General features: G+C 64.1%; 54 protein-coding genes and 1 pseudogene (1 of these 55 cut by a window edge). 18 read left to right on the plus strand and 37 right to left on the minus strand.

The window, feature by feature from the left end:
- Both rplC and rpsJ read right to left on the minus strand, forming a co-directional pair.
- Positions 1-600 carry the 5' portion of a 50S ribosomal protein L3 gene (rplC, locus tag AOT87_RS21775; protein WP_030096693.1) on the minus strand. 54 nt of this gene lie to the left of the window's left edge, so the window shows 600 of its 654 coding nt (coding positions 1-600); the start codon lies at positions 598-600; the stop codon falls past the left edge of the window.
- A gap of 14 nt (positions 601-614) precedes the next feature.
- On the minus strand, positions 615-920 hold the full coding sequence (rpsJ, locus tag AOT87_RS21780; RefSeq protein ID WP_003883485.1) for a 30S ribosomal protein S10: 306 nt from the start codon (positions 918-920) through the stop codon (positions 615-617).
- Between the two features lie 384 nt (positions 921-1,304).
- Between rpsJ and AOT87_RS21785 the strand changes: the two genes are divergently transcribed.
- The 3 genes from AOT87_RS21785 to AOT87_RS21795 all read left to right on the plus strand — a co-directional run bounded on the left by AOT87_RS21785 (position 1,305) and on the right by AOT87_RS21795 (position 3,828).
- Positions 1,305-1,973: a pyridoxal 5'-phosphate synthase gene (locus AOT87_RS21785; protein WP_057967468.1), complete on the plus strand. Its 669-nt coding sequence runs from the start codon at positions 1,305-1,307 to the stop codon at positions 1,971-1,973.
- 60 nt (positions 1,974-2,033) lie between these two features.
- Positions 2,034-2,504 carry a hotdog fold domain-containing protein gene (locus AOT87_RS21790; protein ID WP_057967467.1) on the plus strand — a complete coding sequence of 157 codons (471 nt, stop codon included), beginning with the start codon at positions 2,034-2,036 and terminating at the stop codon, positions 2,502-2,504.
- Between the two features lie 67 nt (positions 2,505-2,571).
- Positions 2,572-3,828 carry a cytochrome P450 gene (locus tag AOT87_RS21795; RefSeq protein WP_057967466.1) on the plus strand — a complete coding sequence of 419 codons (1,257 nt, stop codon included), beginning with the start codon at positions 2,572-2,574 and terminating at the stop codon, positions 3,826-3,828.
- 9 nt (positions 3,829-3,837) lie between these two features.
- On the opposite strand, the gene AOT87_RS21800 is transcribed toward AOT87_RS21795, so the two are convergent.
- From AOT87_RS21800 to mftA, 11 genes are all read right to left on the minus strand, one after another.
- The gene (locus AOT87_RS21800) at positions 3,838-5,340 is read right to left on the minus strand and encodes an acetyl-CoA acetyltransferase (protein ID WP_057967465.1); all 1,503 of its coding nucleotides are present in this window, start codon (positions 5,338-5,340) and stop codon (positions 3,838-3,840) included.
- A 46-nt stretch (positions 5,341-5,386) separates the two neighbouring features.
- Positions 5,387-6,172 carry an ethanolamine ammonia-lyase subunit EutC gene (eutC, locus tag AOT87_RS21805; protein ID WP_057967464.1) on the minus strand — a complete coding sequence of 262 codons (786 nt, stop codon included), beginning with the start codon at positions 6,170-6,172 and terminating at the stop codon, positions 5,387-5,389.
- Entirely contained in the window at positions 6,169-7,572 is a 1,404-nt protein-coding gene (locus AOT87_RS21810; protein WP_057967463.1) for an ethanolamine ammonia-lyase subunit EutB, read from the minus strand. The genes eutC and AOT87_RS21810 overlap by 4 nt, the downstream gene beginning before the upstream one ends.
- A gap of 7 nt (positions 7,573-7,579) precedes the next feature.
- Positions 7,580-9,043 (minus strand): ethanolamine permease, encoded by a 1,464-nt coding sequence (gene eat, locus AOT87_RS21815; RefSeq protein ID WP_057967462.1) that lies wholly within the window; start codon positions 9,041-9,043, stop codon positions 7,580-7,582.
- 61 nt (positions 9,044-9,104) lie between these two features.
- Positions 9,105-10,502: a mycofactocin system GMC family oxidoreductase MftG gene (gene mftG, locus AOT87_RS21820; RefSeq protein ID WP_256364542.1), complete on the minus strand. Its 1,398-nt coding sequence runs from the start codon at positions 10,500-10,502 to the stop codon at positions 9,105-9,107.
- Between the two features lie 26 nt (positions 10,503-10,528).
- Entirely contained in the window at positions 10,529-11,977 is a 1,449-nt protein-coding gene (gene mftF / locus AOT87_RS21825; protein WP_081343347.1) for a mycofactocin biosynthesis glycosyltransferase MftF, read from the minus strand.
- Positions 11,974-12,720 (minus strand): mycofactocin biosynthesis peptidyl-dipeptidase MftE, encoded by a 747-nt coding sequence (gene mftE / locus AOT87_RS21830; protein WP_057967460.1) that lies wholly within the window; start codon positions 12,718-12,720, stop codon positions 11,974-11,976. Before mftE ends, mftF begins: the two co-directional genes overlap by 4 nt.
- 157 nt (positions 12,721-12,877) lie before the next feature.
- Positions 12,878-14,056, minus strand: coding sequence for a pre-mycofactocin synthase MftD (gene mftD, locus AOT87_RS21835; RefSeq protein WP_057967459.1), 1,179 nt, complete (start codon positions 14,054-14,056; stop codon positions 12,878-12,880).
- Positions 14,057-15,271 carry a mycofactocin radical SAM maturase gene (gene mftC / locus AOT87_RS21840; RefSeq protein WP_057967458.1) on the minus strand — a complete coding sequence of 405 codons (1,215 nt, stop codon included), beginning with the start codon at positions 15,269-15,271 and terminating at the stop codon, positions 14,057-14,059.
- The gene (gene mftB, locus AOT87_RS21845; protein WP_057967457.1) at positions 15,271-15,573 is read right to left on the minus strand and encodes a mycofactocin biosynthesis chaperone MftB; all 303 of its coding nucleotides are present in this window, start codon (positions 15,571-15,573) and stop codon (positions 15,271-15,273) included. Before mftB ends, mftC begins: the two co-directional genes overlap by 1 nt.
- 14 nt (positions 15,574-15,587) lie before the next feature.
- Positions 15,588-15,692 (minus strand): mycofactocin precursor MftA, encoded by a 105-nt coding sequence (gene mftA / locus AOT87_RS21850; protein WP_030096679.1) that lies wholly within the window; start codon positions 15,690-15,692, stop codon positions 15,588-15,590.
- Positions 15,693-15,795: 103 nt separating this feature from the next.
- Between mftA and mftR the strand changes: the two genes are divergently transcribed.
- Entirely contained in the window at positions 15,796-16,392 is a 597-nt protein-coding gene (gene mftR, locus AOT87_RS21855) for a mycofactocin system transcriptional regulator (protein WP_057967456.1), read from the plus strand.
- Between the two features lie 24 nt (positions 16,393-16,416).
- Here mftR and AOT87_RS21860 read toward each other — a convergent pair whose 3' ends face one another.
- Both AOT87_RS21860 and AOT87_RS21865 read right to left on the minus strand, forming a co-directional pair.
- Positions 16,417-17,607: an FAD-dependent oxidoreductase gene (locus AOT87_RS21860; protein ID WP_057967455.1), complete on the minus strand. Its 1,191-nt coding sequence runs from the start codon at positions 17,605-17,607 to the stop codon at positions 16,417-16,419.
- 56 nt (positions 17,608-17,663) lie between these two features.
- On the minus strand, positions 17,664-18,116 hold the full coding sequence (locus AOT87_RS21865; protein WP_030096676.1) for an Lrp/AsnC family transcriptional regulator: 453 nt from the start codon (positions 18,114-18,116) through the stop codon (positions 17,664-17,666).
- A gap of 135 nt (positions 18,117-18,251) precedes the next feature.
- Here AOT87_RS21865 and ddaH point away from each other — a divergent pair, with 135 nt between their 5' ends.
- Genes ddaH through AOT87_RS21885 form a run of 4 tightly spaced genes read left to right on the plus strand, consistent with a single transcriptional unit; the run spans position 18,252 to position 22,729 of the window.
- Entirely contained in the window at positions 18,252-19,109 is an 858-nt protein-coding gene (gene ddaH / locus AOT87_RS21870; protein WP_109398678.1) for a dimethylargininase, read from the plus strand.
- A gap of 20 nt (positions 19,110-19,129) precedes the next feature.
- Positions 19,130-20,350 (plus strand): ornithine--oxo-acid transaminase, encoded by a 1,221-nt coding sequence (gene rocD / locus AOT87_RS21875; RefSeq protein WP_030096674.1) that lies wholly within the window; start codon positions 19,130-19,132, stop codon positions 20,348-20,350.
- A 25-nt stretch (positions 20,351-20,375) separates the two neighbouring features.
- The gene (locus tag AOT87_RS21880; RefSeq protein ID WP_057967454.1) at positions 20,376-21,851 is read left to right on the plus strand and encodes an amino acid permease; all 1,476 of its coding nucleotides are present in this window, start codon (positions 20,376-20,378) and stop codon (positions 21,849-21,851) included.
- Positions 21,848-22,729 (plus strand): universal stress protein, encoded by an 882-nt coding sequence (locus AOT87_RS21885; RefSeq protein WP_030096672.1) that lies wholly within the window; start codon positions 21,848-21,850, stop codon positions 22,727-22,729. Before AOT87_RS21880 ends, AOT87_RS21885 begins: the two co-directional genes overlap by 4 nt.
- A 7-nt stretch (positions 22,730-22,736) precedes the next feature.
- Here AOT87_RS21885 and AOT87_RS21890 read toward each other — a convergent pair whose 3' ends face one another.
- Positions 22,737-23,558 (minus strand): mycofactocin-coupled SDR family oxidoreductase, encoded by an 822-nt coding sequence (locus tag AOT87_RS21890; RefSeq protein ID WP_057967453.1) that lies wholly within the window; start codon positions 23,556-23,558, stop codon positions 22,737-22,739.
- Positions 23,559-23,717: 159 nt separating this feature from the next.
- The gene (locus AOT87_RS21895) at positions 23,718-24,518 is read right to left on the minus strand and encodes an SHOCT domain-containing protein (RefSeq protein ID WP_070940610.1); all 801 of its coding nucleotides are present in this window, start codon (positions 24,516-24,518) and stop codon (positions 23,718-23,720) included.
- Between the two features lie 113 nt (positions 24,519-24,631).
- Here AOT87_RS21895 and AOT87_RS21900 point away from each other — a divergent pair, with 113 nt between their 5' ends.
- Positions 24,632-25,990, plus strand: coding sequence for an oxygenase MpaB family protein (locus AOT87_RS21900; RefSeq protein ID WP_057967451.1), 1,359 nt, complete (start codon positions 24,632-24,634; stop codon positions 25,988-25,990).
- A gap of 96 nt (positions 25,991-26,086) precedes the next feature.
- The gene (locus AOT87_RS21905) at positions 26,087-27,436 is read left to right on the plus strand and encodes an oxygenase MpaB family protein (RefSeq protein ID WP_057967450.1); all 1,350 of its coding nucleotides are present in this window, start codon (positions 26,087-26,089) and stop codon (positions 27,434-27,436) included.
- 131 nt (positions 27,437-27,567) lie between these two features.
- Here AOT87_RS21905 and tuf read toward each other — a convergent pair whose 3' ends face one another.
- The 5 genes from tuf to AOT87_RS21930 all read right to left on the minus strand — a co-directional run bounded on the left by tuf (position 27,568) and on the right by AOT87_RS21930 (position 32,790).
- Entirely contained in the window at positions 27,568-28,761 is a 1,194-nt protein-coding gene (gene tuf / locus AOT87_RS21910; protein WP_030096667.1) for an elongation factor Tu, read from the minus strand.
- A 68-nt stretch (positions 28,762-28,829) separates the two neighbouring features.
- On the minus strand, positions 28,830-30,935 hold the full coding sequence (fusA, locus tag AOT87_RS21915; protein ID WP_030096666.1) for an elongation factor G: 2,106 nt from the start codon (positions 30,933-30,935) through the stop codon (positions 28,830-28,832).
- 78 nt (positions 30,936-31,013) lie between these two features.
- Positions 31,014-31,484: a 30S ribosomal protein S7 gene (gene rpsG / locus AOT87_RS21920; RefSeq protein ID WP_030096665.1), complete on the minus strand. Its 471-nt coding sequence runs from the start codon at positions 31,482-31,484 to the stop codon at positions 31,014-31,016.
- Complete coding sequence (gene rpsL, locus AOT87_RS21925) at positions 31,484-31,858, minus strand: 30S ribosomal protein S12 (protein WP_003929602.1); 375 nt, start codon at positions 31,856-31,858, stop codon at positions 31,484-31,486. Before rpsL ends, rpsG begins: the two co-directional genes overlap by 1 nt.
- A 323-nt stretch (positions 31,859-32,181) precedes the next feature.
- Positions 32,182-32,790: a TetR/AcrR family transcriptional regulator gene (locus tag AOT87_RS21930; RefSeq protein ID WP_057967449.1), complete on the minus strand. Its 609-nt coding sequence runs from the start codon at positions 32,788-32,790 to the stop codon at positions 32,182-32,184.
- Between the two features lie 177 nt (positions 32,791-32,967).
- On the opposite strand from AOT87_RS21930, the gene AOT87_RS21935 reads away from it, so the two are divergent.
- Positions 32,968-33,381 (plus strand): DUF3060 domain-containing protein, encoded by a 414-nt coding sequence (locus tag AOT87_RS21935; RefSeq protein WP_057967515.1) that lies wholly within the window; start codon positions 32,968-32,970, stop codon positions 33,379-33,381.
- Positions 33,382-33,419: 38 nt separating this feature from the next.
- Positions 33,420-33,860 carry a DUF3060 domain-containing protein gene (locus AOT87_RS21940; RefSeq protein ID WP_057967448.1) on the plus strand — a complete coding sequence of 147 codons (441 nt, stop codon included), beginning with the start codon at positions 33,420-33,422 and terminating at the stop codon, positions 33,858-33,860.
- 7 nt (positions 33,861-33,867) lie between these two features.
- Here the strand turns inward: AOT87_RS21940 and AOT87_RS21945 are convergent, their stop codons facing one another.
- From AOT87_RS21945 to AOT87_RS21970, 6 genes are all read right to left on the minus strand, one after another.
- Complete coding sequence (locus AOT87_RS21945; RefSeq protein ID WP_057967447.1) at positions 33,868-34,410, minus strand: DUF3558 domain-containing protein; 543 nt, start codon at positions 34,408-34,410, stop codon at positions 33,868-33,870.
- Entirely contained in the window at positions 34,407-34,967 is a 561-nt protein-coding gene (locus AOT87_RS21950; protein ID WP_046254683.1) for a DUF3558 family protein, read from the minus strand. Before AOT87_RS21950 ends, AOT87_RS21945 begins: the two co-directional genes overlap by 4 nt.
- Before the next feature lie 74 nt (positions 34,968-35,041).
- Positions 35,042-35,809 carry a crotonase/enoyl-CoA hydratase family protein gene (locus AOT87_RS21955; protein WP_057967446.1) on the minus strand — a complete coding sequence of 256 codons (768 nt, stop codon included), beginning with the start codon at positions 35,807-35,809 and terminating at the stop codon, positions 35,042-35,044.
- Complete coding sequence (locus AOT87_RS21960) at positions 35,806-36,549, minus strand: PaaX family transcriptional regulator C-terminal domain-containing protein (protein ID WP_057967445.1); 744 nt, start codon at positions 36,547-36,549, stop codon at positions 35,806-35,808. The genes AOT87_RS21955 and AOT87_RS21960 overlap by 4 nt, the downstream gene beginning before the upstream one ends.
- Before the next feature lie 2 nt (positions 36,550-36,551).
- Complete coding sequence (locus AOT87_RS21965; RefSeq protein ID WP_057967514.1) at positions 36,552-37,439, minus strand: crotonase/enoyl-CoA hydratase family protein; 888 nt, start codon at positions 37,437-37,439, stop codon at positions 36,552-36,554.
- Positions 37,440-37,460: 21 nt separating this feature from the next.
- Positions 37,461-39,095 (minus strand): acyl-CoA dehydrogenase family protein, encoded by a 1,635-nt coding sequence (locus AOT87_RS21970; RefSeq protein ID WP_057967444.1) that lies wholly within the window; start codon positions 39,093-39,095, stop codon positions 37,461-37,463.
- 86 nt (positions 39,096-39,181) lie between these two features.
- Here AOT87_RS21970 and AOT87_RS21975 point away from each other — a divergent pair, with 86 nt between their 5' ends.
- From AOT87_RS21975 to AOT87_RS21990, 4 genes are all read left to right on the plus strand, one after another.
- Positions 39,182-39,886 carry a hypothetical protein gene (locus tag AOT87_RS21975; RefSeq protein ID WP_057967443.1) on the plus strand — a complete coding sequence of 235 codons (705 nt, stop codon included), beginning with the start codon at positions 39,182-39,184 and terminating at the stop codon, positions 39,884-39,886.
- 65 nt (positions 39,887-39,951) lie between these two features.
- Positions 39,952-40,308: a metalloregulator ArsR/SmtB family transcription factor gene (locus AOT87_RS21980; protein WP_057967442.1), complete on the plus strand. Its 357-nt coding sequence runs from the start codon at positions 39,952-39,954 to the stop codon at positions 40,306-40,308.
- 3 nt (positions 40,309-40,311) lie between these two features.
- A complete protein-coding gene (locus AOT87_RS21985; RefSeq protein ID WP_030096653.1) occupies positions 40,312-40,797 on the plus strand; it encodes an SRPBCC domain-containing protein in 486 nt (161 codons plus the stop codon).
- 5 nt (positions 40,798-40,802) lie between these two features.
- On the plus strand, positions 40,803-41,093 hold the full coding sequence (locus tag AOT87_RS21990) for a DUF1905 domain-containing protein (protein WP_057967441.1): 291 nt from the start codon (positions 40,803-40,805) through the stop codon (positions 41,091-41,093).
- Here AOT87_RS21990 and AOT87_RS21995 read toward each other — a convergent pair.
- Positions 41,090-42,493: an amino acid permease gene (locus tag AOT87_RS21995; RefSeq protein ID WP_046254691.1), complete on the minus strand. Its 1,404-nt coding sequence runs from the start codon at positions 42,491-42,493 to the stop codon at positions 41,090-41,092. The two genes, AOT87_RS21990 and AOT87_RS21995, sit on opposite strands and share 4 nt — an antisense overlap.
- A 136-nt stretch (positions 42,494-42,629) precedes the next feature.
- On the opposite strand from AOT87_RS21995, the pseudogene AOT87_RS29625 reads away from it, so the two are divergent.
- Positions 42,630-42,948 (plus strand): annotated as a pseudogene (locus AOT87_RS29625) (hypothetical protein).
- 27 nt (positions 42,949-42,975) lie between these two features.
- Here the strand turns inward: AOT87_RS29625 and AOT87_RS22000 are convergent.
- The 7 genes from AOT87_RS22000 to AOT87_RS22030 form a co-directional block, all read right to left on the minus strand.
- Positions 42,976-46,923, minus strand: a complete 3,948-nt coding sequence (locus tag AOT87_RS22000) for a DNA-directed RNA polymerase subunit beta' (RefSeq protein WP_030096649.1) — start codon at positions 46,921-46,923, stop codon at positions 42,976-42,978.
- A gap of 35 nt (positions 46,924-46,958) precedes the next feature.
- Positions 46,959-50,474: a DNA-directed RNA polymerase subunit beta gene (locus AOT87_RS22005; RefSeq protein WP_109394871.1), complete on the minus strand. Its 3,516-nt coding sequence runs from the start codon at positions 50,472-50,474 to the stop codon at positions 46,959-46,961.
- Between the two features lie 460 nt (positions 50,475-50,934).
- Positions 50,935-52,062, minus strand: a complete 1,128-nt coding sequence (locus AOT87_RS22010; protein WP_057967513.1) for an ATP-binding cassette domain-containing protein — start codon at positions 52,060-52,062, stop codon at positions 50,935-50,937.
- A gap of 203 nt (positions 52,063-52,265) precedes the next feature.
- Positions 52,266-53,636 carry an MFS transporter gene (locus tag AOT87_RS22015; RefSeq protein ID WP_057967440.1) on the minus strand — a complete coding sequence of 457 codons (1,371 nt, stop codon included), beginning with the start codon at positions 53,634-53,636 and terminating at the stop codon, positions 52,266-52,268.
- 81 nt (positions 53,637-53,717) lie between these two features.
- Positions 53,718-54,314, minus strand: a complete 597-nt coding sequence (locus tag AOT87_RS22020; protein ID WP_030096645.1) for a DUF4126 domain-containing protein — start codon at positions 54,312-54,314, stop codon at positions 53,718-53,720.
- 51 nt (positions 54,315-54,365) lie between these two features.
- Positions 54,366-54,917 carry a nitroreductase family deazaflavin-dependent oxidoreductase gene (locus AOT87_RS22025; protein ID WP_057967439.1) on the minus strand — a complete coding sequence of 184 codons (552 nt, stop codon included), beginning with the start codon at positions 54,915-54,917 and terminating at the stop codon, positions 54,366-54,368.
- 4 nt (positions 54,918-54,921) lie between these two features.
- Positions 54,922-56,415 carry a carotenoid oxygenase family protein gene (locus tag AOT87_RS22030; protein ID WP_057967438.1) on the minus strand — a complete coding sequence of 498 codons (1,494 nt, stop codon included), beginning with the start codon at positions 56,413-56,415 and terminating at the stop codon, positions 54,922-54,924.
- Between the two features lie 49 nt (positions 56,416-56,464).
- On the opposite strand from AOT87_RS22030, the gene AOT87_RS22035 reads away from it, so the two are divergent.
- Positions 56,465-57,220, plus strand: a complete 756-nt coding sequence (locus AOT87_RS22035; RefSeq protein WP_081343052.1) for a TetR/AcrR family transcriptional regulator — start codon at positions 56,465-56,467, stop codon at positions 57,218-57,220.
- On the opposite strand, the gene AOT87_RS22040 is transcribed toward AOT87_RS22035, so the two are convergent.
- The gene (locus AOT87_RS22040) at positions 57,217-57,513 is read right to left on the minus strand and encodes a hypothetical protein (protein WP_057967437.1); all 297 of its coding nucleotides are present in this window, start codon (positions 57,511-57,513) and stop codon (positions 57,217-57,219) included. The two genes, AOT87_RS22035 and AOT87_RS22040, sit on opposite strands and share 4 nt — an antisense overlap.
- Positions 57,514-57,535: the final 22 nt, after the last annotated feature.

Here is a 57,535-nt window from a genome sequence, read left to right on the forward strand (position 1 = left end):
TCCGGGGATGGCACCCTTGATCAGCAGTACGCCGTTCTCAGCATCAACCTTGTGCACCACCAGGTTCTGCGTGGTGACGCGATCGCTACCCATACGTCCGGACATCCGCGTGCCCTTGAAGACACGACCCGGGGTGGCGCAGCCACCGATCGAGCCGGGACGACGGTGCACGGCCTGCGCACCGTGGCTTGCGCCCTGACCACTGAAGCCGTGACGCTTCATGGTTCCGGCGAAGCCCTTGCCCTTCGAGGTTCCGGTGACGTCCACGTACGCGCCATCACTGAAGATCTCGGCGGTCAGCTCCTGGCCGACCTCGTACTCGGCGGCAGCGGCCTCGTCGTCCAGACGCAGCTCGGCCAGGTGGCGACGGGGGTTGATACCCGCAGCAGCGAACTGACCGGTGACCGGCTTGGTCACCTTGCGCGGGCTGATCTCACCGAACGCCAGCTGAACGGCGCTGTAGCCATCCTGCTCGGGGGTGCGGATGCGGGTCACCACATTGGGTCCGGCCTTGACGACGGTCACCGGGACAACCCGGTTGTTGTCGTCGAACACCTGTGTCATACCCAGCTTGGTGCCCAGAATTCCTTTTCTTGCCATGGTTTCTGGTTCTCCTACTGGATGTTCACGTCGACGCTGGCCGGCAGGTCGATGCGCATGAGCGCGTCAACCGTCTTCGGCGTCGGGTCGAGGATGTCGATGAGCCGCTTGTGGGTGCGCATCTCGAAGTGCTCGCGCGAATCCTTGTACTTGTGCGGCGACCGGATAACGCAATACACGTTCTTCTCGGTTGGCAGCGGCACAGGTCCAACGACACTCGCGCCGGTACGGGTCACCGTCTCAACAATCTTGCGCGCAGAGGCATCAATGGCCTCATGGTCGTAGGCCTTGAGCCTGATGCGGATCTTCTGTCCCGCCACGCTTCCTACCTCTACTATCACTGGTCCGGAGCGCGCCGAAGCGCACCACCCGATACCGCCGCTGTTTACCTGTCGTAGTTCACCGACCCCCGCGGTCGGGCGTGTCGCCCTCGCGCGCAGTCGTCCGCGTCGAAAATTCTCGCCGCTTGGACTGGGCCGACGCGCCCGTAAGGGCGCTTGTGGTTCGCCGTCCCCGTTCGCAGCGCACCATGGGCGACCCAAGGCACTGCAACCGGTTCACGGCAACCCGAACAGTATGCCTTATCCCGCGGCTGCGGCCAAATCCCTGGTTCACCCACCCGGCAGCGGCAACTGCGAGCCCCTGACCTGCGCATCCGGGGACCTCTGGAACGCTAGTACAAGATCCGTTGAGGAGGTCGTGACGTGCGCTGGTCAGAAGCCGACGGAGGGCGTTCATTTCTGCGGGCACTGCCCGTCCTCTCCGGCAGTGCCCCACCGTTCAACATCGACGGCGCCCCTGACGAACCGCTCCCCTTGTTCGCCGAATGGATCGAGCAGGCGGCGCAGGCAGGCGTTCCCGAACCGCACGCGATGACGATCTCGACGGTCGACGCGCAGGGTGCACCGCGCGCACGGGTGCTGATCGTGAAGGCCATCGACGAGAACGGCTGGCACTTCGCGGCGAGCTCGGTGAGTCAGAAGGGCCGCGATCTGTCATCGCATCCTGTCGCGGCGCTGACCTTTCACTGGCCGGCGGTGGTGCGGCAGGTGCGAGTGGTGGGCACGGTTGTCGACGACGGTGCACAGGCGAGCGCTGCCGACTTCGTGAGCAGGCCCATCGGATCCCGCGCCATGGCCTTGACACTGCGGCAGAGCCAGCCACTGGCGGACGCCGCGGAAATCGACGCCGAGCTCGACAAGGCCCACCGGAAGTTGGCAGACGACCCGGAGCTGGCACCGGTTGAGTGGGTGTCGTACTCGGTACGGCCCACGCAGGTGGAGTTCTGGCAGGGCTCCCCCGACCGGAAACACCTGCGGCTGAGTTACCAACGCGCTGACGACGGATGGGAGCGCACCCAGCTCTGGCCGTGAATCGAGGAGGAGTCGGCGGCCGGGTTCGCAGTCATCTTACTTTCGAGTAAGGTACGTGCTGTGAGTGCATCTCCGACCTATAAGGCCTGGCAGCGTCTGCAGAACAAGCCCGGCGGCTCCGCCCTGTTCTCCGCCGCCATGATGGCCCGTGTCCCCTACTTCGCCTCCGTGGTGCCGCATGTGCACCGGATGGAGCCGGGCTACTGCGAGGTGACCGCTCCCAAGTGGTACTTCGTCTACAACCATCTCAAGACATTCCACGCGATCGCCGCATGCAACCTGGCCGAGGTCGCGATGGGCATGTTGATGGAGGCCACCACCCCGTCCTCACATCGGTGGATTCCCAAGGCGATGAATGTGCAGTACCTCGGTAAGGCCACCACCTCGCTGCGAGCCGTCGCCAAGTTGGAGGGCCTGGACTTCGCCTCGATCACCGAAGGCACCGATGTCGTGGTGCCGATCAGCATCACCGATCGTGACGGTAAGGAAGTGGTGAAGGCAGAGATCACCACCTGGGTGACCCCCGCCTAAACACCTTCGGCGGCCAAATTTTGCCGTTATAGACAAATCTATGGTGTGCCGCGCGCACACTCCGGCTATGGCCACCGCACTGTCTGAAATCGAGGAAGCCGGCCGAGTATTGGCCGATCCGACCGCCTATGCCGACGAGCCCCGCCTGCACGACGCGCTGACCCTGTTACGGCATGAACAGCCCGTGGCGAGAGTCGTCACCGACAACTATCGACCGTTCTGGGCGGTCACCAAGCACGACGACATCATGGACGTCGAGCGCGATAACACGCTCTGGATCAACGAACCGCGTCCGCTGTTGATGAACCTCGAGCAAGAGGCCGAGCTGGACAAGCAGGCGGCCATGGGGATCGAGCTCAAAACCCTGGTGCATATCGACGATCCCAAGCATCGCGTGTTGCGCGCCATCGGAGCCGACTGGTTCCGGCCAAAGGCCATGCGGGACATGAAACTCCGCACCGACGAACTGGCCACCCGATACGTGAACAAATTGATGGAGGCCGGCGGCACCTGCGATTTCGCGCAGGACGTCGCGGTGCACTTCCCGCTGTACGTCATCATGTCTCTGCTCGGGATTCCCGAATCGGACTTCGACCGGATGCTCAAGCTCACCCAGGAGCTCTTCGGCGGCGATGACACCGAGTTCCAGCGCGGCGCCACTCCGGAGGAGCAACTGCTGGCCCTGCTGGACTTCTTCGGATACTTCAGCGGTCTGACCGCGTCCCGCCGCGAGAACCCCACCGATGACCTGGCATCAACGATCGCCAACGCGAAGGTCGACGGTGAGCTGCTCAGCGACGTCGACACCGCCTCGTACTACACGATCATCGCCACCGCCGGGCACGACACCACCAGCGCCACCATCGCCGGTGGGCTCGAAGCCCTGCTGCAGCATCCGGACCAGCTGGCACGGCTGCGCGAGAATCCCGATCTCATGCCGCTGGCAGTCGACGAGATGATCCGATGGGTGACGCCGGTCAAGGAGTTCATGCGAACCGCGACGGCCGATACCGAGATTCGCGGCGTCCCCATCGCTGAGGGTGATTCGGTGCTGCTCTCTTACCCCTCGGGTAATCGCGATGAAGACACCTTCGGTAATCCGTTCACCTTCGATGTGAGTCGAGATCCCAACAAACACTTGGCGTTCGGATTCGGCGTGCACTTCTGCCTGGGTGCCGCGCTGGCGCGGATGGAGGTCAACAGTTTCTTCTCGGCACTGCTGCCCCGGCTGGAATCCATCGAGATCGACGGGGATGTCGAGCGGATGTCCACCATATTCGTCGGGGGCATCAAGCACCTGCCCATCCGCTACAGCTTGCGGTAGCGGCCGGCACTAACTGAGCCGGGCCGACCCGTCTGCCGCGACTTCGATTGACGCGCCTGCGATATCGGTATCCGCGATCTGCGCCGCCGCATCCCGGTCTTCGATCTTGGCGAAGGTACGCGCCCCCGCGGGCGTGCGAACGCTCACGAACGTCTGGAATGGAGATCCGTCTCGTCCGTAGTTGACGGTCCAGGCCTCGACGGTCGCTGCCCCCGAATACCCGTCGGCTGCCTCAGTTTTGGGCTCCTGATCGACCTCTGCCTGCACGTCCTCGTACCTGAACCCGGATGCGGGCGGCTCGGTTCCGTAGATTCCGAACGCGTGTTTGGTCAGGTATCCGCCGTTGGCCGTGATCAGCCCCTTCGCACCCGGGAGTTCACGGAGCCGCTCTGCCATGGTGGCGATGGAGTGGGTGACGTAGTTGCACCAGGGACCACCTGCGAACGTGAGCCCACCGGTGACCGTCAGCGGCCGCGCAGGATCATCGAGCGCCAGCCCCAACTCGGTGGCTGCAACCTGCACCGCCGAGGGGAAACACGAGTAGATGTCGATCAGGTCCACATCGTCGGTGCTCAGCCCGGCGATGTCGAACGCACGTCTTCCCGCGAGGCGGATGGCCGGAGACCGGTGCAGCTCATCGCGTTCGCTGAGCGCGAAGGTGTCGTTGGCCTGGCTGCCCGCGAGCGGAAATATCCAGCGGTCCTCCGGAATTCCGAGCCGTCGCGCTGTTTCTACGGACGTCAGCAGCAGCACCGCACCCTGCTCGACCATGTTGTTGGAGTTCATCAGCTTGGTGTAGGGCGAGCTGATCCACCGATTGTCGGGACCCGGCGTAGCGATCTCCTCGGCGGTGTATGCGTCGTTGGACCAGGCGTGAGCGTTGTGTACTGCCACCGCGTTGAACCGCTGCCACAGCTGAGAGATGGCGGTCCGATGTTCCGCGATGGACACACCATTGGCAACCCGGATCGCCTGCTCGAACAGTGGGTACACGTGGCCGGGAGAGATGAGGCCGATGGTGGTCTCGGCGCCGCCCACCTGATCCATCCGGCCGCCGAGAATGGTTGGTTCGGCGATGGATTCGTCTTGAGTGGTCCACGACGGTTGCACTCCCGTGGCCATCATCTTGTTGCGTGAGCGCCACATCTCGGCCCCACCGATGAGAACCACATCGGCGTCCCCGGCCAGAATGTCGGCAGCCGCGTGGTTGACCAACAGCTGCGGCGAGTTGCCGCTGGGACCGGTGTAGAACGTCCGCTTGGGCGCCGCACCCAGACGTTCGCCGAGGAGCGCACCGGGGTCGCGGTACTTCCACGAGAAGATGTTCGCCACCGACACCGTGTCGACGGCCGTGAGCAGGTCCAGCGCCCCTGCGTCCTCGGCGGCCAGCCGGGCCGCTCGCTCCATGAGATCGATGGGCTCGGGGATCTCGGAGAACGGGCTGTCGGCGTCTGTGCGCTGGTTGACCTGTCCGGTACCGACGAGGACCGGCGTGCGAGGGTCGAGGGCCATCAGCCGATGGTAACCAACCACCCGGTTGGCCCCGGAGGGCCTCCCGCTACGTGGGCAATGCCGGACCGGCCCCCTCGATCTGGTTACCCGCGCCCGTCATGTCCTTGAGGTCAACACCGGAACGGCCGATCTCACGCGCCCCCGCTACCAGAGCGGAGACGACCTGCGCCGCCTGGTCATAACCCAGCCCCTCCGGAGGATGAATATTGGATACACAATTACGTTGTGCATCAGTGCATCCCACCATCGGATTGTGTGTGAGGTAGATCCCGACGCTGTCGGCCACCGACAGCCCCGGGCGTTCGCCGATGAGCACCAGCACCGTATCGACGCCCAGCGCGGCACCGATGTGATCCCCCAGTGCCACCCGCGCCTGCGTCGCGATGACGAGTGGCGCGATCGAGTACCCGCGAAGCCGCTGGTGCAGCGCCTGCAATAGCTGCACCCCGTGGTCGTCGAGGGCTCGCGGCGATAGACCGTCGGCGAGCACGATGCCGATATCGGCGTTGGAATCGGAGAGCACATCCAGTGCGCCGTCGGCGGGCGCCCGCCCCAGGTCAGGACGGCGCAGGTATTCGGATCGATCGCCGGCCCGGCTGGTCACCAACAGCGGCGTACCCAACCCGAGTCCGTCGATGCGTCCGGCCAGGGCGCTCGCATCCAGGGGCGTGTGCACCGCGTCCCGGGCGGCCGCGTGCGCGGTCCCGAACTCCAGCACTCGAGTGGTCGGCAACGCATCACCGCTGCGCCCCAACCCGATTCGGGACTGCGTGGATCGACGCAGCGTGTCCCAGATATCGTGTGCGGCACCGTTGCTCGCGACATCGCTCATAACAGCGCTCGCAATGGCGAGTCGCTGACCGCGATTTCACGCAGCCCACCGTCACGCTCCAGCATCCCCATGCGCTCAAGCCATTCGTTGAACTCCGGCGCCGGCCGCAGGCCGAATGTACGGCGCGCGAACAGCGCATCGTGGAAGGACAGGCTCTGATACCCAAGCATGACGTCATCGGCTCCGGGCACGGCGATGACGAATGCAACCCCCGCGGCGGTGAGCACCGTCAGCAGCACATCCATGTCATCTGAATCGGCCTCGGCGTGATTGGTGTAGCAGACGTCCACCCCCATCGGAAGTCCCAGCAGCTTGCCGCAGAAGTGATCCTCCAGCCCGGCCCTGATGATCTGCTTGCCGTCGTAAAGATATTCCGGCCCAATGAATCCCACGACGGTATTGACCAACAGCGGCTCCACCTCGCGCGCGACCGCGTATGCCCTGGCCTCCAGTGTCTGCTGATCAACGGCAACGCCGCCCACCCCGATATGGGCTCCGGCAGAGAGCGCCGATCCCTGCCCCGTCTCCAGGTACATGACGTTGTTGCCCACGGTGCCGCGCCCCAACGAACGCCCGGCCTCGTTCGCCTCACGCAGCAGTGCAAGGTTGACCCCGAAGCTCTCGTTGGCGCCTTCGGTCCCGGCAATCGACTGGAATACCAAGTCCACCGGTAGATTTCGTTCGATGAGTTCCATCGTGGTGGTCACATGTGCCAGCACACACGATTGTGTGGGGATATCGAATCGCAATCGGATGTCGTCGATGAGGCGCAGTAGGTCGGCCGCGGCATGCGGGGAGTCCGTCGCGGGGTTGATGCCGATGACGGCATCACCGCATCCCAGCAGCAGGCCGTCGAGGGTGGCGGCGGCGATACCCCGTGCGTCGTCGGTGGGATGGTTGGGCTGCAATCGGGTCGCCAAAGTGCCCGGTAGACCGATGGTGGTGCGGAAGGCGCTGTGGTTACGTACCGCGGCGCCGACTGCGATGAGGTCCTGATTACGCATCAGCTTGCTGACGGCTGCCACCATCTCAGGGGTCAGTCCAGCGGAAATATCTTTGAGCGACTGTGCCCCATGCGGTTTGGTGATCGTCTCCAGTAGCCAGTCGCGGAAATCGCCGACAGTGAGGTGTGAGATGACGGCAAAGGCCTCAGCATCATGGCTGTCGATGATGAGCCGGGTGACCTCGTCGGTGTCGTACGGGACGATCTCCTCGGAGAGGAACGTCGTCAGCGGCACCTCGGCGAGCGCCCAGCGTGCGGCGGCCCGCTCGGCATCCGACTGCGCCGCACAGCCCGCGAGCTCGTCGCCGGATCGGGGCGGCGAGGCCTTCGCGAGAACCTCGGCGAGCGATCCGAACTGGTAGGTGACCGGCCCTGCGGTGTGGCGAAAAGTGCTCATAATATGCCTATTTCAATTCGTTCTCGGCTTCTGCAAGCGCCGCGAACTCTTCGTCCGGGGAGTTGGCGACCAAGTGGTGTCGGCTATAGAGCCCAAAGTACGCCATAAACAGGATGAACACCCCGAACGTGGCAAAAGCCGCGGTGGTATCGACGATGAAAGTCGCCACTACCGCCGCACACGCGATCACCAGTGCGAACCCGCTGGTGGCGATGCCGCCTGGGGTTCGGTACGGCCGCTGCATCTCGGGCTCGCGAACACGCAGCACAATGTGACTGACCATCATCAGCACATAGCTCAGCGCCGCACCGAAAACCGCCATGTTGAGCAACATCGCGCCTTTGCCACTGAGCGACAAGAGGAATCCGATGACTCCCGGCACGATCAATGCCAGCACGGGAGCCTTCCGGCTGTTGGTGACCGATAGCCGGGTCGGCAGATAACCGGCACGGGACAACGCAAAGGTCTGCCGGCTGTAGGCGTACACGATCGAGAAGAAGCTGGCGATGAGGCCGGCCAGCCCGATGTAGTTGACCGCCTTGGCGACCGTGGTGGTTCCCAGCGCCTCGACCAAGGGATTACCCGACTGTCCCATCGCCTCGGCACCGCCCGCGCCGGGCACCAGGAACAGCACGACCGTCCCGGTGACAACAAGCACCAGCATCGCCATCACGATGCCGCGTGGGATGTTCTTCGCGGGATCTCGCGCTTCCTCGGCCGCAAGCGGCACGCCCTCGATCGCCAGGAACAACCAGATCGCGAACGGCACCGCCGCCCAGATTCCCAAATACCCGTAGGGCAGTAATGCCGATGCGCCCGCTGCTGTTTCATCCACAGGAATGTTGGTCAGGTTCTTCGCGTCGAATCGGCCGACGGCGCCGATCGCAAAGGTGATCAGGCCTACGAGCGCGATCCCGGTGATGATGAACATCGTCCTGAGCGCCTCGCCCGCACCACTGAGATGAATCCCTATGAAGATCGCATACACAGCCAGGTAGATCCACCATCCGTCCTTGAGCCCGAACAGATGCAGTGATTGGACGTAACTTCCGATGAACGTGGCAATGGCGGCCGGAGCTATCGCGTACTCAATGAGAATCGCCGTCCCGGTTGCGAATCCACCCCATGGGCCCAGGGCACGCCGGGCGAAGGTGTAACCACCACCCGCGGTGGGTAGCGCCGACGACATCTCTGCCATGCTGAGCACCATCGACAGATACATCGCGGCGATGACTACCGCCGCGATGGCCATGCCACCGAAACCTCCCTTGCTCAGGCCGGTGTTCCAGCCCGCGTAATCGCCGGAGATCACGTAGCTCACGCCGAGCCCGGCCAGTAGCACCCAGCCGGCGGTCCCCGACCTCAGCTGCCGCCGCGCGAGGTAGTCGGCACCCTCGAGATGCGATTGGACACCCGCATGATCGTGCGCGGCCTCCGGATGTGGACTGACGGTGTCATCGGGAGTTGACATCGTCCAATTGTGCGGCCGATGGCGTGCTCGTGTGCGGTAGACGCCAAGATTCGCATCCTCGTTACGACCACGCAACAAACTGCGCCGCTCGATGCCCGATCATCGCAATTGTGGCCGCCGGTCCGCGGCTCGGAATGGTCGGCATGATCGACCCGTCGATGACGAAGAGCCCGTCGATTCCCCTGACACGACAGTACTTGTCGACGACCGCGTACTTGTCCTCGTCATTACCCATGGGTGCGGTCGCGCACAGATGTTGCGATGTGGACCACCGCGGACCACCGAACCGCCGACCGTACAGCTCGGACACCAGACGGACTCCGTCCCGCAAGCGATCCATATCGGCGGTCTCGCTGTCGTACCTCAAGTCGATGTACACCGGCGCTGCAGGATCGGCCGAACGTAATTCGACTCGACCCCGGCACCTCGGGGTCATCAACGCTACGCCGATCTGCCTGGCATCGGCGCCATTCACCTGAGCACCTGCCATGGCAGCGAATCCTATTGTGTACGGGCGTATCTCGAGACCCGTCTGACGGTCGGTGTGCAAGACGGTGTCCAGTACGGGGTACCCCGGCTGCCCACCATCGCCGGTATCGAGCACCCACTCCGCGTGGTCCATCACGCGGGTCCCCACACCGGGTAGGTCGACAATGGGCTCGACCCCCACCGCGCGCAGGTCATCGGCCGGTCCCACCCCGGAGAGCAGTAGCAGCTTGGCGCTCTCAATCGCACCCGCGCTCAATATGATTCGATCAGCGGTCAGAGTTCGCACCGAGCTCCCCACCGCCACCTGCACCCCGGTGGCACGCCCGCCACCACACAGCACCCGCAATACACGAGTACCGGAGTACACCGCAAGATTGGGGCGCCAGCCCGCTCCCTCCAGATACGCACGCGCCGGCCCGATCCGCACACCGCTGTCGATGTTGAGCGGCACCAATCCCACCCCAACACCGGCCTTGCCGTTGAGGTCTGCCACCACCGGATAGCCGGCTTTGACGGCGAGATCCGCCAGTTCTCTTCCCGCGGCACTCTGTTCGTGCCTGCGCCCGATCGGTATGGGTCCCGATGAGCCGTGTAGCGGATCATCCCGAAAGTCACGATCAGTCTCCATCGCGCGAAAGTCATCACGCACATCCACCCAGGCCCACCCCGGCACCGACCATCCATCGAAATCCGCGGGCCGACCCCGCACGAAGTAACCGCCGTTGATCGCGCCGGAGCCACCCACCACCGATCCGCGCACCAACTCGGCCTGATCACCGGTGGATGTCAACGTGGCCCAGTAGTAGGTGGCTATCTGACTGTCCGGGCCGATCGGCAGACGGTACCCGTCGCGCACACCGTCCTCGTCCGCCGAGGCCGCCGGCCCGGCCTCGACCAGCACCACACGAAACGACGGGTCTTCAGAAAGGCGGCTGGCCAGAATCGAACCCGCGCTGCCCGCGCCCACGATGAGCGCATCCGCGTGGATCGGCCTACTCAGGGCCGTAATTCCGGTCGAAGCGCACCGAGATCGCGCTCCTGCACGATCCCCGACCACAAGCCAATCCCGTAGGCGATGTCGTCAAGACGCTTCAGCAATACGTACTCGAGCAGGCCGATGCGATCATCGGGAGACGCCGAGTTGTCGTTGCGCTTCATCCAATCCACCACGCCGTCAACGATGGCGGCCACCACGAGCACTTGGCGACTGCGCCGCGAGAGTGCGGCGGCCACCAACGCCAATGGCCAGTAATGGCGGCACAACGCGGACGCGATCTGCAACGCAGCACCGCCCACACCCTGGGTGGCCACCCGAAGGACGTCACGCGGCGGGGTGTCCACTCCCCGCAATGTCCGCGCGACACGCCCGGCCGCGAGCGCGGCCATGCCCGCCGCGGCCAGATAGCCCATCCCAGAACCCACCGCCGCCAGAATCCACACCAGCAGTGTCCATCGCGAGATGACCATCGGCGCCACCTTGTCGGGGTGACGCGTCGACAGCGGCGCAGCGCTCATTCCATAAAATGCTTTGCGCGCAAACCATTCTCGAAGTGTCAGTCGATGATCATGAGCCACATGGGACACCGGTTCGTACCGAAGCCGAGACCCCGCCTCGATCAGCCGCCAGCACAGATCCACGTCTTCACCGCATCGCAGCGATTCGTCGAACCCACCGATCTCGTCTATCGCGGCCCGGCGAACCACGATCGCCGCACTGGGGACATACGACACCGGGCCGTACGGAACGACGGGCGCCTCACGAAGGCCGAGGTCCAACGAGGACCTGACCGCCTCATAGCGAGCAATCGCGTTGTCGCTCAAGACTAATCCCACAATCCGGGGGGCGACCAGAGCAACAGCCGGATCACTGAAATGCCCCAACAGTGCCTCCAGCCAGCCGCGCCTAGGCACCACATCCGAGTCAAGGAAGGCGACGAAATCCGTGGTCGCCAGCTTCAGCCCGGTATTGCGGGCCGCTGCCGGGCCCTGACTCTCTTCGTGACGTACCACCGTCACGTCACAGTGCATGCCCTCCAGATCGCACTCCAGGATCGGAATGGTGGAACCGTCGTCGATGACGATCACGCGCATCCCGCGCAACGCCCGTAGCAGCCGACGAAGGCCAAATCCATTGTTAAGGCAAGGAATAACGACGGTCACGTCTCGATATCCGGGCCCACCCGTGGGCCGGGGGTGAGCGACGGTCGCATCCAGCAGCGTCCGGGCAAGCTGCGCGCTGGTCGCGTCACGGACCTCGAGCCGTCCACCGGAAAGCAGGGTCCGCGCGGCCGGAGCCAATCGCAGCAGCCGGGTTGGGGAGCCACCCAGTAGCGCCGAGCCCTCGTCGAGAACGCGAACGCGCCGATCCACCTGTACCGCGAATCCGTCGGGTAACCGTCCGTGCGGTGCGGACACGCCCTGCGCCGGCTCGTCACTGGTGGTCATACCAGCCGCCCGTCCGCGTCGGGTGTCCAACGGCGCACCGCGTCGGCGCATTGTCGAGTCATCGTCGCGAGCATCCGTGCGCCTTCCTGGCTGCTGGCGGTGGTCGGATCTCCGAGCACACCGATGGCGCTCACCGCCGCTACTCCGCCCGCACGCATAGGCGCCATCAGTTCGCGCAGCGGTGCCGAATTTCCGGCGAGCACTTCCTCACGACGCACGTTCTCCGGTGAAATATGTAGCAGTAGAGACGTTTCCACGTGTCCCGCATGAGCATCGCCGCCTTCGACCGCACACGCCCACCACGCGATATCGCGCCCCTCGGAACGCAGCAGCCGCACTGCGGAGACCGTCGCCTCGATATTCCCGCCGTGACCGTTCACGAAGACGATGCGCCGGCACCACTGTGTGGCCGACCGGGCGTACTCAACCAGGACCTGAGTCAGCGCCTCGGTCCCGATCGAGATCGTTCCAGCGAAGGATTGATGTTCTCCGCTGGATCCGTACGCGATGGCCGGGGCGAGAGCGGTCCGACCCTGACCCGTATCGGCCGCCAGCTCCCCGGCCGCCGCGGTAGCCACAGCGTTGGCAATGCGGGTGTCGGTGTCCAGCGGCAAGTGCGGCCCGTGCTGCTCGGTTGAGCCGAGCGGAGTGAACAGCGTAATGGCCGCGTCTGCGAGCTCCGGAGAGATGGCGGTGCTCAAGACAGTCGGAACAGCCACCCGCCGATGGTAGGCCGAATTCACGTCAAATGCATCCAAAGTTGGCGCACACGATCGAGGTCTTTACATCCTTGCTGGCCGTCGGCTTATGCGCTAGGCGCTATTTCGCACCGATTGTCACGCCAGTCCCTGCCGCCACATCGACGACGCCGCCACCGTGTTCGATTCGCGCTGCGCTGAACTAGTGCCGCCCCAGGCCCCGGGCAAATCCCTCGGGGATCAAAAGATCATCTGGCGATAGTTCGTGCACAGACTTTTTGCCAAGTCCCATCAGCGCCGAGTCGATGCCGCCACGCATGATGTCCAGGACGTTCTCGACACCGGACTGACCGGCGGCCGCGAGGCCCCAGAGGTACGCGCGTCCGATCATCACCGCGCGGGCACCAAGGGCCAACGCCTTGACGACGTCACTGCCCCGCCGGATGCCACCATCGAGCAGCACCTCGACATCACCACCGACGGCCGCTGCGATGCCCGGCAATGCCCGAATCGACGCAGGTGTTCCGTCGAGGTTGTTACCACCGTGATTAGACACCGATATCGCCGAAACACCGCAATCTACAGCATGTTTGGCGTCATCGATGCGCATCACACCCTTGAGCATGAACGGACCGTCCCACTGCTCACGCATCCACCGCACGTCATCCCAGGTGGGCGCCGGGGTTCCCATCCACTGCCCGTAGGCATCGAAGAACGGCGGGCCGGCCTCGCCGCGGGCCGCCTGGTTCGGCACCCGCAGGTCCGGGATGTTCATGCCCTTGCCGAACGACCACAGCCAGCCGGGCTTGGTCACCACTTCCGGCGCCAGCCGGATCATCGACCGCAGGTTCATCTTCTCGGGTATGGACGGGCTCCCCCAGTCGCGACCGTGCGAGAAGCTCCAGTCCAGGGTGGCGATAAGCCCCACCGCTCCAGCATCTTTCGCGCGCTGGATGCGCCGAGCCACATCGTCGCGTCCGCCCAGCCAGTAGATCTGAAAGTGCGTCTTCGGATTGGCAGCCACCACGTCCTCGATGGGCTTGCTCGCAAAGGACGACAGCCCCATGGCGGTTCCACGCGCGGCGGCCGCCCGCGCCACAGCCACCTCACCATCGGGATCCACCGCCTGAACGCCGGTTGGCGAAATCATCACCGGCAGTGAAATCTCTTGCCCCAACACTGTTGTCGACAGTTCACGGTCCGGCTGAATGCCGACGACGTGGGGCTCGAATCCAAGCTCCCCGAACGCCTCGACGTTGTCGCTGACCGTCAGCCCCTTCTCACTGGCCGAGATCAGCGAGCTGTAGACGGACTTCGGCAGCCGCTTCTTGGCCCGCTGCTGGGCAATCGCGACCGTTTCGAACCATGTGTTGCGCGCCATCTACCGTCCTGCTCGTACGTTGGAAAGGGGGTTCTCGTCGCACGCGCGCGATGGGGGCCGGCGAGTCAGGGTCAGCGCAACTGGGCCCGAGGCCGGGCTGCGTTTACCCTTCGAATGCGAATGGTCCCCACTGGGTTTGGGCACGACGCGATCTGCGGCCAGGGCCGCCTCGCCGTAGCCCTGTACGCATTCCGGGTCGGGTCCATCCATCGGCAAGCCGGTAAAGAACTTCGCCGCCATGCAGCCGCCCCGGCAGCTGTCATAATGCCCACAGCTGCCGCACGCGCCCGCGGACTGTGGCTCGCGCAACTCGTTGAACAACTGTGAGTGCTTCCACACCTCATCAAATCCACCATCAGACACCACATTTCCGGCCATGAACCGATCGTGGATGGCAAATGGGCACGCGTAGACATCACCGACCGGATCGATCAGGCACACCACCCGGCCAGCACCGCACATGTTCAGGCCTGGCAAACCACCGGAGCCATCGCCGTACGCCGACAGGTGGAAGAAGGAATCACCCGTGAGCACCCGCTCACCATTGAGCACCAGCCAGTCGTACAGCTGACGCTGCTGCGCAGGGGTGGGGTGCAGTTCGTCCCACACATCGGCACCGCGCCCGGAAGGCCGCAACCGTGTAATCCGCAGCGTTGCACCGTATTTTGCCGCCAGATCCGCGAACTCGTCGAGCTGGTCCACGTTGTGACGAGTGACCACCACCGAGATCTTGGCGTCCTTGAAGCCGGCGGCAGCCAGATTCTCCAGCGCGCGTACCGCCATGGCGAACGATCCCGCGCCGCGCACGGCGTCGTTCACCTCTGCGGTCGCGCCGTCCAGCGAGATCTGCACATCGACGTAATCGCTCGCGGCCAGCCGCGCCGCCACCTCCTCGGTGATGCGCACACCGTTGGTCGAGAACTTGACCCCCACATGGTGCTCGGTCGCATAGTCGACGAGCTCCCAAAAGTCTGAGCGCACAGTGGGTTCCCCGCCACCAATGTTCACGTAGAACACCTGCATGCGTTCGAGCTCGTCGATGATGCCCTTGCACTGCGCGGTGGACAGCTCGCGCGGATCACGCTTGCCCGACGATGACAGGCAGTGCACACAGGACAGGTTGCAGGCGTAGGTCAGTTCCCAGGTGAGGCAGATGGGAGCATCCAGTCCCTGTTCGAACTGATCCACCAGGCGGGGTACAGCGGGAGCGCTCATCAAGCGTCCTCTCGGGTCACGATCATCGTCGAATCCGCCAGCACGGCCAGTGCCCGCTGGTATGCAGCGGCCTGGCCGTCTTCGACACCGGCGGCGCGCCAAGCATTCTCAGCGCTGGTGTGGTCGGGAAGCGATTGCACGATCTGCAGCAGCGTGCGGTTCTTCAGGAAGGACAGCTTGCGGGTGCCGAAGTGGTAGAGCAGCGCCCCAAACGGCTCGGGGCGCAACGACACCTGGGGGTGCAACTGCCAGGGCCGGGTCCAATCGAAACCGGAGGGCGCCTCGTCAATCATGGCGCTCATCGAGGTGGGGCGTCTCAGTAGACGCCGCACATCCCGTCGATCGACACCTCTTCGACCAGCGATTCCTGCACCAACTCGGTGTCGGTGGTCTGTCCGGCGACAGTGGTGGGCTCGGCCATCTGTTCACTCCCTTGTGAGTCTGGACTGTGGCAACGATCACGATAATAATGGCATCGAGTGCAGAAAGGGAAGAGGGTGGCTGGAAATGGCACAGTTCTCGGCATGAGTGCGCAGCCGGCGCGCGTGGGACGGCGCCCTTCGACAACCCGGGATGAGATCACCGCAGTTGCCATGGCACTGTTCGCGCAGCGCAACTTCGACGACGTGAGCGTCGACGACATCGCCGCAGCGGCCGGTATCGCCCGGCGTACGGTGTTTCGTTACTACAGCTCCAAGAACGCAATCGTGTGGGGAGACTTCGACTCCCATCTTGAGGTGATGCGCGCACTGCTGGAGAAGACACCGGACACGGTGGATATCAGCACGGCCCTGCGCCAGGCATTGCTGACATTCAACGACTTTCCGGCCGATGAGACCCCGCGCCACCGCATGCGGATGCGGCTGATCTTGGAAGTCCCTGCGTTACAGGCATACTCGATGCTGATGTACACCGGCTGGCGCGACGTCATCGCGCAGTTCGTGGCCGCACGCACCGGCACCGATCCCGGCACCCTCTTACCGCAGACCGTTGCCTGGACCCTGCTCGGAGTGGCACTCGCCGCTTACGAACAATGGCTCGCCGACGAGTCCGCCACGCTCACCACACTGCTCGGCAAGGGCCTCGATGCCGCAGAGGTGGGTCTGCGCGGGCTGGACTGAGCTCGCGGGCGGAAGGAACAGGCGCTACTCCAGCACGTCGGCGATGGGCGTTCCCGCGGCGATCTTGGCCCGCATCTTCATCACCGGGCCGGCCATCCCGCAGCCGACGACGCCGGTGAGCACACCGTCGCGCTCCAGATATGCCAGGAATTTCCGGCCGTCATCGGAAATGAGATGCACGGTATCCGCGTCGCCGAGATGTCCGAGCGACTGGATCTTCACGTCGTACTGATCGCTCCAAAAGTACGGCACGGCAGCCGCATTCGCCGCCGGCTCTTGACCGAGTAAGGCGGGTACGAGCGCGCGGACTTGATCGGCGACATTGCTCCAATGCTCCACCCGGCTGGGGCGGCCGTCAGCATCCGCCCACGCGGCCACATCGCCCAACGCCCAGACATGCGGGGTGCCGGTACGGCCCACCGCATCGCACACCACGCCGTTGTTCACCTCGACGCCCGACCCGTCCAACCAGTCCGTGGCGGGCCGGCTCCCGATACCCAGCACGACGAGATCGGAGTCCAGGCGCGTGCCGTCGGACAAGGTGACGGACTGAACCCGCCCGTCTCCCTCGACCGCGTCTACGCCTACTCCCACCCGAACGTCTACGCCCTCATTGCGATGCAGCCGGGCAACCAGGTCGCCGAGCTGCTGTCCGATCGCCGCCAGCAGCGGAGCCGGTTGCGGTTCGACGAGAACCACATCAACTCCGTTGGCACGCAATGTGGACGCGACCTCACACCCGATGAATCCAGCCCCGACCACCACCGCTCGCCGCGCCTTCTCGGCGTCGCCTCGCAGCGCGAAGCTGTCATCGGCGGTGCGCAGGACGTGGATGCCGTCCAGCTCGGGGAAGGCAGCGATACGCCGGGGAACGAGGCCGGTCGCGATGACGGCCTCTCCGTACTCCAGGGTGCTGCCGTCATCCAGCGTGGCCGTCCGGGCAGCAGGGTCCAGCGCGACCACCTTGGCACCGAGTCGCAGCTCAATCTGCTTCTCGTCGTAAAACTCTCGCGGCTTGAGCACTACCGCATCGATTGTCTTCTCCGCGTCCCGCAAGACGTCCTTGGACAGCGGCGGACGGTCGTAGGGCAAGTGCGCCTCGCTGCTCACGATGGTGATCGGCCCGGAGAACTCGGCGCGGCGTAACTGTTCGGCGGTTCGTACCGCCCCCAGCCCGCCGCCGATGATCAGTACCCCTCGATCCGCATCGCTCATGGGTTTCTTCTTACACGACTGGACACGGGCAATGTCAGGCCTATCGCCCCTGCCTCTTACCCCTGGACCTGCGCCCGGTCCACCAGGTTGGAAAGCACCACGATGCTCTCGGTGCGGTCGATGTCCCCACTGGCACGGATGCGTTCCAGCGCACGCTCGAGGTGCTGGATATCGCGTGCCAGCACCCGCAACATCGCATCGGAGGTTCCGGTCACCGTCGCGGCACTGACGACCTCGGGAATGTCGATCCATGCCCGCCGCAAGGCTTCCGGCGTGATGGTGCCCTGGCAGTACACCTGGACGTAGGCCTCGGTGTTCCAGCCCACGGCAGCGCGATCCACCACGGTGGTGAACCCCTTGATCACCCCCGTCGCAACCAGCCGGTCGACACGACGCTTGACCGCGGGGGCCGACAGGTTGACCTCCTCACCGATCTCGGCGAACGTCGCCCGAGCATTGCGCATCAACAGCGTCACAATCCGCTCATCGGTGGCATCGAGCTCGGCCATTCACGTTCCTCCTCCGGCAACCTTGCTCAGTTCTGCAATAGAATGCCAAATTCACAGCTTGGACGCAATGAATCGCGGTGACTCAGACAACGTATAGAGATTGATTGCGGAAATTGCCTCTCCTACGCTCAGCGCATGACCGTTGTGCACGAGGGTGGACACCCGGCCGGCTCCCCCATCCAACAGCCAGACAGAACACCGACGACGCGTCACTACGTGATGGTGCCGCCGACGTACTACACCGTCGAATACGCGATCAATCCCTGGATGGACATATCCAACCCGGTCGATCCGACGTTGGCCACCGCCCAGTGGGATACGTTGCGCGCCACCTACGAACGCCTGGGCCACACGGTGGACATCCTGCCTCCCGTAGCGGGCCTACCGGACATGGTCTACGCGGCCAACGGCGGAGTCGTGCTGCGGGGCAACGCCGTTGTCGCACGGTTCACCCACCGCGAACGCGCCGGCGAATCCGCCGCACATGCCGAATGGATGCGTGTGCACGGACTGCGCGCCATGCATACCCGGTACACCAATGAGGGCCAGGGCGACTTCCTGCTGGCGGGCGACGTCATGTTGGCCGGCACGGGTTTCCGCACCGACGTCCGGTCTCATGTGGAAGTGGCGCGAATGCTCGACATTCCCGTGGTAACACTGGAGCTCGTCGATCCGCGGTTCTATCACCTGGATACCGCGCTGGCCGTACTGGATCCGCAGACCGTGGCGTACTACCCGCAGGCGTTCAGTGAGGCCTCGCAAGCCCGGCTGCGGTTCATGTACCCCAACGCGATCATCGCCAGCTCGACCGACGCCTACGTGCTCGGGATGAACGCGGTGTCCGACGGTCGCCACGTCATGCTGCCCGCCACCGCGACCGGATTCGCCGAACAACTCCGCACCGCCGGATTCGAACCGATCGGTATCGATCTCTCCGAGCTTCTCAAGGGTGGCGGTTCGGTGAAATGCTGCACGCTGGAGCTGCACTCGTGACCGTCACGGAGGCCCCCGGCATGTCACCCGACTCATACAAGAGCGCCGAATACATCGAGTTGGCCGAGCAGTACGGCGCACACAACTATGCGCCGCTACCGGTCGTCGCCCACCGCGCCGAGGGCGCGTGGATCGAAGACGTGGACGGCAAGCGCTATCTGGATTGTCTGGCCGCCTACTCGGCGGTGAACTTCGGCCACGGCAACCCCGAGATTCTCGCGGCCGCCCACGCTCAGCTCGACACGGTGACCCTGGTAAGCCGGGCATTTCATTCGGATCGTCTCGGCAGGTTCTGTCGCGACCTCGCCCGCCTCTGCGGCAAGGGCATGGTGCTGCCGATGAACACCGGGGCCGAGGCGGTGGAAAGTGGCATCAAGGTCGCCCGTAAATGGGGCACCGACGTCAAGGGAGTGCCCGCCGGACAGGCCAACATCGTGGTGGCTCACAACAACTTCCACGGCCGGACCATCAGCATCGTAAGTTTCTCCTCCGACGAGACGGCGCGCGGCGGATTTGGCCCGTTCACACCCGGCTTCCGCATGGTGCCGTTCGGCGACATCGCTGCGCTGGCACGGGCGATCGACGACAACACCGTCGCCGTCCTGCTCGAACCGGTTCAGGGCGAGGCCGGCATCATCATTCCGCCCGACGACTACCTGCCCGCGGTCCGCGCAATGTGCACCGAGAACAATGTGCTGTTCATCGCCGACGAGATCCAGGCCGGGCTCGCGCGCACCGGCAAGATGTTCGCGTGTGACCACTGGAACGTGGTCCCGGACGTCTACCTACTGGGTAAGGCGCTGGGCGGTGGCGTGGTCCCTGTCTCCGCCGTGGTCGCCGACGTCGACGTGCTTGGCGTGCTGCATCCAGGCGAACACGGCTCCACCTTCGGTGGAAATCCGTTGGCCGCAGCCATCGGATCGACAGTCGTGGCAATCCTCGAGCGTGGTGAGTTCCAGCGGCGGGCGGCGGTTCACGGTGGGCATCTGCGACGACGCCTGGATGCTCTGATCGGCCACGGCGTCACCGAGGTGCGTTCACTGGGGCTGTGGGCCGGGGTCGACATCGATCCGAATCTGGCAACCGGAAGACAAATCAGTCTGCGCATGGCAGAGTGTGGCGTCTTAGTGAAGGACACGCATGGCGCGACTCTCCGGTTTGCACCACCCCTTGTCATCACCGAGGACGAAATCGATTGGGCAATAGACCAGTTCGCTGATGCGCTGGCCAAAAGCCGGTAGGTTTCGCCCGGCCCCAGGAGGCACAATGGCACCCTCGTCACCCAGCCTTGCCCAGCAGCTGCTGCGGCGCCGTCCCACGTCGGGGGCTCCCACTGCCCACGGCGCCGGCGGGCATCTGAGGCAATCGATGGGGACATTCCAACTCACCATGATCGGCGTCGGCGCCACGGTGGGCACCGGAATCTTCTTCATCTTGGCCGAATCCGTGCCCAAGGCAGGCCCCGCGGTGATGGCCTCGTTCCTGGTCGCTGGTCTCGCCGCAGGACTGGCAGCGCTCTGCTATGCCGAGTTGGCCTCCGCGGTACCGGTATCGGGTTCCTCGTTCTCCTACGCGTACACCACGTTGGGCGAGCTGGCAGCGATGGTGGTGGCCGCCTGTCTGCTGCTGGAGTACGGCGTATCAGCGGCCGCGGTCGCGGTGGGCTGGAGCCAGTACCTCGACAAGCTTCTGGTCAATGTCTTCGGATCGCATCTGCCGCACGCGATCAGCGCCGCCCCCTGGGACAACGTCGATCCGGGAGTGCCGCATGCCTGGCTCAACCTGCCGGCCGTGGTCCTGATTGTCATGTGCGCGATCCTGCTCATCCGTGGAACCAGTGAGTCCGCACTCGTGAACACGGTCATGGTGCTGCTCAAACTCGCCGTTCTGACGGTCTTCGCGATCATCGCGTTCACCGCGTTTCAGGCGGGTAACTTCTCCGACTTCGCGCCGTTCGGCGTCAGCGGTATCGGCGCCGCAGCCGGAACGATCTTCTTCACCTATGTCGGGTTGGACACGGTGTCCACCGCCGGCGAGGAAGTGAAGGACCCGCAACGCACGATGCCGCGCGCGCTCATCGCCGCACTCCTCATCGTCACCGCCTTCTACCTCGTGGTCGCCCTCGCCGCACTCGGCGCACAGCCGTGGCGGGAGTTCGAGGGACAGTCCGCCGGCCTGGCCCTGATTCTGGACAAGGTCACCGGAAGTACCTCTGCCAGTACCTTCCTCGCGGTCGGCGCGGTCATTTCGATCTTCTCGATCACCCTGGTCTCGATGTACGGCCAGACCCGCATCCTGTTCGCCATCGGCCGCGACGGCCTGCTGCCCTCGGTCTTCGCACAGGTCAATCCCCGCACGTTGACACCGGTGAACAACACGATCATCGTCGCGATCGTCGTGGGCCTCATGGCCGCCTTCGTACCGCTGAACAGCCTCGCGAACATGGTGTCGATCGGCACCCTCACCGCCTTCATCGTGGTGTCGATCGGTGTCATCATCCTGCGGATCCGAGAACCCGAGCTGCCGCGCGCCTTCCGTGTTCCCGGCTACCCGGTCACTCCGGTTCTCGCCGTGATCGCCTGCGGTTACATCCTGTTCAGCCTGCCCTGGGTCACCTGGATCGCGTTCGGGTCATGGGTTGCCGTGGTGCTGGTGTTCTACCTGGTGTGGGGACGGCACCACAGCGCGCTGAACGACGCACCCAACGACCCAGCCGAACTGCCCGAGAAGGAACCGGTATGACCGTCGTCGTCGGATATCTCTCGGGCAAGGGCGGCAAGGGCGCCCTGCACCTGGCTGTCGAATCTGCCCGCGTTCTGGAGACCTCCCTGACAGTCACCACCGTGGTACCGAAGCCGTGGACCACACTGTCGAAAGCCAAGATCGACGCCGAGTACGCGCAATGGGCTCAGAAACTCTCCGACGATTCGAAGTCCGAGGCCGCTGCGTATCTTGAAAAGATCAGCGCCGGAATCGATGTCACATTCCACAACGTGGCTCATCGCTCGGTGTCCGGCGGGCTGCTGGAAGCGGTGGAGGCCTCTGACGCGGATGTACTCGTCGTGGGCTCCGCCTCGGAAGGAAGCCTCGGGCAAGTCGTACTGGGCTCGACCGGGGACCGGCTGTTGCACTCCTCCCCCGTCCCCCTGGCCATCAGCCCCCGCGGTTACCGCGGTTCGAAGGCTGGCACGGTCAGCCGGGTCACCTGCGGATACCCGGGCACAGAGGATGCGGTTGACGTTGTACACCAAGCGGTTCGGCTGACACAACGTCTGCACGCGCCGTTGCGCGTGGTCACCTTCGCCGTACGCGGCCGCACCATGCTGACGGCCGGGGTGGGCCCCGAGGCCGAGGACGCGGTGCTCGCCAGCTGGGTCGCCCAGTCCGAAGAGGCGCTGGCCGGACTGCGTCAGGACGGAGTGATCGAATCCGAGGTCGAGCTCAAGGTCGTCACCGGCGACAGCTGGGACGACGCCTTGGACAACGCCGAGTGGCTCGACGGCGAGCTATTGGTGCTCGGCAGCCGCCCCCACAGCACGGTTGCCCGCGTCTTCCTGGGGTCCCGCGCAACCAAGATCGTCAGGCACAGCCCGGTTCCCGTCGTGGTGATGCCAGGCTAGAGCTGTCTCAGTAGGTCAGGTGCCCCTTGTCGACGGGCACCTGAGCACCGGCCAACGTGCCGGAGGCGTCGCCCGCCAGCCACACCACCACATCGGAGATCTCATCGGGCTCGAGCATCTTGGTGGGCGACAACGGCATCGGCGCAATACTCGGCAGATAATTGGGATGTTCGGCCAGTAACTTCATCATGGCATCGCCGGTGATCATCGGCGTGGTCACCCCGTACGGATGGATCGAGTTGACCCGGATACCGTACTCGGCCAGTTCGATCGTCAACGACTTGGTGAGTCCGGTCAGGCCGAACTTCGAGGCGACATAGGCGCCGTTACCCGGAGTGCCCTTGAGCCCGGACACCGAGCTGACGATCACGATCGAACCGCCGTTGCCGGCCTTGATCATCGTCGGCACAACGGCTTTCACGGTCTTCCAGGTGCCGGTGAGGTTGGTGTCGATGACGTCTTCCCACTGCTGGTCGGGCATCTCCCACAACCTGCCCCAGCTGAGCACTCCAGCATTGGCGATGAGGATGTCAATGTGCCCGAACTGGGCAACGGCCTCCTCGACCACACTCTGCAGTGCCGCGCCGTTGCGGACATCGGCCTGCTCGGCGATGATCTTGCGCCCGGCAGCCTCCACGAGCCGCACCGTTTCCTTGAGGTCTTCCGGTGTCGCAGCCTCGTACCCCGCATACTCCGACACGGGGGCACACACGTCGATCGCAACGATGTCCGCGCCCGCCTGGGCCAGCCGGACGGCGTGCTGCCGTCCCTGCCCACGAGCCGCTCCGGTTACGAAGGCCACTTTTCCAGCCAAGGGCTGATCCGCCATGTCTGCTCCTTTGCACTTGAAGCCAGGCTAGCAGCAGCACTAGAACGTGTTCCAGATTCAGGACCGCTCAGCGGACAAATGAACACTGTCATCAGGAAGCGTGAACCACCGCAAGGCGATCGAGGTGCGCGCCATCATCCCCTGGGCCGCGCCATCGGCCTAGAGATCGCCGAGGATCTCCGCACGTTTGGTGTTGTATTCCGCTTCGGACACCAGTGATGCCAGCTTCAACCGATCGAGCTCGGCAAGCCGGTCGGATACGGAGCCACCGGGGCCAGGGTCGGCCGACGAGGCCCGCTCAGCTCCCTCCGTCTTGCGCAGAATGGCGTCAATCTGTTGGCGGACAACCGGATTAGAACGGATGTCCACCACTCCATCGGTGCCAATGCCGTTGGCCTTGAGAACCTTCATGATCTCGAAGAGTGGGCCGGCCTGGCCGGTCAGGTCATACTCGCGGCCCTGCGACGAGCTGGTGAACTTGGCCGGTACCTGACCGCTGAGTAACGCGGTGCGCTGCCAATCGATCTGAAACTGCTCGGTGCCGGGCGCGACGAGCACAACGAGCTTGCCGCGCGAGAGGGCAGGTACCTGCAGCACCGACACCCGGGTCCTCGTCTCGGCGCGGAACGGGGTGATCCCGTCCCCGTGCACCTGAAGCGTCAGCTTGATGACCGGCTGATCGTTGACCCTCATGCCGGTCTCATTGGCCGCAATTACGTCGGCAAGCGCGAGAATTCCGTTGGCCTCCAATAGCTTACGCGCCTCATCGGCTCGAGTGAAGACCAGCGTCAGCACGAACGCCAACACCACGATCCCAATGGTGATACCGACGCCGCTGTACAGCATCCAACTCGTCGCGGGTTGGTCGATCACGTAATACATCACGATGAATATCGGCCCGACGATCCCGCAGATCAACGAGAAGGCCAGGATTTTCAGAAAGCGTCCGACCACGTTCATGGCGCTCATCATCCTCCACCTGCGCGGCATCTTGTGCGGGATCCAGCCAGCCCCTAATATTGGCAATACATGTTGTCAACGATGCCGACATTGCTGGATAGGAGGCATTCACCATGCCCAAGCTCACCGCCGTCGACAGCCCGTCGGCCCGCGATCCCCATCCGTACGACTACTACCACCGGCCGGGCATGGATCTACGCCCAATTCCCGAGGGCAAGAACGAGTTCGGCTGGATCTGGCGTCACTGCCGACACGTGCTGTTCGACAACTGGTTCGACGTCGAAGACGACGTCACCCCCACGCCACTGACCCGCCTGTTCGACGATCACATGTGGCAAGGCGACGAGCTGATGGATGCCGTGGTGGCCATGTTCGAACGGATGGGCTCGGCACGCGCACGCCCCCTGTTCGAGCAGGCCATCACCGATGGCATTGATTCCCTGGACGACCCGCCGGACGAACTGCGCGCCCTTCTGGAGGACGCATACCGAGTGCCCGAATGGTGGGACCCCGACAAGGCGGAACGTGGACGACAACGGCTGTATCGGACCACCGTCCCCACCTTCCTCATCATGGCCACATTCGGTGTATTCGACACCGTCATGAACTCCGATGTTTCGACATCGACAGGCGCCACCGGAAGATTCCGCGACCAGGGTCCGCAACGACAGATCGAGACCGGCAGGTTCTTCGCCACCCTGTTCGATCGGGATGCCATGCGGCCCGGGTCACCACAGATGAAGCTGACCCTACGCGTGCGGCTTGTACATTCGTTGGCCCGCAAGGGCCTTCGATCCGCATGGGGTCCAGATAACTATGCGAGATTTGGTGCGCCGATTCCCAACTCGTCAATGTGCGGATTCATCGAGGCCGGGGCGCTGGGTGGATTGGTGCTCGACCAACGATTCGGCCGACCGTGCACACTCAAGGAGATCGATGATGTGTGGCACTACATGTCTCGATGGGCGTTGTTATTCGGCGTGACAGAGACGTTGTGCCCCAAGTCTGGCATCGAGGCGATGCACAACCTCGACTACCTGCTGGCACGATCCGGCGAAGCATCGAAATGGCGAGTGGAACTTGTGGAAGTCCTGTCCTCGCTGACTACCGGCGGGTTCCAGAACCGAATAGGCGACCTGCTGTATTCGACCGTCATCGGCGGTCCCGGTTCGGTTCTCATGGGATCGCAAGCGATGGACGAATTCCTACGCGACACCCAGTTCGAACGGATACCCCATCGACTCCCGGGCACGATCGTCAAAGCCGTCGCGACAGCCGGCGGACATACCGCCGCCATCCGCGATCGGGTACCAGGAATCAACTGGGTCCGCCGTGTCACGTACGGAAGGCTGATACCGAACCCCAGCCTTCTCGTCAACCCGGTCTTCGACGTACTCGAGAAGCTCCACAAGGTCAGCTCCACCTACACGATGCACGACACCAACACCTCCGGGCACGCCTTCGCCAGCTAGCCGCGATGTCCGCTCTTGTGAGCTCTCCCCGCGCGGCCTAATATTGACAATGCACGTTGTCAATGACGTCGACGTCAACAACCAGGAGGTGCCCGGATGCCCGAACTCACCGTGGTCGACAAACCACTGTCTGGCGATCCGCACCCGTTCGACTACTACTTCCGGCCGGGCATGGATCTACGCCCAATTCCCGAGGGCAAGAACGAATTCGGGTGGATCTGGCGCCACTGCCGACACTATTTGTTCGATCCCTGGTTCGACGTCGAGGACGAGGTGACCCCCACCCCGGCGACCCGCCTGTTCGACGATCACATGTGGCAGGGCGACGAGCCGATGGACGCTGTCGCCGAGCTGTTTCACGAGCTCGGGTCCGCTCAGGCCCGGGCACTGTTCGAACAGGCCGTCGAGCATGGCGTCGACAGCCTGGATGATCCTCCCGAGGCGCTGCGCGCACTGTTCGCGGATGCCTACCGCGTGCCGCCATGGTGGGATCCGGCCAAGGCGGAACGGGGCCGGCTGCGGGCGCGCCAGGTGACCACCGCAACCACCGCGGTCATGGCGACCTTCGCGGTATTCGACACCGTCATGAACTCCGATGTGTCCGCAGCCACCGGTGCCACCGGCCGGTTCCGTTATCAGAGCGCCCAACGGCTGGCAGAGACGAATCGGTTCTTCTCCATGATCTTCGACCGTGACGGGTTGGCACCCGGCTCCGAACAGATCAAGCTGACGATGCGCGTTCGTCTGGTGCACGCACTGGCGCGGCGGGGCCTGCGCAGCGCCTGGGGCGAGGACAACTTCGCCGAATACGGCGCTCCCATCTCCAACGCGTCCATGTGCGGATTCATCGAGGCGATGCTCGGCGCGCTCCTTGTCGACTACCGACTCGGAAGATCTTGCACGCTAAGGGAAATCGATGACGTATGGCATTACCTGCTGCGATGGGCGCTGATGTTCGGCGTCACCGAAGACCTGCTGCCACGCACCGGCATCGACGCCATGCGCAATCTGGATTACCTGCTGGCCCGTTCCGGAGATGCCTCGCGTTGGCGCGTCGAGCTGATCGAGGCGCTGGCCACCGGCATATCCGGAGCGCGGACCGGACCCGTCCGGCGCATCTTCGCTGAAGTGCTCGCGGGCCCCGGCAGCATGCTGATGGGACCGGCGGCCATGGACGAATTCTTCCAGGGCACAACCTTCGAAGGGATCAACCATCGCCTGTCGGGCTGGCTGTTCAGCACGGCGGCCGCGGTCAATGCCAACGCATCCGCGGTTTTCGATCGGCTGCCCGGAATCGGCCTGATGCGCAGGCAGTTGGACGCGTTCAATCCCAATCCCAGTGCGGTGAACAACCTTTTCTCGGAGCTGATCGAGAAACGCGCCAAGGTCGCCTCGACGTACACGATGCACGACAACAACACGTCCGGGCACGCCTTCGCCCGCTGACTAATTCTGCCGAGCGGGAATCTCACGAGGTAAATCAGGCCAAATCCCTCGCCAGATTCCCACTCGCCGAACAGAATACGAAAACGGCGCCCACCCCGAAGGGTGAGCGCCGTTTTCTTGGCGTCTTTAGATCACTTGAGGATCTTGGTAACGCGACCCGCGCCGACGGTACGACCGCCCTCACGGATGGCGAAACGCAGACCCTCGTCCATGGCCACCGGCTGGATCAGCTTGACGGAGATGTCGGTGTTGTCACCGGGCATAACCATCTCAGTGCCCTCGGGCAGCGTCACAACACCGGTCACGTCAGTGGTACGGAAGTAGAACTGCGGACGGTAGTTGTTGAAGAACGGCGTGTGGCGGCCGCCCTCGTCCTTGGACAGGATGTAGACGCTGCCCTCGAACTCGGTGTGCGGGGTGGTGGTGCCGGGCTTGACCACAACCTGGCCACGCTCGACGTCCTCACGCTTCACACCACGGACCAGCAGACCGACGTTGTCGCCAGCCTGGCCCTGATCGAGCAGCTTGCGGAACATCTCAACACCGGTGACGGTCGTCTTGGTGGTGGTGTCCTTGATGCCGACGATCTCGACGTCCTCGTTCACGTTGATCACGCCACGCTCGACACGACCGGTCACCACGGTGCCACGACCGGTGATGGTGAACACGTCCTCGACGGGCATCAGGAACGGCTTGTCGGTCTCGCGAACCGGGTCCGGGATCGACTCGTCAACCGCGTCCATCAGATCGGCAACGGTCTTGCCCCACTCGGCGTCGCCCTCGAGCGCCTTCAGCGCCGAGACACGCACCACGGGAGCGTTGTCGCCGTCGAAGTCCTGGCTGCTCAGCAGCTCACGAACTTCCATCTCGACGAGCTCGAGGAGCTCCTCGTCGTCCACCATGTCGGACTTGTTCAGCGCGACCAGGATGTAGGGCACACCGACCTGACGAGCGAGCAGCACGTGCTCGCGAGTCTGCGGCATGGGGCCGTCCGTCGCGGCGACCACCAGGATCGCGCCGTCCATCTGGGCGGCACCGGTGATCATGTTCTTGATGTAGTCAGCGTGACCGGGGGCGTCAACGTGTGCGTAGTGACGCTTCTCGGTCTGGTACTCCACGTGCGAGATGTTGATCGTGATACCACGAGCCTTCTCTTCGGGAGCGTTGTCGATCTGGTCGAAGGCCGACGCCTCGTTCAAATCGGGGTACTTGTCATGCAGCACCTTGGTGATAGCTGCAGTGAGAGTGGTCTTGCCGTGGTCAACGTGACCGATGGTCCCGATGTTGACGTGCGGCTTCGTCCGCTCGAACTTCGCCTTCGCCACTTGTGTCCTCCTGGACTCTTGTTGTTGTTACTTACAGTGTTGCGCCAGGGGCGCGGTGCTCCGGCGGACTATTCGCCCGTTGCCTTCGCGATGATCTCCTTCGACACGTTCGCCGGAACTTCGGCGTACGAGTCAAACACCATGGAGTAGTTAGCCCGGCCCTGGGTCTTCGACCGAAGGTCGCCGACGTAGCCGAACATCTCCGACAGCGGAACCTGTGCCTTGACGACACGAGCACCGCTGCGCTCCTCCATAGCCTGGATCTGGCCACGGCGGGAGTTCAGGTCGCCGATCACATCACCCATGTAGTCCTCGGGGGTGGTGACCTCGACAGCCATGATCGGCTCGAGGATGACCGGCTGGGCCGACTGGGCGGCCTTCTTCAGAGCCTGCGAACCGGCGATCTTGAACGCCATTTCCGACGAGTCAACGTCGTGGTACGCACCGTCGAGCAGGGTGACCTTGATGTTCACCAGCGGGTAGCCGGCCAGGATGCCGTATTGCATGGCGTCCTGCGCACCGGCATCCACCGACGGGATGTACTCGCGCGGAACGCGTCCACCGGTGACCTTGTTCGAGAACTCGTAGGTGGCGCCGTCCTCGGCATCCACCAGCGGCTCGAGGCTGATGATCACCTTCGCGAACTGGCCCGATCCACCCGTCTGCTTCTTGTGGGTGAATTCGACGTTCTCGACCGTCTTGCGGATCGTCTCGCGGTAGGCCACCTGCGGCTTACCGACGTTGGCCTCGACCTTGAACTCGCGGCGCATGCGGTCCACCAGGATGTCCAAGTGGAGCTCGCCCATGCCACCGATGATCGTCTGACCGGTCTCCTGGTCCAGCTTGACCTTGAAGGTCGGATCCTCTTCGGCCAGCTTCTGGATCGCGGTGCCCAGCTTCTCCTGGTCGCTCTTGGTCTTCGGCTCGATGGCCACCTGGATAACCGGATCCGGGAAGGTCATCGACTCCAGCACGATCTGGTTGTTCGGATCGCACAGGGTGTCACCGGTGGTGGTGTCCTTGAGACCGATGACCGCGTAGATGTGGCCCGCGGCGGCGGACTCGACCGGGTTCTCCTTGTTGGAGTGCATCTGGAACAGCTTGCCCAGACGCTCCTTCTTGCCCTTGGTGGAGTTGACCACCTGAGCACCGGAGTCGACCTTGCCCGAGTACACACGGATGTAGATCAGCTTGCCGAAGAACGGGTGGGTGGCCACCTTGAACGCCAGCGCACTGAACGGCTCGGAGGTGTTGGGCTCACGCGTGATGAGCTCTTCCTCCTTGCCCGGGACATGACCGGTGGTGGCACCGACGTCCAGCGGCGACGGCAGGTAATCGATGACCGCGTCGAGCATGGGCTGTACGCCCTTGTTCTTGAACGCGCTACCGCACAGCACCGGGTAGGCCTCGGACGTGATGGTCAGCTTGCGGATCGCAGCCTTGATCTCGTCGATGGTCAGCTCTTCGCCGCCCAGGTACTTCTCCAGCAGCTCTTCATCGGTCTCGGCAACGGCCTCGAGCAGCGCTGCGCGGTACTCGTCGGCCTTGTCCTTGAGCTCGGCGGGGATCTCTACGGTCTCGTAGCTCTCGCCCATCTTGGTCTCGCCACGCCACACCTTGGCGTTCATCTCGACCAGGTCGATGATGCCTTCGAAGTCGTTCTCGGCACCGATCGGCAGCTGGATGGGCAGCGCGCGCGCACCGAGGCGATCCTCGATGGTCTTCACCGTGAAGTAGAAGTCGGCGCCCAGCTTGTCCATCTTGTTGACGAAACAGATACGCGGAACGTCGTAGCGGTCGGCCTGACGCCACACCTGCTCGGACTGCGGCTCCACGCCCTCTTTGCCATCGAAAACCGCGACGGCACCGTCGAGGACACGCAGGTTGCGCTCCACCTCAACGGTGAAGTCGACGTGCCCAGGGGTGTCGATGATGTTGAGCTGGTTTTCTTTCCAGTAAGCGGTCGTCGCGGCCGACGTGATGGTGATGCCGCGCTCCTGCTCCTGCTCCATCCAGTCCATGGTGGCTGCGCCGTCGTGGACCTCACCGATCTTGTACGTGATACCGGTGTAGAAGAGGATGCGTTCGGTCGTGGTGGTCTTGCCGGCATCGATGTGGGCCATGATGCCGAAGTTGCGGACCTTGTTCAGGTCGGTCAGCACTTCCTGTGCCACAGAAGTTTCCGCTCTTTCGCTTCGAATTTGGGGATGGACGAACTGGGCGGGCCTCGCCGTGAAGTGAGGCCCGTCAGATCACCAGCGGTAGTGCGCGAACGCCCGGTTGGCCTCGGCCATCTTGTGGACATCCTCGCGGCGCTTCACCGATGCGCCCAGGCCATTGCTGGCGTCCAGGATCTCGTTGGCAAGCCGCTCGACCATGGTCTTCTCACGACGAGCGCGCGAGAAGCTCACCAGCCAGCGCAGGGCCAGGGTGGTGGAGCGATCAGGACGCACCTCGACCGGCACCTGGTAGGTGGCACCACCGACGCGACGGCTGCGCACCTCGAGGGCGGGCTTCACGTTGTCCATGGCGCGCTTGAGGGTGACGACCGGATCGGTGCCGGTCTTGTCCCGGGCCTGCTCCAGGGCGCCGTAAACGATGCGCTCGGCGATGGACTTCTTGCCATCGAGCAGCACCTTGTTGACGAGCTGGGTAACCAGCTGCGAACTGTAAACCGGGTCGTTGACCAGGGGGCGCGACGGCGCGGGTCCCTTACGCGGCATTAGCTCTTCTCCTTCTTGGCGCCGTAGCGGCTGCGAGCCTGCTTGCGGTTCTTGACTCCCTGGGTGTCCAGCGAGCCGCGGATGATCTTGTAGCGCACACCGGGGAGGTCCTTCACACGACCACCGCGCACGAGCACCATCGAGTGCTCCTGCAGGTTGTGGCCCTCACCCGGGATGTAAGCGGTGACCTCCACCGCGCTGGTCAGCCGCACACGGGCCACCTTCCGCAGCGCCGAGTTCGGCTTCTTCGGGGTGGTGGTGTAGACGCGGGTGCACACGCCACGGCGCTGCGGGCTGCCCTTAAGGGCCGCGGTCTTCACCTTGGCGATCTTGTCCCGGCGACCCTTACGGACCAGCTGGTTGATGGTTGGCATGTACCGGCTTTCTGTCTCTAGCTACTACTGGGCTCTAGCACTGCGAGCCCATATGAAGGCCCTGTTGTCCTGCGGTTTTCGCCCGTATCGGTATCCCGAGGCCGGGCGTGTCGCACGCACCGCGGCCGCGAAGAAAAACTCCTTCACCCTCTGGGCATGCGAATTGACCTGGCGCCCTATCTGACCCCCGCTGGGTAACCCAGTGGTGGCCATCGGCCAGGCACAGCGCCCTACCATACCAGGGCTGATCACGGTGAGACAAACTCGCCTACCAGCGACAAAGCGCAGGTCATCGACAACTCACCGATGCGCGGGCAACTTGCCTACTTGCGCTCGGCAAGACCCGACGCGAAGCGGTGCACCATCTCCGTAAACGCGACATCGGGATCCATCTCGATGCCCGCCATGAAGCCCGTCATCTCCAACATGACGAAGCCGTGCATCGCGGCCCACAGCTCGACGCCCGCATGGAAGGCGGTGTCCTCATTGAGCCCGTAGACGCCGATGGCCTCGGTCGCGGGCTTGGCCAGCTCGCGTGCGTCGATGGTCGGACGGTTCACGGCGTCCAGGAACGGCATCCTGGTCAGTGCGGCATATCTACCGGGGTGGTGGTGTGCGTAACTGCGGTACGCGCCGGCCATCGCCAGGATCGCGTCCTCGCTGGTGCGCCCCGAGCTCACGGTGTGCAGCATGCCCACGATCTCGGCCAATACCCGGTCACGCACCTCGTGGCGCAGATCATCAAGGCTGTCCACATGGTTATAGAGCGAGGGACCCTTCGTGCCGAGCTCGACGGCCAACGCGTTGATCGTCAGCGCATCCCAGCCGGCCCGATCCAGGAAGGACAAGGCGGCGTTGATGACCGTGTCGCGGTTGAGCCGTGTTGCCCGCGCAGAGTTCCTGCGGTGCGCGGTTGCGGGCTCGGTCGTCACGTGTGGTCCACCTTCTGGGGGTGAGTCGTTCTAGTGCAGTGCTCTTTGGTGCGGCCTTGTGGAGCAGATGGCCTGCTATGACCCTATCTCCCCCATCGTCACCTTTGTGTTTGTCAGCCCATCGAGTCTGTCGTGGCGCCCGGTGCCTTATTCTCATCGGGTGACCTGGACGCTGAAATGACACACGTTCTAGTTTCCGTGGGGCAGCGAGCGCTGGTCGCCGTCCTGGCGACCGCCGGCATCGCCGCGTTGGCGAGTTCGTCGGCGGGCCGTTCGGACCTCGCAGACAACATTCGCCTGGTGAAGAACGGCGACACCCACATCACCCAGTACGGGCTCGTGACCACTATCGATTGCAGCGATTCGACCGTCTTTGTGAACGGGTCGCAGAACGTCATCACCGCTCTCGGCAGCTGCTACGCCATCTCAGTGCAGGGGTCCTCCAACACGATCATCGCCGACAACGTGGTCAACGACATCACTGTCTACGGCTTCAACCAGAAGGTCCTCTACAAGTCCGGTGAACCGGCAGTCATCGATCGCGGGCGCGAGCTGGGCATGATGAATTTCATCGACCGCATTCCCGGCTAACCCCCTGCCGTCATCCAAAACTCCGGATAATCGATGTCATGTCCCGCCATCATGTGGTCCTGGCCCTGGCCCTCGTCGCCCTCGGACTGACGGGCTGCGGTGCCATCAAACCGGGTTCGAGCAATCCGACGCCCGGCACCTGGACTCCGCCGTCCACCTCGGCCTCGTCCAGCCCCTCCACACCGAACTCTGCCAAGGTCGATATCGGGGATGAGACGGTGATCGGGTACTTCGGCCAAACCACGACCGCCGCGTGCGACGAGGGCAAGCGCCTGAACATCACGGGCGCGAACAACACCCTCACCATCACCGGCACCTGTGACAAGGTCACCGTCTCGGGTTTCTCGAACACCGTCACGTTCGACGAGCTGAAAACCGAAGTGACGGTGACCGGCTACGGGAACAAGCTGACCTACAAGACGGGCGAACCCAAGGTCAACAACTACGGAAGCAACAACACCATTCAGAAGGCTTCCTAGCCACCGCTCACAACACCGTCTGCACGATGTGTTCGACCAGTTGGCGAGCAGCAGCGCAACTATCGCCGCCCTTGCGGTACTGAACCCACCAGGTCAACGAACCGGTACCGGCCGGAACCGTCACCCCGCAGCCCCCGCCGGGGCCAGTGCTGGTGAACCCCTTGCGGCCGTTGATCGTAATGTCGGCGGTCTTCTGTCCCATCCCGTCGGCCGACGTGCGATCGCGGTCGACGTCACCGCCCTCGTAGTAGGCGTACAAGAGGTCGATGAGATTTCCCGCATCATCGGCTGCGACCCAATAGCACAGTGCCCCAAAGAAATTCTGGTAGACCTGGGCAGCCTTGACGGTCTCCACGATCGTCTTCTCATCGAGCGGACCACACTGGCCGTTGGCGAATCCGTAGGGGTCCAGCTTGTCGTTCTCGCCTCGCTCGTTGGAGTTCAGTGACTCTCCCGGAGCGACGGCGGAACCGTCGACGGTGCGCGCACACCCGGTGGGGCTGACGAGGAGCAGCGCCGCTGCGGCAAGCGCGCCGACAATCCGTTTCATTGCTTGCCTACCTTGCTGAGCAGTGAGTCCATCAGGGTCTCGACGGCCTTGCACGGGTCGTTTTTGACGTCTCCCGATTGCAGGGACCAATGCAGGAAATCGGGCCCGGATCCCGCGGACAGCTCACACAACCCGACATTGCTCACGCGGTAACCGGGATAGGACTTTGTGGTCACCGATTCCACCGTGTGTCCGAGGTTTCGCGCGACGGACGCCTCCTTCTGTGCCGAGCTGCCCCGATACCAGTACAGCGACAAAGACGTATCTCCGGTTCCGGGGCCGGTGGACCACCGGCAGCCAAGCAGGCTGTCCACATCGCGCTTGAGTGCTGGATTACCCACCGCTGCAGTGACTTCCGCATCGGTCATGCCACCGCAGTCGCCGAGTTTGAAACCCTTACCGGGCCCGTTGTTCACCTCGGGAACCGTGGTCACCTGCACATCGGGAGATCCGCCGTCGTCGTCACCCCCGGAGGACCGCGGCGAGCAGCCAGCCAGCACCACGGCGGCAACAACCAGGGCCGATACCGGAACCATCCGCACACTCACGGTGTCCACAGTACGTCCGTATCCCGTGGGTCTCCCTGAAGTCTGAGTGTGTCGGCGCTACTACTGCCCCGGGCTCAGACAGCTCAGACCCCGGCTCCATGGCGGCCGGCACCCGCGGCAAACCGGCCGGCTCCCTCCAGCGCCTCGGCCGCCACCCGCTCGATGCTGCCGAACTCGTTATCCAATGCCGCGTCCTCGGCCATCCCCCACTGCGCGATCGCCGAATCGCGGTCTGCTCGCACACATTGCTGGGGGAATGCCGCGATCTCCGCCGCCAACGCCTCGGCGGCAGCGCGGGCCTGCCCACGAGGTACCACGCGATTGGCCAGGCCGATGTCCAGCGCCTCTGGTGCGGCGACGGGACGCCCGGTGAGGATGAGGTCCATGGCACGCGAGTGCCCGATCAACCGCGGCAATCTGATCGTCCCGCCATCGATGAGCGGCACGCCCCAGCGCCTGCAGAACACCCCCAGGACGGCGTCCTCCTCGACCACCCGAAGGTCACACCACAACGCGAGCTCGATACCACCGGCGACGGCATGGCCCGATATCGCAGCGATCACCGGCTTGGACAGCCGCAGCCGTGACGGGCCCATCGGACCGGGGCCCTGCGGGTGCAGTTCATTTCCACGGTCGGTGCCCATAGCCTTGAGATCTGCTCCGGCACAGAATGTTCCGCCATCACCCCAGAGCACCGCCACGGACGCCTCCTGGTCGGCGTCGAACTCGGCGAACGCCGCGAGCAGCGCCGCGGCGGTCGGGCCGTCAACGGCATTACGAGCGTGAGGGCGGTTGAGAATGACCGTGGTCACCGGTCCTGCCTTCTCTACGCGAACAGCATTCTCACTCACAGGGAGGCCTCCTCCATCTCAGCATTGTCGCGCAGTGCCACCAGTTCATCCTTGAACTCCCGGTAACGGGAACGTATTTCGTCGGCCGGCCAGTCCGTCGGCAACAACTCATCCGGCAGCACCGGGTCGGCGAGCAGGTGCCGCACCATCGCCGCAGCCAGCACAAATCGCGCAGGAATTGCCTCGGCCCGATCCCACCACCGCAACAGGGACGTCGCATAGAGCGACCACCCGGGCAGATCCCACAGCTGAGCGGACAATGCTTCGGGGGTCGCGGTCCGGGTCTGCAACACCCAGACGTGGTCGGTCACCGACGGTGGCAGCTCGATGTCCAGATTATCCGGACGCAGCCACACTCCCTCGCGCAGTTCTCCGAAACGGGTTTGCCGCAACGTGGTTCGCAGGTCATTGCGGTCACGCGCATCACGCCCCACGCTGGTGATCACCAGCTGCGTCCAGTCTCCGTTCCAGGAGCGCCGGTGTGGATCGCAGGCCTCGTCCTGCCGCAGCTGACGGGCCTGCAGACGCTCGGCGAGCCGATATCCCGATTCGGTTCGCGCAAGATCTCCCGCAGCGACCATCCGGGTCAGCGCCACCCTTACAGTGGTATCACTGATTCCGAACAAGGTTGTCAGTGAACGTATTTCGCGCACAGACAGCTCCGCGGGGTGTGCGCCCAGCAGCAGGCTCAGGATGACCGAACGCGCGGTCATCGGGTGATGCTCGACCGGGTTAGTCATCGCTACAGATCGGTGGGCCTGCGGCCGTAATCACCGAAGGGCTCATCACGATGCCGGACCGCTTGCCGGTAACCGTTCGTCATGGCATCGAACGTGAACGCGTGGGCCTCCGCGGTGTGCCGGGATATGCCGTCGAAGACGGTGCCCACCATGGCGCTATTGGCAATGCCCTGGTTGATGAGCACCGAGTTGCATGCGAGCTTGACCATTATCAACTGGTTCAACGGCATCGCGGCGATCCGCGCCACCAATCGCTCGGTGCGCTCGTCCAGATCATCGGGCTCCGGCGCTTCGACCGCCAAACCCCACTCGTATGCCTGCTTACCCGATAGACAATCTCCGGTCAGCATAAGACGTTTCGCCCGCTGATCGCCGAGCTTGTGCGCCCACAGCCCGGTGGCCGGTACACCCCATACCCGGGTGGGCGGGTACCCGATCTTGGCATCGGCAGCGACGATCAACTGGTCGGCATGCAAGGCGATGTCGGTACCACCGGCCACGCAATACCCGTGCACCTTCACCACGGTCGGCTTGTTGGCGTACAACAGCGAGGAGAAGCCCCGGGTGAACCGGCTCATCATCTGGTAGTCGAGCATGGGGTCCCAGTTGATGTTCGGCAGGTGGTTGCGCAGCTGCACCTCACCATCTAGTGCGGTGCCTGAATACTGCGCCGTGCCTTCATCGTTCGCCTCAGCATAGGCACTGAGGTCGAAGCCACCGCAGAATCCGTCTCCCCTGCCCGACACCAGGATGACGTGAACCTGCGGATCCAGGTCGGCACGCTCCACCAGTGCCGCCAGTTCCAGTGGGGTCTCGGCGATGATGGCGTTGCCCTGTTCGGGCCGGTTGAAGGTAATGCGCGCGACGCGGTCGGCGACCTCGTAGGTCATCGTCTTGAGTGTGTCCACCGGCTAGCTACCCGACTTGACGGTCGCCCGCTCCAGGATGGGCGAAAGGTCCAGTCCGGTGGGGAGAGTGCCGAACGCACCACCCCAGTCACCAGCAAGCCGGGTCGCCAGGAATGCCTGTGCGACCGCCGGATGACCATGACGGACCAGCAGCGCCCCCTGCAGCGCGAGGCAGATGTCCTCGGCGACCTTGCGGGCACGGTAGGTAACCGAATCCAGATCACCGAGCTGCGAATGCAATCCGTTGATATGGCGGTCCAGCCGTTCGTCCTGGCCCTGGGCGAGCGCAAGCTCCTTGAACAGCACCTCGATGCACTCGGGCTTGGTGGCCATGGCGCGCAACGTGTCCAGGGCGCTGACGTTCCCCGAGCCTTCCCAGATTCCCATCAGCGGTGCTTCACGATAAAGACGCGGCAATCCTGAATCCTCGACATACCCATTGCCACCCAGACATTCCATCGCCTCACCGGCATGTGGGGTCGCCCGCTTACACACCCAATACTTGCTGGCGGCCAAGCCGATACGACGTAACAGGGACTCGGTCTCGTCGCCGCGCGTGGCGCGGTCCGTGGCACCCGCCATCCGCATCGCGACCATGGTGGCGGCCTCCGCTTCGATGGCGAGGTCCGCGAGCACGTTGCGCATGAGTGGCTGGTCGATGAGGTACTCACCAAAGGCCTTGCGATGCTGAGCATGGTGCATGGCCAGCGCCACACCGGTGCGCATGCTGGTGGCCGATCCCAGGGTGCAGTCCAGCCGCGTCATGTTCACCATCTCGATGATGGTCTTGACGCCCTTGCCTTCCTCACCGACGAGCCATGCCGTGGCGTCGTCGTACTCGACCTCCGAAGATGCGTTGGAATGGTTGCCGAGCTTGTCCTTCAAGCGCTGCAACCGCATCCGGTTACGGGTGCCGTCCGGCAGTATCCGCGGGAGGAAGAAACATGAGAGGCCGCCGGGCGCCTGGGCGAGCACCAGGAACACATCGCACATCGGCGCCGAGGTGAACCACTTGTGCCCCACCAACGTATAGCTGCCGTCGGCGTTCTGCGTGGCCGTGGTGGTGCCTGCGCGCACATCCGAGCCGCCCTGCTTCTCGGTCATGGACATACCCGCGGTCAGCCCTGCCTTGGTGGCGGGTACCGAAAGCACCGGGTCGTAGACACGACTGGACAGCAACGGCTCGTAGATGGCCGCCAGCTCGGGATTGGCACGCAGAGCCGGTATCACTGCGTAGGTCATCGAGATGGGACACATGTGGCCTGGATCGGCAGTCCATACGCCGGTCTTCGCGGCACGCACGACGTGAGCGCCCGGCCGGTCGTCTGCCCACGGTGCCCCATGTAGTCCGTGAGCGACTGCTTCCCGCATGAGCTCGTGATAGGCCGGGTCGAACTCGATGTCATCGACGCGATGACCCCAACGGTCGTGGGTGTGCAGCACCGGACGGTTCCGGTTCGCCAACTCGCCGGCGCGCTGCATGCGGTCGGTGCCGTTGAGCGCACCGACCTCGACAACCTCGTCGACACCCCACTGACCACCTTCGCGAATGAGGGCTTCCATCAGCACGGGACTGGTCGCGGCGTTGTAGTCGCGCAGGGCGGGGACCTGATTGGTGACGACATGCGTATCGGCCATGCGTCCAGTGTTACATTTCTACGACAACCGCACAAGATCTGTTCACATGCCATTCCGTGCGCCTCTCGTGCGCTAGAAAGAAAAGCGTGGAGAAGGTTGTCTTCGTGCTGCGCCAACCGCCCGACGCCGCCACCGATGAGTGGTCTGAGCAGCTACGCACGAACGTTGTGGACAAGATCCGGGCCACGGGCCCGCATGGCCTGACCATATGCGCACATGACGCCGCAGTGCGTGCCGCGAGCCTGCGTCTGGTAACCCTGGACCCGCCCTTCGCCGCCGCCGTCAGCGTGTGGGTTCAGCAGTCATATGGTCCGGCGATACGCGAGATCGAGGCAATCCTCGCCGCAGCATCGGCCAATACACACGGATATCTGGTGACGGAGTCGGTGCCGCTGCCAGCCCCCGAGCCCGAACCGGGATCGCGCTCAACGGGTTTCACCAACATCGCATTGCTGCGCAGGCCCGCCGACATGCCCTTCGACACCTGGCGTCAACAGTGGCAGGGCGTGCATACCCGCAACGCACTCGAGCTGCAGTCGACCATCGGCTATGAACAGAACCTGGTCGTACGCGCCGTCACCGCCGACGCACCCGCGATCTCAGCCATCGTCTTCGAGCAGTTCCCCGCGGCGGCCCTCACCGACCCACTGGCCTGGTACGGCGCCGCGGATCAACAGCAGCTGAGCCAACGCGCGATGGCCATGCTCGAGAGCGTCAAAGCCTTTGGAGCCCATACCAACATCGACACCGTGGCCACCAGTCGATACGACGTAATTCAACCGTTCTCGTGACACCTGTCGCGCCTCCGCCGACATCACACTCTTGACATACAACCAACTGGTTGTAGATTGGAAGCGTGACCGACTCGGATGAGGACAGGGCTGACGCCATGTTCCATGCACTCTCCGACCGCACCCGACGCGACATCCTGCGGCGAGTGTTGGCCGGCGAGCACTCGGTCTCTACGCTTGCGGCGAACTACGACATGAGTTTCGCCGCAGTGCAAAAGCACGTCGCCGTGCTGGAGAAGTCCGGGCTGCTGACAAAAAGGCGCAACGGCCGCGAACAGCTGGCCAGCGGCGATGTGGAAGCGGTTCGCTCGGTCGGCACCATGCTCACCGAGCTTGAGCAGTTCTGGCGCGGCAGGATCGCCCGCATCGACGAACTCATTGCATACCCAACATCGACGCTCGAGACACCAGGTAAGGACTGAATCATGCCCGTCACCAACGTCACTCACGATATCGATACCCTGACCATCACCATCGACGCGGAGTTCGAAGCGCCGATCAGCCGGATCTGGCAGATCTATGCCGACCCGCGTCAACTCGAAAAGGTATGGGGTCCACCAAGCTATCCGGCCACGTTCGTCGACCATGACTTCACGCCCGGCGGCCGGGTAAATTACTACATGACCGGACCGGATGGCGCACGGTATGCGGGCTGGTGGGAGCTCACGACCATCGATGAACCGAACAGCTTCGCGTTCAGGGATGGCTTCTCCGACGAAGATCTGAATCCGGTTGACAACATGCCGGTCTCGACGAACCTCTACACCTTCGCCGAAAAGGACGGCCGCACCCTGGCGACCTACGTCAGCACGTTTGAGACTGCCGAGGCACTGCAACAGGTACTGGACATGGGCGTCATCGAAGGTGCGTCGTCGGCGATCAACCAGATCGACGACCTCATCGGTTCGTAAGCGCCATGGTGCACTACCGCGACCCCGGCACCATCACCTTCGAGGCGACGATCGAGCAGCCCGAGGGCCCCGGCGCCTACGTCGTGTTCCCGTTCTCCGCTGTCGACACCTTCGGAGTCAAGGCCAGGGTGCCGGTGCACGCCGTGTTCGACGCCTCGGTGACCTACACGGGATCGCTGGCACCATATGGCGGCAGGCACCTACTCGGGGTCCGCAAGGACATTCAGAAACAGCTGGGCAAGGGGCCCGGGGACACAGTGCGCGTCGAGGTCAGACTCGATACCGACCGCGCTTAGGCGTCTTGTTTCTCACGCTGGGCCGGCTCACCGTGGTGCACGAAGTACCCGAGCACCACGATCGCGAACCACACCAGGCCCACCAGGATCGCGGTACGGCCATCCTCCGTGAAGAACAGCAGCACCACGACCAGCGCAAGGAAGGCCAGCGCCAAGATGTTCGTCACCGGCGCCCCCGGCAGCCGGTAATCCGAAGCAGGCAGCTCGCCGGCCGCGACCCGCTTCCGGTAAATCAAGTGGGACACCAGGATCGAGCCCCACACGAAAATGATGCCGATGGTCGATACCGACGTGATGTAGGCGAACGCCTTGTCCGGTGACAGCCAGTTCACGAATACGCCAATGCCCATGGCCAGCGCGGAAAAGCAGATGGCCAACATCGGGACGTGCCGTGAGCTCAGCGACTGCAGACCCACTGGGGCATCGCCACGTTGCGCCAGGCTGCGCACCATCCGGCCCGTGGAGTAGATGCCCGAGTTGCACGAGGACAGGGCGGCCGTCAGCAAGATGAAGTTCACGATGTTCGCCGCCTGCGGAATGTTCAGGTACTCGAACACCGCGACGAAGGGGCTCTCGCCCTTGTGGTAGTTCCGCCAGCCCTGAATCGACAGGATGACGATCAGCGCACCCACGTAGAAGAGCCCGATGCGGAACGGCAGGGTGTTAATCGCCTTGCGCAGGGTGACTTTCGGGTTCTCGGCCTCCCCCGCCGTCACACCCACGAGCTCAACACCGACATAGGCGAACACAACGATCTGCAAGCTCAGCAGCGCCTGGCTGAATCCGGTCGGGAAGAACCCGCCGTCGTTCCACAGATTGGCGACGGTGGGGCCCGACTCCGGCCCGAGGCCCGCAATGGGAAGCAGCACACCGATACCGATGATGATCATGCCGACGATCGCCGTCACCTTGATCATCGAGAACCAGAACTCGGCCTCGCCGAAGATCTTCACCGATATCAGGTTGGCCGCGAACAGGATCAGCAGAACAGCCAGGGCGGTGACCCACTGCGGAATGCCGGGCCACCACCGCTGGATGTAGACCCCGGCGACGGTAATCTCCGCCATACAGGTGGTGGCCCACACCGCCCAGTACGTCCAACCGTTGGCGAATCCGGCGAAACGCCCCATGAATTCTTCGGCGTACTCGGAGATGCTGCCCGACACCGGCCGATAGACCAGCAGTTCACCGAGTGCCCGCATGATCACGAAGATGGCCAGACCTGCCACCAGGTACGCCAGGATGAGCGCCGGACCGGCCTTCTCTATGGCACCGCCGGCGCCATAGAACAGGCCGGTGCCGATCGCACCGCCGATTGCGATCATCTGCACCGTGCGTGCGGATAGGCCACGTGAGTAACCGGCGTCGGGCGTCTCGGATTCGGAATTGGCAACGGTCATCGGAACATCATTGCGTGAGCAGACACTTATTGCACGGGAAACCCGGACACACCGTCCACAACTCGGGTGGAATTGCGTGGCCTGGCTAGGTATTTACGCGCTGAGCCGACTTCTCTTACGTACATAGGCTTCTGGCATGCTCAACCCACAGTTCATTGGACGCGTGGCATTGCCGATATTCGCCGCGGTACTTCCGTTCAATTCGAACGGCCCGGGGCTCGCGGTCAGTCGGTCCTGGGCGTTCTTTTGGATAAGCCTGGCGGCACTCACCGCGGTGCAGGGCTTCTTCTACAACGGAGCTCCGCCATCAGTGCCCGGCAGCCGGGCCGATCATCGCGATCGACGCGTTCCTCGAATGGCTCATCGCACCCGTGGTTCTCGTCGCCGTGGCCGGGGGTGCCTTGCGGCGCACGTGGATCGCCGCGAGGCGAAAGGGAAAGGCCCCCGGGGCGTAACCCGGGGGCCTTTCTCCTGCTTGCGATCTAGCGGTAGTCGCTGTATCCGTAGTCGTCCAGCGGCACCGCAGCACCGGTGTTGGAACCGAAGTCGGGGCTGTAGTACTGATCCTCGTACGACGGGATCGTGTACGCGGCGGCCCGCGCCTCTTCGGTCGGTTGCACCGAGATGTTGCGGTAACGGTTGATACCGGTACCAGCCGGGATCAACTTACCGATGATGACGTTCTCCTTCAGACCATTCAGTCTGTCGCTGCGGCAATTGATGGCCGCATCGGTCAGCACGCGAGTGGTCTCCTGGAAGGACGCCGCCGACAGCCACGAGTCGGTGGCCAGCGATGCCTTGGTGATACCCATCAGCACCGGACGGCCGGCCGCGGGCTCGTTGCCCTCGGCCACCACGCGACGGTTCGCGGTCTCGAACTCGCCACGCTCGGTGAGCGAGCCGGGCAGGAATTCCGTTGCGCCCGAGTCGATGATCGTCACGCGACGCAGCATCTGGCGCACGATGACCTCGATGTGCTTGTCGTGGATCGACACACCCTGGCTGCGGTACACCTCCTGGACCTCGTTGACCAGGTGCACCTGCACCTGACGCGGGCCCATGACACGGAGCACCTCGTGCGGATCGGCCGCACCCTCCATGAGCTGCTGTCCGACCTCGACGTGGTCGCCATCGGCCAGCGGACGCTCCGAACCGTCCTCGTGCTTGAAGACGCGCAGGCGCTGACGCTTGGAGAGCTTGTCGTAGACAACTTCCTCGCCACCGTCATCCGGGATGATGGTGATCTTGTAGAAGCGCTCGCCCTCTTCCAGGCGAACCCGTCCGGTGACATCGGCAATTGGCGCCTTGCCCTTGGGAACTCGCGCCTCGAACAGCTCGGTGACACGCGGCAGACCACCGGTGATGTCGTCACCGACGCCACCCTGGTGGAAGGTACGCATGGTCAGCTGGGTACCGGGCTCACCGATGGACTGTGCGGCCACGATGCCCGCCGCCTCACCGATGTCGACGAGCTTGCCGGTTGCCATCGAGCGGCCGTAGCACATCGCGCAGACCCCGGTACCGGTGGTGCAGGTGAGCACCGACCGCACCTTGACCGTGGTGACGCCAGCGGCAAGAAGCTTCTCGATCGCCGGGTCACCCAGGTCGTGTCCACGCTCCACCAGCACGTTGCCATCGGCATCCACCGCGTCTGCGGCCAGAGTCCGTGCGTACGCGGAGGTTTCGATGTGCGCGTCTCGGATCAGCGTGCCGTCGTCCTGCTTCTCGGCGATGGTCACGTTGATACCACGCTCGGTACCGCAGTCGTGCTCGCGGACGATGACGTCCTGCGAGACGTCCACCAGACGACGGGTCAGGTAACCCGAGTCAGCGGTGCGAAGCGCGGTGTCCGCCAGACCCTTACGGGCGCCGTGCGTGTTGATGAAGTACTCCAGAACGGTCAGGCCCTCACGGAACGAGGACTTGATCGGCCGTGGGATGTACTCACCCTTCGGGTTGGTCACCAGACCCTTCATGCCCGCCAGGTTGCGCACCTGGGTCATGTTGCCGGTCGCGCCGGACTTGGGCAGCAAGGTGATCGGGTTGTCGGCCGGGTAGTGCTCCTCCAGCGCCTTACCGACCTCGTCGGTGGCTTCCTGCCAGATCTTGACCAGCGCGTCGCGACGCTCCTGGTTGTTCAAAGCACCACGCTGGTACTGCTTTTCGATCCGCTCCGCTTCCTTCTCGTAGCGGTCCAGGATCTCCGCCTTCTGCGGCGGCACCAGCACGTCGGCCATCGAGACCGTGACACCCGAACGCGTGGCCCAGTGGAAACCGGCGTCCTTGAGCTTGTCGACGGTCTGCGCAACCACGATCATCGGGAACCGCTCGGCGAGGTCGTTGATGATCGCCGACTGCACCTTCTTGTGCATCTGCTTGTTCACGAACGGGTACCCGTGGGGCAGCAGTTCGTTGAACAGCACGCGGCCCAGCGTGGTCTCGGCGACCCAGGCATCGCCTGGCTGCCAACCGTTTTCGAACAGCTCGGCCTCAACCTCGGCCGGCGGACGCTGCTGCGTCAGCCGCACCCGGATCGGTGCACGCACGCTCAGCGCGCCACGATCCAGGGCCATGATGGCCTCGGCGGGCGAGCTGTAAACACCGGTCTCCGGCTGGTCCTTGGCGGCCGGGGCATGCGCACCGGTATCGCCGGGGACCTCGGTGGTCAGGAAGTACAGACCGGTCACCATGTCCAGACGCGGCATGGCCAGCGGGCGGCCCGACGCGGGCGACAGGATGTTGTTCGAGGACAGCATCAGGATGCGAGCCTCGGCCTGCGCCTCCGCCGACAGCGGCAGGTGCACGGCCATCTGGTCACCGTCGAAGTCGGCGTTGAACGCCTCACACACCAGCGGGTGCAGCTGAATTGCCTTGCCTTCCACCAGCTGCGGCTCGAAGGCCTGGATACCCAGGCGGTGCAGCGTTGGTGCACGGTTCAGCAGCACCGGGTGCTCGGCGATGACCTCTTCGAGGACATCCCACACCTGAGCGCGCTGACGCTCCACCATGCGCTTGGCGCTCTTGATGTTCTGCGCGTGGTTCAGGTCGACCAGACGCTTCATCACGAACGGCTTGAACAGCTCCAGAGCCATCAGCTTGGGCAGACCGCACTGGTGCAGCTTGAGCTGCGGGCCGACCACGATGACCGAACGGCCCGAGTAGTCAACGCGCTTACCGAGCAGGTTCTGGCGGAACCGGCCCTGCTTACCCTTGAGCAGATCCGACAGCGACTTCAGCGGACGGTTACCCGGTCCGGTGACCGGACGTCCACGACGGCCATTGTCGAACAGCGCATCCACGGACTCCTGCAGCATCCGCTTCTCGTTGTTGACGATGATCTCGGGCGCACCCAGATCGATCAGTCGCTTGAGGCGGTTGTTGCGGTTGATCACGCGGCGGTACAGGTCGTTCAGGTCAGAGGTCGCGAAACGGCCACCGTCGAGCTGAACCATCGGACGCAGCTCCGGCGGGATCACCGGTACCGCGTCGAGCACCATGCCACCGGGGCTGTTGGTGGAGTTCTGGAACGCAGCCACCACCTTCAGGCGCTTGAGGGCACGAAGCTTCTTCTGCCCCTTGCCACTGCGGATGGTCTCGCGCAGGTTCTCGGCCTCGGCATCGAGATCGAAGGTCTGAATGAGCTTCTGCACGGCCTCGGCACCCATGGCACCGGTGAAGTACTCGCCGTAACGGTCCACCAGCTCGCGGTAGAGCACCTCGTCCACGATCAGCTGCTTGGGAGCCAGCTTGGTGAAGGTGGTCCAGATCTCGTCGAGCCGGTCCAGCTCACGCTGGGACCGATCGCGCAGCTGGCGCATCTCGCGCTCGCCGCCGTCACGCACCTTGCGGCGCACATCGGACTTGGCACCCTCGGCCTCGAGCTCGGCCAGGTCGGCCTCGAGCTTCTGGGCGCGGGCCTCCAGGTCGGCGTCGCGCTGATCGGCGACAGCCTTCTTCTCGACCTCCATCTCGGCCTCAAGCGTCGAGAGCTCGTTGTGACGCAGCTCGTCGTCGACGGCGGTGATGACGTAAGCGGCGAAGTAGATGATCTTTTCCAGATCCTTCGGCGCCAGGTCGAGCAGGTATCCGAGACGCGACGGAACACCCTTGAAGTACCAGATGTGCGTGACCGGGGCGGCCAGTTCGATGTGGCCCATCCGCTCACGGCGCACCTTGGCGCGAGTCACCTCGACGCCGCAGCGCTCACAGATGATGCCCTTGAAGCGCACGCGCTTGTACTTGCCGCAGTAGCACTCCCAGTCGCGAGTAGGTCCGAAGATCTTCTCGCAGAACAGGCCGTCCTTCTCGGGCTTGAGCGTGCGGTAGTTGATGGTCTCCGGCTTCTTGACTTCGCCGAAGGACCAGTTACGGATGTCATCCGCCGACGCGAGGCCGATACGGAGTTCATCGAAGAAGTTGACGTCCAGCACGTAAACTCCCTTTCCCCTTGCGGGATAGAAATCGGTTAGGCGAAGTCCTCAATGGACGCAGATTCGTTGCGGGACAAGTTGATTCCCAGGTTCGCGGCAGCGCGCTCCAGGTCCTCGTCGTCGCCGTCGCGCATTTCGATGGCAGCGCCGTCCTTGGACAGCACCTCCACGTTCAGGCACAGCGACTGGAGTTCCTTGAGCAGAACCTTGAACGACTCCGGGATACCCGGCTCGGGGATGTTCTCGCCCTTGACGATCGCCTCGTAGACCTTCACGCGACCGACGGTGTCGTCGGACTTGATGGTCAACAGCTCCTGCAGCGTGTATGCCGCACCGTAGGCCTGCATGGCCCAGCACTCCATCTCACCGAATCGCTGACCACCGAACTGCGCCTTACCACCGAGCGGCTGCTGGGTGATCATCGAGTACGGCCCGGTCGAACGCGCGTGAATCTTGTCGTCGACCAAGTGGTGCAGCTTCAGGATGTACATGTAGCCGACGGTCACCGGGTACGGGAACGGCTCACCGCTACGGCCGTCGAACAGCCGTGCCTTGCCGTCACCGTCCACCATGACCTCGCCGTCCCGGTTGGGCAACGTCGAGGACAGCAGTCCGGTCAGCTCCTCCTCGCGGGCGCCGTCGAACACCGGGGTGGCCGTGCGGGTGTCGGCCGGGGCCGACTGCAGATCCTCGGGGAGGTTCTGCGCCCATTCGGGGTTGCCCTCGATGTTCCAGCCGGTCTTGGCCACCCACCCCAGGTGGGTCTCCAGGATCTGGCCGATGTTCATACGACGCGGCACACCGTGGGTGTTCAGGATGATGTCCACCGGGGTGCCATCGGGCAGGAACGGCATGTCCTCGACGGGCAGGATCTTGCCGATGACGCCCTTGTTGCCGTGGCGTCCGGCCAGCTTGTCACCGTCGGAGATCTTGCGCTTCTGCGCGACGTACACGCGAACGAGCTCGTTCACGCCGGCGGGCAGGTCGTCGTCGTCATCACGCGAGAAGACGCGGATGCCGATGACCTTTCCGGACTCACCGTGCGGCACCTTGAGGGAGGTGTCGCGAACCTCGCGGGCCTTCTCACCGAAGATGGCACGCAGCAGGCGCTCCTCGGGCGTCAGCTCGGTTTCACCCTTCGGGGTGACCTTGCCGACGAGGATGTCGCCGTCGCGGACCTCGGCGCCGATGCGAACGATGCCGCGCTCGTCGAGATCTGCCAGCACCTCATCGGAGACGTTCGGGATGTCCCGGGTGATCTCCTCAGCGCCCAGCTTGGTGTCGCGCGCATCGATTTCGTGCTCTTCGATGTGAATCGAGGTGAGCACGTCCTCTTCCACCAGACGGTTGGACAGGATGATGGCGTCCTCGTAGTTGTGGCCTTCCCACGGCATGACAGCCACGAGCAGGTTCTTACCGAGGGCCATTTCGCCGTTCTCGGTGCAAGGACCGTCGGCGATGACCTGACCGACCTCGACCCGCTGGCCTTCGTCCACGATGGGCTTCTGGTTGGCGCAGGTGCCGTGGTTGGAACGGGCGAACTTGCGCAACCGGTAGCTCTGACGGGTGCCGTCGTCGGCCATCACGGTGACGTAGTCGGCGGACACCTCTTCGATGACACCGGCCTTCTCCGCGACGACGACGTCGCCGGCGTCGATGGCGGCACGCAGCTCCATACCGGTACCGACCAGCGGGGCCTCGCTGCGCACCAGCGGAACCGCCTGGCGCTGCATGTTGGCACCCATGAGGGCACGGTTGGCGTCGTCGTGCTCGAGGAACGGGATCATGGCGGTCGCGACCGACACCATTTGGCGCGGCGAGACGTCCATGTAGTCCACCTCGGTCGCCGAGACGAACTCGACCTCGCCACCCTTACGGCGGACCAGGATCTTGTCCTCGGTGAAGCGGCCGTCGGCATCCACAGGCGAGTTGGCCTGTGCCACGACGTGGCGGTCCTCTTCGTCGGCGGTCAGGTAGTGGATCTCGTCGGTGACGACACCCTCGGACACCTTGCGGTACGGCGTCTCGATGAAGCCGAACGGGTTGACCCGCGCGTACACCGACAGCGAACCGATCAGGCCGATGTTCGGGCCTTCCGGGGTCTCGATCGGGCACATGCGGCCGTAGTGCGAGGGGTGCACGTCGCGGACCTCAAGGCCGGCGCGGTCACGGGTCAGACCACCGGGGCCCAGCGCCGAAAGACGACGCTTGTGGGTCAGACCCGACAGCGGGTTGTTCTGGTCCATGAACTGCGACAGCTGGCTGGTTCCGAAGAACTCCTTGATCGCCGCCACGACGGGACGGATGTTGATCAGGGTCTGCGGGGTGATCGCCTCGACGTCCTGAGTGGTCATGCGCTCACGCACGACGCGCTCCATACGCGACAGGCCGACCCGGATCTGGTTCTGGATCAGCTCGCCGACGGTACGCAGACGACGGTTACCGAAGTGGTCGATGTCGTCGACCTCGACCGGGACCTCGAGGCCGCCGGGGGCGGTCATCGTGGTCTGGCCCTCGTGCAGACGCACCAGGTACTCGATGGTGGCGACGACGTCTTCCTCGGTGAGCGTGGTGGCAGTCACCAGGGCCGGGTTGGCACCGCCAAGACCCAGCTTCTTGTTCACCTTGTACCGGCCCACGCGGGCCAGGTCGTAACGCTTCTCCTTGAAGAACAGGTTCTCCAGCAGCGCCTGCGCGGACTCCTTGGTCGGCGGCTCGCCCGGACGCAGCTTGCGGTAGATGTCCAGCAGGGCCTCGTCGGGACCGGCGATGTTGTCCTTCTCCAGGGTCCCCATCATGATCTCGGAGAACCCGAAACGCTCGACGATCTGCTCATTGGTCCAGCCGAGTGCCTTCAGCAGCACGGTGACGGGCTGACGACGCTTGCGATCGATGCGCACACCCACGGTGTCGCGCTTGTCGACATCGAACTCGAGCCATGCACCACGGCCGGGGATGACCTTGACGCTGTGCAGGGTCTTCTCGGTCGACTTGTCGATGTTCTCGTCGAAGTAGACGCCGGGCGAACGGACGAGCTGCGACACGACCACGCGCTCGGTGCCGTTGATGATGAAGGTGCCCATGTCGGTCATCATCGGGAAGTCACCCATGAAGACCGTCTGGCTCTTGATCTCGCCGGTGTTGTTGTTGATGAACTCGGCCGTGACGAACAGCGGAGCCGCGTACGTCATGTCCTTGTCTTTGCACTCGTCGACGGGTGCCTTGACCTCGTCGAAGCGCGGGTCGCTGAAGGACAGCGACATCGAGCCCGAGAAGTCCTCGATCGGCGAAAGCTCCGTGAGGATCTCCTCAAGGCCGCCGGTCGGGTTCACCTCACCGCGAGCAGTCGCAACCTCACGCCAGCGGGGTGAGCCAACCAGCCATTCAAAGGACTCCGTCTGCACATCCAGCAGGCCGGGAACCGCGAGCGGTTCACGCAGCTTGGCGAAGGAAAGTCGGCTGGGCGCCCCAGGTACGGAGTTAGTAGTTGCGTTATCGGTCTTAGTCTGGCGAGAGACTGCCAAGATCGGTCCTCCAGTGTTGCCGCGCATCTGCGATGTTTTGCGCAAGCAACGACCGAACACACACCCGATCGATCACAACACGAATGAACACCGTCGTGGCGAGGGAAGGTGGGCAGGAGGCAGCCAGCGCAACGTCTAACAATAGCGTACTATCGCGCAGCCTTCAACTGCCCGGTCAATTACGCGGATCAGTGCTGGCTGGCGGCCTCACTGCATTCGCATACGTCCGTGCTGCCAAACAGAGTGACTCGTCGCACGCCGCCCGTCAAGAGATAGCGCCAGTATTTTCGGCGTTTCTTTCTCCGCAACGCCGAGCGCATACCGGGCGCAGGCAAATGACCGTGATGACCTGCATGCGGTATGCCCTCGGCAACGACGTCGGTGTCACGTGGGCGGCCTGCCTCGCACCACCACGATGTGGCCGTCGCGGTCTCCCCCGCTCAACGGCGCACTCACTCGATCAACCCGGCCATTCGCCGGGTTGCTACTACCCGCGTACGGGCGGGATCTGGCCCGTGGGAGCGTCGTCGTCGCTCGTGTCGATGGCCTGGGTGGACGGCTCGGCGTGCGGCGGCGCCAGCGTGGCGGTGGTGACACCGGTGGGCTCGTCACCGAAGTCGTGCACACGAAACTGGTGGGTGCCGGCGAAGCTGTCCTGGATCGCGGCCTGCGCGTTGGGCGGCAGCTGGTGCATGATCTCGCGCACCCGGGCCTGGCGACGCCCGACCGCGGCCCGCTCGGGCATACCCGGCGTGGCCTGGATCTGAGGCGGCACGCCTTCGATCTCCTCGACACCACCGTCATGGTGTCCGGCATCGAGGTGCGCCTGCTCCTCGGCCATGGTGGCCTCGTCCTTCTCCTCGGACATACCGATCGGACCGATACGGCGGCCGTTCAGGAACTGCTTGATCACCGGCTCATCGCTGGTCAACAGCACCTCACGGGGGCCGAACATGACGAGCTGACGGCGGTACAGCATGCCCATGTTGTCCGGCACCGTACGGGCGATGTTGATGTTGTGCGTCACGATCAGGATGGTGGCGTCGATCTGCGCATTGATGTCGATGAGCAGCTGGCTCAGGTAGGCGGTACGCACCGGGTCCAGCCCGGAGTCCGGCTCGTCACAGAGGATGATCTGCGGGTCCAGCACCAGCGAGCGGGCCAGGCCGGCACGCTTGCGCATACCGCCGGAGATCTCGCCGGGGAACTTGGTCTCGTGGCCGGTAAGACCCACCACGTCAAGCTTCTGCATGACGATGTCGCGGATCTCGGATTCCTTCTTCTTGGTGTGCTCACGCAAGGGGAAGGCGGTGTTGTCGTACAGGTTCATCGAGCCGAACAGCGCGCCGTCCTGGAACATCACGCCGAACAGCTTGCGGATCTCGTAGAGCTCCTTGGAGGAGCACTCCATGATGTTGGTGCCGTCGATGTAGATGGCGCCCTGCTCGGGGCGCAGCAGACCGATCAGCGACTTCAGGAAGACCGACTTACCGGTACCGGAGGGCCCCAGCAGCACGCTGACCTCACCCGGCGGCAGGGACAAGGTGACGTTCTCCCAGATTCGTTGTGAACCAAAGGACTTGGTCAAACCCTCAACGGAGACTTCTGCACCCACCAGGCGATCCTTCCGCAACACGCACACTTCACCACCAACCCGGCCAGGCTGTGGTTCGGATCACTTTAGCGTATGCCCAGGAGCTGCATCGCGTTTGTGTCCATACGAGTCCGTCGACTGGCTAACTGTGATAACCAGCCACTACGCGTTTAGTACGCGCTGCGCCTGGATCACGCGCGAGTCCGTCCTCGAGGCCTTGCCGACTACGTGTCCGCGGACTCCCTGTCCGCCACGCCATGGCGCCGACGCTCCACGATGAGCAGCGCCCCGGCCAGCAGGGCGATGAGCACGACGATCAGACCGACGATATCGGCGAAGACGCTTGGATGGGTGAGGCCGTATCCGGTCAGCAGATCGATCTCCGCACGCTGCCGAACGAACTCACCGAGAACGGCCCCCAGCGCGGATGCCGTGACGGCCAAGCCTCCGACCACGGTCAGTTGCACCGGCGAGACCCCGTGGAAGACCGCGTGGAAGAGGTAGACGGCCAGCGTCGCGATACCGGCCCCCGACAGCAGCAGGCCCAGCACCAATCCTCCCTCGGTGGTCGCGGACCGCAGTTCGATCACGATCGCCACCACTCCGGCCACCAGCAGCGCCACGCCCAGGGCCGCGACGAGGGTGCGCTTGCCCGTATCGATGAGATATCCGGCAGCCGGTGCCAAGACCAGTCCGGAGGCAAAGAGTGCGAACGCCGGCGTATCCGAAGGCGCCTGCTCACGATCGAGCGACCACCACATCGCCGCGTGGTCGAAGTCGGCGAACCGCACCAGGAACGTGAGCACGGTGATCGCCAGCAGTGCTGCCAGCACCACCGGCCGGGTGAGCACCTCGGCCGCAATCAAGGCCGCCGAGCCGCGGCGGCGGGTCTGCGCGAAGAGCGCACCGAAGGCTGCCAACGCGATGATCGCGAGGATTACCGCGCGCACCGGCGACGCCTCGTCGATCAGCAGCCAGGCCAGCGCGGACACCCCGACCAGCCACAGCAGGGCGCCGACGAGGTCAAAGGTGTCGAAGGTACCGACGAACTCACGGTGCGGCTGGGTGAGCACCACGATCAGCACCACGACGGTTGCCGCAAGAATTCCGTAGGTGATCGGGCGCCAGTTCTGCGGCGAGTTGATGTCCAGGACCTCGCCCGCCAGCATCGCCACCGGGTACATCGCCACCCAGAAGCCCAGAGACAGACCTCGGCCCTTTCTGGGGGTCGAATGCAGGACGATCAGCATGGACGCCACCATGGTCAGACCCGCACCCAGTGCCGAAACCAGCATCACCCAGGCGAGTAGCGTCGCCGACCCCGGTATCAACGATCCGGCTGTCGACAGCCCAAGGATCACCAGGCCCGCAGCCAGGAAGGTCGTCGGGCGAATGTGATTGCCCAGCCGGGCGAACACAAGCAATGTCACCACTGCCACGACGTCACCCGCGACGGTCGCCCACTCGATCGTGCCGAGGGCATCGTCACCCCGGTCTACTCCCCACACCGCCGCCAGACCGTGGTCCAGCATGGTCAGCCGCGCTACGAGTAGTGCGGCGCAAGCGATAAAGACGTGCCGAACGGCCAGATTCATGTCACCTTCATTCTCTCGTCCCCATCACTCTATGAGCCCCAGCCACATTCGTCCTGCGATAGCCGTTATCGCAAGGGCTACCTACGGGCTGGCGGTGCCGGTTCTGCGCTTGCCGCGCGCCCATCGAATCGCCCGGAAGGTCAACCAGCCGAGCGCGACCATGAGCACCAGCACCACGACAAACGCGAGAATCGGCAGTGCCAGGGCAAGGATGGTCAAGACCAGCGAGGTGCCGTCCTCGGCGGTCGAGACCAGTGGATTCCCCACGCCCGCAGTGGTGCCGGTGACGAAGGGGCGTGCGACTGTCCGGCTGGCGTGGACGCTGCCGGCGGTGATGGCCCCGAGTATCGCGGCCACCGCGGGTGGCAGGTGTGAGGAAAGGCTTGTCTCGGCGGTGAACAAAATGGCCCCCGACGCCGGCGCGATGAAGGTGCCGACCGCATGCAGGACCGAGTCCAGGGCCGGAATCTTGTCGCCTATGAGATCGAGCACAAAGATCACCGCGAGGACGATGAGCGCCGGGGTGGAGGACAGCCAGCCGTATGACGGGCCGAGTTCGATCCACCCGAGCCTGTCAGCGGCGCCGACCGCGAGCAGCGGCAACCAGGCATTCAGCCCGGCAGCACCCGAGAGCCCGAATGCCCCGAGGATGGCACTGATGGCCGAGGTGATCTCCATGTCACGAGTGTGACGCCGTCACGCGGTTTCAGGTGCGATTTCCCGGCGCCGTCACGCTCGTGTGTCGAGTTCGACAACCAGTGGCGTCCCACCCTCGAACCAGGCGCGATGCAATTCGACAATCTTGCGGCGCGATGGCAACCCCTTGCGGTGAAACACATTCTCGAGGTAGTCGAAGGGGTGTACGACACCACAGAATCGCTCGTGAGCCGCCTCGTACGCCGGATCGCCGGGCGCTATAACCCGAGCGGCTCCGGTGTACGTCCCGTCGGTGAGCCGCAGACTCACCGACGGGTTGACCTGAATGTTCTTGACCCACAGGGTGTGCCGGCCGGTAATCGCAGCCAAGTAGGCCCTGTTCCCGTCGCGAATCGCTTTGACATAGGTAACGCGTGGGCTCCCTGACTTTCGCCCGATGGTGGTCAGGACGCCCACGCCGCGCGGTACTCGGATCGCGAACCATGGCCGGTGCAACGCATGGAGCGCGCCGGCGAACCGACGGCGCTCAGCCAGCGGTGCCTTGGTCGTGTCCAGCCCCGGCCTTCGCTCGAAGACGTACCGCCCGTCCGTGTAACGCAACGATTCCGGCAGCGGACCGTTCATGATCTCAGCGGGGAGCCCAGTTGCCGTGGAAGCCTGCCGGAACACGCTGCGGCAGGTCCACCGTCGCCGCGAGTTCCAGCGTCTGTGCGTCCAGGACCACGAACTTGCCCTGCGACGTCCCGGCGCTCAGACCAAACCCGACGAGCACACCGTCGTCCTCAGCGGTTCCCGACGGATTCGGCACAAACGACATCTCACCTAACGCAAGAGAATCAAGGGTGGTCCGGATGTCGGTACCCGTCTGGTAATCGAACTTGACCAGGCTGCCGTCTACCTTGCCGTCGGACTCGAATGCCCCCGCGATGCAGGGCAGGTACCCGTAGCGGTGCTTCTTTCCGGTCAGCTCCTCGTTGATGCGGGGGAACTCGAGGTGGCGATCATCTCGGCGTTCCATGGTGACGGTGCCCTTGGTCAGGTTGATGACCCAACGGTCCAGCAGCCCACGCGCATCACTGGGGCCGAGTACATCGGCGGAGAACATGGAGTCGTAGCGGACCAAATCGATCACCACAACTTCCTGACCGTCACGTATCTCGGAGTACCCGTTGAGCGGGTGGAAGACGTAGCACGGCTCGATCTCGAACCAGCGCACGTCCGCATTGCCGCCCTCACGCGGCATCACACCAATTCTGGCCGGGTACTTGGGATTCCACGAGTAGGGAATGGAGGGAGACTTACCGGACAGTTGACTTGCCCTGGCTGCGATCGGACCCGGGATCTTGATCTTGCCGATCAGGGATTGCATGACCAGCTGGGCGGGCTTACGCAGAATCGGCGGCATCGGTACCGACTTGGTGATCATCGCGGTATCGAGGGTGACCGGCAGGTCGTAGAAGACGACGTACTTCTCGGTGAGCGTGAAGTCGTGCATCATCGGGGAACCCTGGACCTTGACGTCGACCGTACGGCGGGCCCGTCCCGAGGTGTCGATAACCGAGTATTGAACGGTGTTGCCGCGAGCGAAAGAGTATGACACTGCATGCATTTCGCCGGTGTCGGGATCGATCTTCGGGTGCGCGGTGTAGCCACCGTGCAGAGTCCCCTGGAAGTCACAGGGCCCCACCGTGTCGAGCTCGTCGTTGAGCTCGTAGTTGGCGATACCACCCTCCACCAACGCCAGCGTGCGGCCCGCATGACTGAGCGCATTGGTGTTGGGCCCGATCAACGATGTGCCGGCCGAGCTGCCGGTAGCGATCGTCGGCTCACCGAGGGCCTTGCGTACCGCGGCGGTACGCACCCAGCGGTTGCGATACCACTGCGCCTTCCCATCCCGGAGCGACAGGCCGTGCACCATCGCATCGCCGCTGAACAGGTGATAGGTCGCGGGGTCCACCTCGGCGGCGGGATTGGGGCCGTTGCGCAGGTAGCGCCCGTCCAGATAGTCCGGAATGGTCCCCTCGACCAACAGGTCGGTACTGGTCACTTCCTGCTGAACCGGTTCCCAGACTCCGGTCAGATACACACTCTCGGTGGCGGTGGGCTGGACTGTGGCGGTCATCGTGTCCTCCAGGGCTGACTGGCTGGCATAACATCGTTATTACGCCGTTATGGTGAACGTACTCCCGTTGTGCGAACATGGCAAGACAATGAGCTCATCTATTCCGCGTAACAGTCAGGGAAACGACCGGGCCGTCGCCCGTAACCCCCGGGTCGATCTCGTCGCAGCGGCCGTTCAGCTTCTGAACGAACAGGGGCCCGATGCACTGCAGACCCGGAAGATCGCCGCGGCCGCCGGCACCTCCACCATGGCGGTCTACACCTACTTCGGCGGCATGCGCGAGCTCATCGCGGAGGTGGCCGAGGAAGGGCTGCGTCAGTTCTCCGGCGCGCAGGCTGACGTACCCCAGACCGACGATCCCATCGCCGATTTCATGGTGACGGGCATGGTCTACCGCCAGTTCGCCATCGACCACCCCCACATGTATCGGCTGATGTTCGGTGTCACCAGCGCGCACGGCATCAACGCGCCCAGCCGGAACATGTTCAACACCGTGCACCTGACACCGCAGCACGCCAGCGCGACGCAGCTCTATCGCAGCGTGCAACGTTCAATGGCCGCAGGCCGGATCGTCGGCTCCCCCGACGATGCCGCGAAGGTCGCCGCGACCGCCGCCAAATTCTGGACCGTCATGCACGGGTTCGTCATGCTGGAGCTGGCCGGGTTCTGGGGCGAGAACGGTGAAGCCGTTGGCCCTGTGCTGGGCTCCATGACCACGGATCTGCTTGTCGCGCTGGGCGACTCCCCCGAACGGGTGAACAGCTCGGCCGCTGCCGCCGCCACCCGGATTGCCGCACTGATCTAGAGGGGCGCCCAGGACACCTCATCCGGTTCCCTCTCGGGCGTCGGGATTGCGGACGGCGCCGGAAACGACGCCGCGGTGTCCCGCAGCGCGGCCACGGTGCGGACGGCCCTTGCCGCTGGAGCGCGCATATCCCAGGCCAGACGCGCCAGCAGCTGCCTGCGCCGGTCGTCATCGGTGCGCACCGTCGTTCGTGGTGCGGGTGCGGGCGCCTCCGGCGCACGTCGACGCCGGACACGAACCACCATCAGGAGCAGCAACAGAGCGCCCAGGGCGATCAGCAGGTAGACGGCCACACCCCGAGTGTGCGGGCTGAAA

Source organism: Mycobacteroides sp. H003, from assembly GCF_001440135.1.
In the GTDB taxonomy this organism is placed as follows: domain Bacteria; phylum Actinomycetota; class Actinomycetes; order Mycobacteriales; family Mycobacteriaceae; genus Mycobacterium; species Mycobacterium gwanakae.

Coding starts and splice junctions, on each gene's coding strand:
- mftR (WP_057967456.1), top strand. CDS start 15,796: ATGAGTGCGCAGCCGGCGCGCGTGGGACGGCGCCCTTCGACAACCCGG.
- AOT87_RS21880 (WP_057967454.1), top strand. CDS start 20,376: ATGGCACCCTCGTCACCCAGCCTTGCCCAGCAGCTGCTGCGGCGCCGT.
- AOT87_RS21995 (WP_046254691.1), bottom strand. CDS start 42,493: ATGACCGTTGCCAATTCCGAATCCGAGACGCCCGACGCCGGTTACTCA.
- AOT87_RS21800 (WP_057967465.1), bottom strand. CDS start 5,340: ATGGCCCTCGACCCTCGCACGCCGGTCCTCGTCGGTACCGGACAGGTC.
- AOT87_RS21895 (WP_070940610.1), bottom strand. CDS start 24,518: ATGAACGTGGTCGGACGCTTTCTGAAAATCCTGGCCTTCTCGTTGATC.
- ddaH (WP_109398678.1), top strand. CDS start 18,252: ATGACCGTTGTGCACGAGGGTGGACACCCGGCCGGCTCCCCCATCCAA.
- AOT87_RS22025 (WP_057967439.1), bottom strand. CDS start 54,917: ATGAACGGTCCGCTGCCGGAATCGTTGCGTTACACGGACGGGCGGTAC.
- AOT87_RS22035 (WP_081343052.1), top strand. CDS start 56,465: ATGGTGAACGTACTCCCGTTGTGCGAACATGGCAAGACAATGAGCTCA.
- mftD (WP_057967459.1), bottom strand. CDS start 14,056: ATGGCGCGCAACACATGGTTCGAAACGGTCGCGATTGCCCAGCAGCGG.
- rpsL (WP_003929602.1), bottom strand. CDS start 31,858: ATGCCAACCATCAACCAGCTGGTCCGTAAGGGTCGCCGGGACAAGATC.
- AOT87_RS21960 (WP_057967445.1), bottom strand. CDS start 36,549: ATGACTAACCCGGTCGAGCATCACCCGATGACCGCGCGTTCGGTCATC.
- AOT87_RS21795 (WP_057967466.1), top strand. CDS start 2,572: ATGGCCACCGCACTGTCTGAAATCGAGGAAGCCGGCCGAGTATTGGCC.
- AOT87_RS22030 (WP_057967438.1), bottom strand. CDS start 56,415: ATGACCGCCACAGTCCAGCCCACCGCCACCGAGAGTGTGTATCTGACC.
- AOT87_RS21985 (WP_030096653.1), top strand. CDS start 40,312: ATGCCCGTCACCAACGTCACTCACGATATCGATACCCTGACCATCACC.
- AOT87_RS21990 (WP_057967441.1), top strand. CDS start 40,803: ATGGTGCACTACCGCGACCCCGGCACCATCACCTTCGAGGCGACGATC.
- AOT87_RS21945 (WP_057967447.1), bottom strand. CDS start 34,410: ATGAAACGGATTGTCGGCGCGCTTGCCGCAGCGGCGCTGCTCCTCGTC.
- AOT87_RS21865 (WP_030096676.1), bottom strand. CDS start 18,116: ATGGCCGAGCTCGATGCCACCGATGAGCGGATTGTGACGCTGTTGATG.
- AOT87_RS21935 (WP_057967515.1), top strand. CDS start 32,968: ATGACACACGTTCTAGTTTCCGTGGGGCAGCGAGCGCTGGTCGCCGTC.
- rpsG (WP_030096665.1), bottom strand. CDS start 31,484: ATGCCGCGTAAGGGACCCGCGCCGTCGCGCCCCCTGGTCAACGACCCG.
- AOT87_RS21970 (WP_057967444.1), bottom strand. CDS start 39,095: ATGGCCGATACGCATGTCGTCACCAATCAGGTCCCCGCCCTGCGCGAC.
- eutC (WP_057967464.1), bottom strand. CDS start 6,172: ATGAGCGATGTCGCGAGCAACGGTGCCGCACACGATATCTGGGACACG.
- mftF (WP_081343347.1), bottom strand. CDS start 11,977: ATGACCACCAGTGACGAGCCGGCGCAGGGCGTGTCCGCACCGCACGGA.
- AOT87_RS21940 (WP_057967448.1), top strand. CDS start 33,420: ATGTCCCGCCATCATGTGGTCCTGGCCCTGGCCCTCGTCGCCCTCGGA.
- mftA (WP_030096679.1), bottom strand. CDS start 15,692: ATGGCCGAGCCCACCACTGTCGCCGGACAGACCACCGACACCGAGTTG.
- AOT87_RS21900 (WP_057967451.1), top strand. CDS start 24,632: ATGCCCAAGCTCACCGCCGTCGACAGCCCGTCGGCCCGCGATCCCCAT.
- AOT87_RS22015 (WP_057967440.1), bottom strand. CDS start 53,636: ATGAATCTGGCCGTTCGGCACGTCTTTATCGCTTGCGCCGCACTACTC.
- mftC (WP_057967458.1), bottom strand. CDS start 15,271: ATGAGCGCTCCCGCTGTACCCCGCCTGGTGGATCAGTTCGAACAGGGA.
- AOT87_RS21885 (WP_030096672.1), top strand. CDS start 21,848: ATGACCGTCGTCGTCGGATATCTCTCGGGCAAGGGCGGCAAGGGCGCC.
- AOT87_RS22005 (WP_109394871.1), bottom strand. CDS start 50,474: ATGCGCGGCAACACTGGAGGACCGATCTTGGCAGTCTCTCGCCAGACT.
- AOT87_RS22020 (WP_030096645.1), bottom strand. CDS start 54,314: ATGGAGATCACCTCGGCCATCAGTGCCATCCTCGGGGCATTCGGGCTC.
- AOT87_RS21810 (WP_057967463.1), bottom strand. CDS start 7,572: ATGAGCACTTTTCGCCACACCGCAGGGCCGGTCACCTACCAGTTCGGA.
- rocD (WP_030096674.1), top strand. CDS start 19,130: ATGTCACCCGACTCATACAAGAGCGCCGAATACATCGAGTTGGCCGAG.
- AOT87_RS21890 (WP_057967453.1), bottom strand. CDS start 23,558: ATGGCGGATCAGCCCTTGGCTGGAAAAGTGGCCTTCGTAACCGGAGCG.
- mftB (WP_057967457.1), bottom strand. CDS start 15,573: ATGAGCGCCATGATTGACGAGGCGCCCTCCGGTTTCGATTGGACCCGG.
- AOT87_RS21905 (WP_057967450.1), top strand. CDS start 26,087: ATGCCCGAACTCACCGTGGTCGACAAACCACTGTCTGGCGATCCGCAC.
- eat (WP_057967462.1), bottom strand. CDS start 9,043: ATGTCAACTCCCGATGACACCGTCAGTCCACATCCGGAGGCCGCGCAC.
- AOT87_RS21860 (WP_057967455.1), bottom strand. CDS start 17,607: ATGAGCGATGCGGATCGAGGGGTACTGATCATCGGCGGCGGGCTGGGG.
- AOT87_RS21965 (WP_057967514.1), bottom strand. CDS start 37,439: ATGACCTACGAGGTCGCCGACCGCGTCGCGCGCATTACCTTCAACCGG.